Annotated in this window: 43 protein-coding genes and 2 pseudogenes (2 of these 45 running past the window's edge); 27 read left to right on the top strand and 18 right to left on the bottom strand. The window is 62.5% G+C overall.

Features of this window, described 5'->3' with window-relative positions; translation table 11 throughout:
* The 3 genes from dhaK to ptsP all read left to right on the top strand — a co-directional run.
* Positions 1–556, top strand: partial view of a dihydroxyacetone kinase subunit DhaK gene (gene dhaK / locus Pan216_RS26020; protein ID WP_145262835.1) — the 3' portion only. It extends 515 nt beyond the left edge of the window; 556 of the gene's 1,071 nt are visible here — the last part of the coding sequence; its start codon lies beyond the left edge, outside the window; it ends in the stop codon at positions 554–556.
* A 42-nt stretch (positions 557–598) separates the two neighbouring features.
* Complete coding sequence (gene dhaL / locus Pan216_RS26015; protein ID WP_145262833.1) at positions 599–1,237, top strand: dihydroxyacetone kinase subunit DhaL; 639 nt, start codon at positions 599–601, stop codon at positions 1,235–1,237.
* Positions 1,238–1,301: 64 nt separating this feature from the next.
* Positions 1,302–3,791, top strand: coding sequence for a phosphoenolpyruvate--protein phosphotransferase (ptsP, locus tag Pan216_RS26010; protein ID WP_145262831.1), 2,490 nt, complete (start codon positions 1,302–1,304; stop codon positions 3,789–3,791).
* A 74-nt stretch (positions 3,792–3,865) separates the two neighbouring features.
* Here ptsP and Pan216_RS26005 read toward each other — a convergent pair whose 3' ends face one another.
* Together Pan216_RS26005 and Pan216_RS26000 are read right to left on the bottom strand one after the other, a co-directional pair.
* Positions 3,866–4,285, bottom strand: coding sequence for an arsenate reductase ArsC (locus Pan216_RS26005; protein WP_145262830.1), 420 nt, complete (start codon positions 4,283–4,285; stop codon positions 3,866–3,868).
* Positions 4,286–4,397: 112 nt separating this feature from the next.
* A complete protein-coding gene (locus Pan216_RS26000; protein WP_145262828.1) occupies positions 4,398–4,685 on the bottom strand; it encodes a hypothetical protein in 288 nt (95 codons plus the stop codon).
* Positions 4,686–5,115: 430 nt separating this feature from the next.
* Between Pan216_RS26000 and truB the strand changes: the two genes are divergently transcribed.
* The 4 genes from truB (at position 5,116) to Pan216_RS25980 (ending at position 10,042) form a co-directional block, all read left to right on the top strand.
* The gene (gene truB, locus Pan216_RS25995; protein ID WP_145262826.1) at positions 5,116–6,024 is read left to right on the top strand and encodes a tRNA pseudouridine(55) synthase TruB; all 909 of its coding nucleotides are present in this window, start codon (positions 5,116–5,118) and stop codon (positions 6,022–6,024) included.
* Between the two features lie 147 nt (positions 6,025–6,171).
* Complete coding sequence (locus tag Pan216_RS25990) at positions 6,172–7,152, top strand: quinone oxidoreductase family protein (RefSeq protein WP_145262824.1); 981 nt, start codon at positions 6,172–6,174, stop codon at positions 7,150–7,152.
* Between the two features lie 7 nt (positions 7,153–7,159).
* Complete coding sequence (locus tag Pan216_RS25985; RefSeq protein WP_145262822.1) at positions 7,160–8,197, top strand: phosphotransferase enzyme family protein; 1,038 nt, start codon at positions 7,160–7,162, stop codon at positions 8,195–8,197.
* A 450-nt stretch (positions 8,198–8,647) separates the two neighbouring features.
* Positions 8,648–10,042: a sensor histidine kinase gene (locus Pan216_RS25980; RefSeq protein WP_419193016.1), complete on the top strand. Its 1,395-nt coding sequence runs from the start codon at positions 8,648–8,650 to the stop codon at positions 10,040–10,042.
* Between the two features lie 157 nt (positions 10,043–10,199).
* Here Pan216_RS25980 and Pan216_RS25975 read toward each other — a convergent pair.
* From Pan216_RS25975 to miaB, 3 genes and pseudogenes are all read right to left on the bottom strand, one after another.
* Positions 10,200–11,271, bottom strand: a pseudogene (locus Pan216_RS25975) (DUF1559 family PulG-like putative transporter).
* A 136-nt stretch (positions 11,272–11,407) separates the two neighbouring features.
* Entirely contained in the window at positions 11,408–12,214 is an 807-nt protein-coding gene (locus Pan216_RS25970; protein WP_145262818.1) for a PhzF family phenazine biosynthesis protein, read from the bottom strand.
* 249 nt (positions 12,215–12,463) lie between these two features.
* Complete coding sequence (gene miaB, locus Pan216_RS25965) at positions 12,464–13,900, bottom strand: tRNA (N6-isopentenyl adenosine(37)-C2)-methylthiotransferase MiaB (RefSeq protein ID WP_419193015.1); 1,437 nt, start codon at positions 13,898–13,900, stop codon at positions 12,464–12,466.
* Positions 13,901–14,390: 490 nt separating this feature from the next.
* On the opposite strand from miaB, the gene rpsD reads away from it, so the two are divergent.
* Positions 14,391–14,957 carry a 30S ribosomal protein S4 gene (gene rpsD, locus Pan216_RS25960; protein WP_419193014.1) on the top strand — a complete coding sequence of 189 codons (567 nt, stop codon included), beginning with the start codon at positions 14,391–14,393 and terminating at the stop codon, positions 14,955–14,957.
* A 1,212-nt stretch (positions 14,958–16,169) separates the two neighbouring features.
* Here rpsD and Pan216_RS25955 read toward each other — a convergent pair.
* A complete protein-coding gene (locus Pan216_RS25955) occupies positions 16,170–16,922 on the bottom strand; it encodes a hypothetical protein (RefSeq protein WP_145262813.1) in 753 nt (250 codons plus the stop codon).
* Positions 16,897–17,895 (bottom strand): ABC transporter ATP-binding protein, encoded by a 999-nt coding sequence (locus Pan216_RS28625; protein ID WP_419193013.1) that lies wholly within the window; start codon positions 17,893–17,895, stop codon positions 16,897–16,899. The genes Pan216_RS25955 and Pan216_RS28625 overlap by 26 nt, the downstream gene beginning before the upstream one ends.
* A gap of 496 nt (positions 17,896–18,391) precedes the next feature.
* On the opposite strand from Pan216_RS28625, the gene Pan216_RS25945 reads away from it, so the two are divergent.
* The 6 genes and pseudogenes from Pan216_RS25945 to Pan216_RS25925 all read left to right on the top strand — a co-directional run bounded on the left by Pan216_RS25945 (position 18,392) and on the right by Pan216_RS25925 (position 23,882).
* Entirely contained in the window at positions 18,392–20,176 is a 1,785-nt protein-coding gene (locus tag Pan216_RS25945; RefSeq protein ID WP_145262809.1) for an ArnT family glycosyltransferase, read from the top strand.
* Positions 20,177–20,265: 89 nt separating this feature from the next.
* Entirely contained in the window at positions 20,266–20,628 is a 363-nt protein-coding gene (locus Pan216_RS25940) for an SH3 domain-containing protein (protein WP_145262808.1), read from the top strand.
* A gap of 81 nt (positions 20,629–20,709) precedes the next feature.
* Positions 20,710–21,348 (top strand): hypothetical protein, encoded by a 639-nt coding sequence (locus Pan216_RS25935; protein ID WP_145262806.1) that lies wholly within the window; start codon positions 20,710–20,712, stop codon positions 21,346–21,348.
* Between the two features lie 106 nt (positions 21,349–21,454).
* Positions 21,455–21,607 (top strand): annotated as a pseudogene (locus Pan216_RS25930) (Y-family DNA polymerase); the annotation flags it as partial.
* Between the two features lie 253 nt (positions 21,608–21,860).
* Positions 21,861–22,229 carry a type II toxin-antitoxin system HicB family antitoxin gene (locus Pan216_RS28620; RefSeq protein WP_419193012.1) on the top strand — a complete coding sequence of 123 codons (369 nt, stop codon included), beginning with the start codon at positions 21,861–21,863 and terminating at the stop codon, positions 22,227–22,229.
* 453 nt (positions 22,230–22,682) lie between these two features.
* A complete protein-coding gene (locus Pan216_RS25925; RefSeq protein ID WP_145262804.1) occupies positions 22,683–23,882 on the top strand; it encodes a DNA polymerase IV in 1,200 nt (399 codons plus the stop codon).
* A gap of 346 nt (positions 23,883–24,228) precedes the next feature.
* On the opposite strand, the gene Pan216_RS25920 is transcribed toward Pan216_RS25925, so the two are convergent.
* Positions 24,229–27,324, bottom strand: coding sequence for a 3-keto-alpha-glucoside-1,2-lyase-like domain-containing protein (locus Pan216_RS25920; protein WP_145262802.1), 3,096 nt, complete (start codon positions 27,322–27,324; stop codon positions 24,229–24,231).
* An 899-nt stretch (positions 27,325–28,223) separates the two neighbouring features.
* Between Pan216_RS25920 and Pan216_RS25915 the strand changes: the two genes are divergently transcribed.
* On the top strand, positions 28,224–29,381 hold the full coding sequence (locus Pan216_RS25915) for a XylR family transcriptional regulator (protein WP_419193699.1): 1,158 nt from the start codon (positions 28,224–28,226) through the stop codon (positions 29,379–29,381).
* A gap of 1,317 nt (positions 29,382–30,698) precedes the next feature.
* Here Pan216_RS25915 and Pan216_RS25910 read toward each other — a convergent pair.
* Together Pan216_RS25910 and Pan216_RS25905 are read right to left on the bottom strand one after the other, a co-directional pair.
* Positions 30,699–31,190, bottom strand: a complete 492-nt coding sequence (locus Pan216_RS25910) for a PEGA domain-containing protein (protein ID WP_419193011.1) — start codon at positions 31,188–31,190, stop codon at positions 30,699–30,701.
* Positions 31,187–31,669, bottom strand: coding sequence for a metallophosphoesterase (locus Pan216_RS25905; protein WP_145262796.1), 483 nt, complete (start codon positions 31,667–31,669; stop codon positions 31,187–31,189). The genes Pan216_RS25910 and Pan216_RS25905 overlap by 4 nt, the downstream gene beginning before the upstream one ends.
* Positions 31,670–31,995: 326 nt before the next feature.
* Between Pan216_RS25905 and Pan216_RS25900 the strand changes: the two genes are divergently transcribed.
* Together Pan216_RS25900 and Pan216_RS25895 are read left to right on the top strand one after the other, a co-directional pair.
* Positions 31,996–32,427, top strand: coding sequence for a PilZ domain-containing protein (locus Pan216_RS25900; protein ID WP_419193010.1), 432 nt, complete (start codon positions 31,996–31,998; stop codon positions 32,425–32,427).
* A gap of 433 nt (positions 32,428–32,860) precedes the next feature.
* Entirely contained in the window at positions 32,861–34,651 is a 1,791-nt protein-coding gene (locus tag Pan216_RS25895) for a hypothetical protein (protein ID WP_145262792.1), read from the top strand.
* Between the two features lie 2,135 nt (positions 34,652–36,786).
* Here Pan216_RS25895 and Pan216_RS25890 read toward each other — a convergent pair.
* Entirely contained in the window at positions 36,787–37,107 is a 321-nt protein-coding gene (locus Pan216_RS25890; RefSeq protein WP_145262790.1) for a hypothetical protein, read from the bottom strand.
* A gap of 145 nt (positions 37,108–37,252) precedes the next feature.
* On the opposite strand from Pan216_RS25890, the gene Pan216_RS25885 reads away from it, so the two are divergent.
* From Pan216_RS25885 to rpsR, 8 genes are all read left to right on the top strand, one after another.
* Positions 37,253–37,933, top strand: coding sequence for a hypothetical protein (locus Pan216_RS25885; RefSeq protein ID WP_145262789.1), 681 nt, complete (start codon positions 37,253–37,255; stop codon positions 37,931–37,933).
* Positions 37,934–38,091: 158 nt separating this feature from the next.
* Positions 38,092–38,688: a hypothetical protein gene (locus tag Pan216_RS25880; protein WP_145262788.1), complete on the top strand. Its 597-nt coding sequence runs from the start codon at positions 38,092–38,094 to the stop codon at positions 38,686–38,688.
* Between the two features lie 361 nt (positions 38,689–39,049).
* The gene (locus tag Pan216_RS25875) at positions 39,050–39,931 is read left to right on the top strand and encodes an aminotransferase class IV (protein WP_145262787.1); all 882 of its coding nucleotides are present in this window, start codon (positions 39,050–39,052) and stop codon (positions 39,929–39,931) included.
* On the top strand, positions 39,928–41,622 hold the full coding sequence (locus Pan216_RS25870) for an alpha/beta hydrolase (protein WP_145262786.1): 1,695 nt from the start codon (positions 39,928–39,930) through the stop codon (positions 41,620–41,622). The genes Pan216_RS25875 and Pan216_RS25870 overlap by 4 nt, the downstream gene beginning before the upstream one ends.
* A 283-nt stretch (positions 41,623–41,905) precedes the next feature.
* Positions 41,906–42,193: a hypothetical protein gene (locus tag Pan216_RS25865; protein ID WP_145262785.1), complete on the top strand. Its 288-nt coding sequence runs from the start codon at positions 41,906–41,908 to the stop codon at positions 42,191–42,193.
* 153 nt (positions 42,194–42,346) lie between these two features.
* Positions 42,347–43,216: an SMC-Scp complex subunit ScpB gene (gene scpB / locus Pan216_RS25860; protein ID WP_419193009.1), complete on the top strand. Its 870-nt coding sequence runs from the start codon at positions 42,347–42,349 to the stop codon at positions 43,214–43,216.
* Between the two features lie 558 nt (positions 43,217–43,774).
* Positions 43,775–44,248 carry a transcription elongation factor GreA gene (gene greA / locus Pan216_RS25855; protein ID WP_145262784.1) on the top strand — a complete coding sequence of 158 codons (474 nt, stop codon included), beginning with the start codon at positions 43,775–43,777 and terminating at the stop codon, positions 44,246–44,248.
* Positions 44,249–44,398: 150 nt separating this feature from the next.
* Positions 44,399–44,674 carry a 30S ribosomal protein S18 gene (rpsR, locus tag Pan216_RS25850; RefSeq protein ID WP_145262783.1) on the top strand — a complete coding sequence of 92 codons (276 nt, stop codon included), beginning with the start codon at positions 44,399–44,401 and terminating at the stop codon, positions 44,672–44,674.
* 210 nt (positions 44,675–44,884) lie between these two features.
* Here the strand turns inward: rpsR and Pan216_RS25845 are convergent, their stop codons facing one another.
* The 6 genes from Pan216_RS25845 to Pan216_RS25820 form a co-directional block, all read right to left on the bottom strand.
* A complete protein-coding gene (locus tag Pan216_RS25845; RefSeq protein WP_145262782.1) occupies positions 44,885–45,706 on the bottom strand; it encodes a formylmethanofuran dehydrogenase subunit C in 822 nt (273 codons plus the stop codon).
* A 122-nt stretch (positions 45,707–45,828) separates the two neighbouring features.
* On the bottom strand, positions 45,829–47,514 hold the full coding sequence (locus Pan216_RS25840; RefSeq protein ID WP_419193008.1) for an ArnT family glycosyltransferase: 1,686 nt from the start codon (positions 47,512–47,514) through the stop codon (positions 45,829–45,831).
* A 260-nt stretch (positions 47,515–47,774) separates the two neighbouring features.
* The gene (locus Pan216_RS25835) at positions 47,775–48,125 is read right to left on the bottom strand and encodes a zf-HC2 domain-containing protein (RefSeq protein WP_419193007.1); all 351 of its coding nucleotides are present in this window, start codon (positions 48,123–48,125) and stop codon (positions 47,775–47,777) included.
* A 155-nt stretch (positions 48,126–48,280) separates the two neighbouring features.
* Positions 48,281–49,033 (bottom strand): Crp/Fnr family transcriptional regulator, encoded by a 753-nt coding sequence (locus tag Pan216_RS25830; RefSeq protein ID WP_419193006.1) that lies wholly within the window; start codon positions 49,031–49,033, stop codon positions 48,281–48,283.
* Positions 49,034–49,311: 278 nt separating this feature from the next.
* Positions 49,312–51,879 carry a plasma-membrane proton-efflux P-type ATPase gene (locus Pan216_RS25825; RefSeq protein WP_145262777.1) on the bottom strand — a complete coding sequence of 856 codons (2,568 nt, stop codon included), beginning with the start codon at positions 51,877–51,879 and terminating at the stop codon, positions 49,312–49,314.
* A gap of 354 nt (positions 51,880–52,233) precedes the next feature.
* Positions 52,234–54,687 (bottom strand): phosphoketolase family protein, encoded by a 2,454-nt coding sequence (locus Pan216_RS25820; protein WP_145262775.1) that lies wholly within the window; start codon positions 54,685–54,687, stop codon positions 52,234–52,236.
* Positions 54,688–54,872: 185 nt separating this feature from the next.
* Here Pan216_RS25820 and Pan216_RS25815 point away from each other — a divergent pair, with 185 nt between their 5' ends.
* Positions 54,873–56,060, top strand: a complete 1,188-nt coding sequence (locus Pan216_RS25815) for an acetate/propionate family kinase (protein WP_145262773.1) — start codon at positions 54,873–54,875, stop codon at positions 56,058–56,060.
* Positions 56,061–56,138: 78 nt separating this feature from the next.
* On the opposite strand, the gene Pan216_RS25810 is transcribed toward Pan216_RS25815, so the two are convergent.
* Positions 56,139–57,242, bottom strand: a complete 1,104-nt coding sequence (locus Pan216_RS25810) for a Gfo/Idh/MocA family protein (protein WP_145262771.1) — start codon at positions 57,240–57,242, stop codon at positions 56,139–56,141.
* Between the two features lie 286 nt (positions 57,243–57,528).
* On the opposite strand from Pan216_RS25810, the gene Pan216_RS25805 reads away from it, so the two are divergent.
* Positions 57,529–57,671 carry the beginning of an AraC family transcriptional regulator gene (locus tag Pan216_RS25805; RefSeq protein WP_145262769.1) on the top strand. 1,021 nt of this gene lie beyond the right edge of the window, so the window shows 143 of its 1,164 coding nt (coding positions 1–143); it begins with the start codon at positions 57,529–57,531; the stop codon falls past the right edge of the window.

Genomic DNA, 57,671 nt, shown 5'->3' with positions numbered 1-57,671 from the left:
GAACATCGGGGCGCTGGGGCGTCGCGTGAATCTTCACGGACGTTCGATCGGCTTGGCCCTTTCCTCCTGTTCGCCGCCGGCGACTGGACGCCCGATGTTCGCTCTCTCCGAGAAGGAGGTTGAGTTCGGCATTGGCATTCACGGCGAGCCGGGCGTCGAGCGGGTCTCGGCGGTGTCGTCCGATGAGATGGTCTCGCGACTCGTCGAGAGTCTGCTCGCCGATCAAGACTATACCCGCAAGTCTCACGCCTGGGACGACGGCAGCGAGTCGCGCGTCGAGGTCGAGGAGACCGACCAGGCGATCGGCGAGGGCGATAGGGTCTTGGCACTGGTCAGCGGGATGGGAGCGACGCCGTTGGCGGAACTCTATATCGTCTACCGGGCGCTCGCTGAGCACTGCGTGGGGGCGGGGATTCGGATCGAGCGCAATCTCGTCGGCAACTTGGTCACGTCGCTCGACATGCGAGGCGTGCTCATCACCTTGGTCAAGCTCGACGAGGAGATGCTTGGACTTTGGGATGCTCCGGTCAGGACCGCCGCCCTGCAATGGGGGTAGGGATGGTGAGCGAACGATCTTTCGAGAGACGACGGGTGACGCGTGTTGTGTAGGGATCAGGTCGAGGCGTGGATTCGGGCGTTTGCCGGAGCGATCGCCGACCAGAAGGAATACCTGACGCAGCTCGACACCGCGATTGGTGATGCCGACCACGGAACCAATCTCGATCGCGGTTTTCGCAAGGTATTGGAGCGCTTGGATGATTGGCGGCAGGGAGGGATTGGTAAACTGCTCCAAGAGGTTGGGATGACGCTGATCGCCACGGTCGGCGGGGCGTCTGGGCCTCTCTATGGGACGTTCTTCGTGCGGGCCGCCGCCGCGGCGGGATCTGGTGAGTCGCTAATCGACGCGGAAGCCGCGGAGATGTTCTCGCAGGGAGTCGATGGAGTCGCTCAGCGGGGGCGCGCCGAATTGGGTGACAAGACGATGGTGGATGTCCTTGTTCCCGCTCGCGACGCCTGGATGGCAGCGACCAAGGAAGGGACATCACTCGCGGAAGCGGTCGAGCGGGCGGTCGGCGTAGCCGCCGAGGCACGCGATGCCACTGGTCCAATGCTCGCGCGACGAGGCCGGGCGAGCTATCTTGGAGAGAGAAGTCGAGGGCACATCGATCCGGGAGCGGCTTCCGCCCATCTGATGCTTCAGTCGCTCATGCTCACGATTGAGCGAGAAGACTCGTAGTAGATTCCGGTCGACTTCTGATTCGCGAAGCAAAGGCTCTCTCGCGTCGGGAAGAATTGTTTTCATGGTCGGTATCGTCATCGTCAGTCACAGCCACGTCTTGGCCCAAGGCGTTTGCGAGCTCGTGCGGCAGGCCTGTCCCGGGGGCGTGTCAATCGCGGCCGCGGGGGGAACCGACGATCCGGACCAGCCTCTTGGAACCGACGCGACGAAGATCCATGCGGCCATCGAACAGGTCGGCCCCGCCGATGGCGTGGTCCTCCTGGTCGATATGGGCTCCGCCATCCTGAGCGCGGAGACGGCGATCGAATTGTTGCCGCCGAATCTCCATGGGAACGTTCGCATCTGTGCCGCCCCGTTGGTGGAGGGGGCGGTCGCCGCCGGAGTGACCGCTTCGTCGGGGGGCGATCTCGAAACAGTGATTCGGGAGGCAACGCGGAGTTTCTCGGCCAAAGCCCGTCAGATGGGGCAGGACGTTTCCGTCGAGGAAGTCGAGGGCGCCCAACCTGCTTCCGGCGCCTCCGAAGTCACCGTCACCATGCGAGGGGCCAACGGACTGCACATGCGGCCAGCGGCCCAGTTGGTGCAGGCGGCGAGCCGGTTTCAATCGACCATCAGCGTTCGAAATGTCGAGCGTCCCGAGAGTCCCAGCGTCAGTGCTCGAAGCTTGACCGAGGTGTCGACGCTCGGGGTTGGCCAGAACGATCGGGTGGCGATCACCGCCGACGGCCCCGATGCGGACGACGCGTTGGTAGCTCTGCGAGAGCTCTTTGAGCGATCCTTCGACGAGTGGGACGAGTCGGCTCCGCAGGACGGATCCGAGGAGGAGGGGGAACGACCGCAAGGGGTGCTTGTCGGTGTCGCCGCCTCCGACGGCGTCGCGATTGGTCCAGCAATCTTTTGGTCGCCCGCCGAGCCCGAGGTGGTCCGGCGAACGGTTGACGATGTCGGGGCCGAATGGGAGCGGTTGCGGCGCGCGATCGAGCAAGCACGGCGAGAGATCGATTCACTGCGGCGGGCTGGCGAAGCCTCCTCGGATCGGGCGACGTCCCAGCTCATGGTGGCGTACGAGCTCTTTCTCGTCGATCCGGTCCTGGTGGGCAAGGCTCACCACCGCATCATCGCCGAACGGGTCAACGCCGAGTCGGCATGGCAATGGGCCATCCAGGACGCGTGCGTTCGCTACGAGTCGTCCGAGGACCAGTACACCCGCGAACGTGGCGGCGACATTCGCGAAGTCGGTCGGCGGGTGCTCTGTCTGTTGGCGGGACTCGACGTCGCTCCGCCCACGCTCGAGGAACCCCACATTCTGCTCGCGGACGAGCTCGACCCCTCGGTGATCGCGCGGTTGCCCGCCGAGAAGGTTCTCGGGATTGCTCTCGCCCGTGGGGGCCCAACCTCCCATGCGGCGATCATGGCGCGGGCTCGTGGCATTCCCGCGGTGATGGGGATCGGTCGCTCCTTGCGCACGATCAGCCTCGACACGTTGGTGGCAGTTGATGGTCATCGAGGCTACTTTTTTCCCGAACCCGACGACGCGAATCTTCGGACGTTGCGAGCCAGCGCGGAAGAGTTGCGCCGACAATTGGCCGAGGCGCGCGCGAAGTCCCTGGAACCGGCGGTGACGCGTGACGGGGTCGCGATGCGGGTCTTGGCGAACGTCGCCGACCTGGCCACGACTTGCGCGGCGATCGAGTCGGGCGCCGAAGGGATCGGACTCCTCCGGACCGAGTTTCTCTTTCGGACGCGACGCGACGCGCCAACCGAGGAGGAGCAATACGCATCCCTCAAGGAGATCGTCGAAGCCGCCGCGGGACGTCATCTGGTCGTCAGGACGTTGGACATCGGCGGCGACAAACCGGTTCCCTACTGGAAGTTCGGCAGGGAGGCCAATCCGTTGCTGGGACAGCGCGGGATTCGCTGGTGTCTCGAGCAGCAAGCGATGTTCAAGACACATTTTCGAGCGATCTTTCGCGCAGCTTCGCACGGACCGCTGAGCGTGATGTTGCCGATGATCGCGTCGTCTCACGAAGTTCACCTCGCCAAGCAGGTCTTTGTCGAGGCCCTTTCCGAACTCGAGAAGGAAGGACTCGCCCACGATGCGAAGATCAAGCTCGGCATCATGGTCGAGGTTCCCTCGGCGGTCGAACTGATCGAGCATCTGCTCGAAGAGGTCTCGTTCGTATCGATCGGGACCAACGATCTGAGTCAATACGCGATGGCCGCCGATCGGACCAACGCCCATGTCGCGTCGCTGGTCGATGCGCTGCACCCGGCCGTGCTGAGCATGGTTCGGCGGGTGGTGATCGCCGGGAAGGCGGCGGGGCGCCCGGTGTGTGTCTGCGGGGAGGTTGCCGCCGATCCGCTCGCGGTGCCGCTGCTTGTCGGGTTGGGCGTTCGGGAAGTGAGTGTGAGTCCGCCCGCGGTTCCACGCGTCAAAGAGGCGATCCGCGCTCTCGATGTCAAGCGAGCCGAAACGTGGGCCAAGGAAGCGTGTCGTTTCGACTCGGCGGACGAAGTGAGGCACTATGTGGAAGGTCGCCTCGAACGCTGAGCGAGGTCGCGGGTCGGCAAGCGACCAGTGTCACGCGGTCGGCCTGGAGGATCAGGCGGCCAACCTGGCGATCGTCAGACGCCGTCGGCGAGGAACTTCTCGATTCGCGAATTGATCTGGTCGCGAACCTCGCGAAAGGCCTCGAGCTTGGTGTCGTCGTCACCTTCGGCGTCGGCCGGGTCGGTAAAGGACCAATGGAGCCACTTCTTCGCCCCGGGCATGACCGGGCAGGTCTCCTTGGCCGAGTCGCAAACAGTCACGACCAAGTCGAAGGACTTTCCCGCCAACGCGGAGATTGGCTTGCTCTCCTGATTGCGGATGTCGACTCCGACCTCGTCCATGACCTTGACGGCAAGCGGGTGGACATAACCCGCGGGGCGAGAGCCCGCCGAGAGCGCCTCCCACTGCTCGTTCGCTCGTTCACGCCAGAGTCCCTCGGCCATTTGGGACCGGCACGAATTGCCCGTACACAAGATCAGCACTCGTTGCGTCATCCACCTCGTCCTTCGAACTCACTCCGTGGGCCAGTCTTGATCACCTTCGCCACGGCTTGTTCTATTCCGACGAGTGCCCTTCGGCTGAAAAGTGGTCGACACATTCGCTCAATCAGGATGATGCCGTCTCGTTGAAGAGACGTTCCGCGTGATCGCGCTGCTCGGCTTCAGTGATCTGGGTCAGACCGATCCCGTAGAAGCGTTCCAGGCTGATACGAAAGAAGATCTTCCAGCCCGGTACCGAAACCGAGACGATGCCGTCGACATCGTCGGGAACGATCACTTCGCGAGCGAGTCGCTCGGCTTCCTGCTCGTCCACGAACTCGCTGGCGACCCGCTTCTCGCGAATTTGCCAGACTCCTCCCAGGCAGACGGCCACTTTGATCAGGGCTTCGCTCATGATGCCCCCCCCTTTCGCTGCATGTGAGCAGACGCTTGTCATGTCCTCGCGCCAACGATGCCAAGGCCCCGGTGGCCTCGCCCACTAGTACATGGGCAAACGGCGAGGCGACTGTCGCAAGTTGTCAAAATTGTTCAAGAGAAAAGGTCTCATTCCGCATCTACTGAATCCTAGGCGACCTATCGTTGGTACGCTGGCCGAACCGCGATTTCCGAGACGATTTTCTCCAGAATTTCCGCGACTTCTCGACGATCTTCGCGCGATTGCTTCCTCCGTATCATCCATGCCATGATGCAGCAGAACCGGTTCCAACGCGGTACTTGCGTCCGGTCGCGCTCCGCCCTCGAACCCGGTGTCACGGGAAAGGAGGGTCTGGACCGATTTTCGGCACTCCCAACAAGGGGCGGCCGCTCTTACAATCGAGTCTATCATGGACAGTTTCTATCTTGCGATTGATAAGCCCGGCGCGATGAGTTCGCGCCGCGTCGTCGACATCGTCGGTCGTTGCGTCGGCACGCGAAAGGTCGGCCATGCCGGCACCCTCGACCCGCTCGCCACCGGCGTTCTCGTCACCGCGATCGGCCGAGCGACGCGCCTGGTCGAGTACGTGCAGCGGATGCCGAAGACCTACGAGGCCGAGTTCCAGCTAGGGGCGACGAGCGACACCGATGACATCGAGGGAGAGGTGCACGTTCGCGAGGATGTCGTCATGCCCGACGAGGCGACCATTCGCAAAGCCCTCGAACCGTTTGTGGGAACGATCGACCAGGTGCCGCCCGCCTACTCGGCTCTCAAACTTGAGGGGCGTCGAGCCTACGACTTGGCGCGGCGCGGCGAAGAGGTCGTGCTTAACGCTCGGCCGGTGACCATCCACGCCATCACCCTTCTGGGGTTGGAACTACCGAGGCTCCGGCTGCGTATCGAATGCGGTAGTGGTACCTACATCCGCTCCTTGGCTCGCGATCTTGGTGAGCGACTTGGCACGGGGGGACTGATGTCCGCGCTGCGCCGGACGGCGATTGGATCGTTTGTCGCCGAGCGTGCCGTGACGATCGACGAGCTCTCCACGGGGGCGTGGAGGGAGAAGATCGAGCCGCTGGAAAAGGGTGTGGAGCATCTTCCGCGACTCGTGATCGCTCCGGAGAAGACTTGGGCATTTTCCCAGGGCCAACACGTCGCGCAAGCGGAGTCGACGCTTCGCGCCGGGCAAGAGTGCGCCGCGTTCACCAGCGACGACCACTTCCTCGGCATCGCGCAGATGAAACAGGCCCCCGAAGGGTTCGCCTGTCACTTGAAGAAGGGGGGCTTTCTAGAGGTCCCCCGTATGGATGTACCATGAAGGCATGGTCGGGACCCACTAGAGTGAGGGTCGAGTGAGTTTGGCGGTTGGCCACGCTCCCGACGATTGCCCTCCGCGACTGACTCGCGAGACCGTCTCTCGACATCACGTCTCATCTGGCGAGGCGACACGATCAAAGGACCCACGATGAAAGCCATTCACACATCTCCGCCTGGAGGATGGGATCAGACCCGTCTCGTCGAGACCGATGAACCGATGCCTCAGTCGGGCGAGGCCCTCGTCGAGATTCACGCGACGGGGCTCAATCCCGCGGACCGATTCCTGATCGAGGGGAGCTATCCCGGCGGGCCGAAACCGCCGTTCGTCGCGGGTCGGGACGCCGCTGGCGTGGTACTTCGCGATGACTCCGGACGCTGGAAGTCCGGTGACCGAGTTGTGGTGTTGCAGGCTTCGACGACGAACCTCGCCGACGGGACGCTCGCTCAGCGGCAGCGGATCCAATCCGATCTACTCGCCCCCCTGCCCGACAAATGGAGTTTCACCGAAGGGGCGACGGCGCTGACCTACCTGACGGCGTGGCAAGCCCTCATGCACGTTCGTCCCATCTCCCAGGGCGAGGTTGTCCTCATCACGGGAGCTTCGGGCGGCGTTGGGACCGCGGCCGTTCAGTTGGCGGTGGGACTTGGCGCAAAGGTCGTCGCTCTCTCCCGATCGGAGTCCAAACGCCAACGACTTCTCGGGAATGGCGCCCATTTCGCCCTCGATCCACAACGCGAGGACCTCAAGAAGGAGGTTTTTCGGGACGTCGAGCGCCAAGGGGTCGATCTCGTCGTCGAGAACGTCGGGGGAGACTCGCTCGCGACGGCGGTTCATCTCCTGGGCAAGGGAGGCGCGGTCGCTGTCGTCGGGCTGCTTGCTGGGGTCGAGGGACGGATTTCGATTCCGTCGCTGCTCTTCAAACGGGCCCGCGTGGAAGGTGTTCTCGTCACCGACGATAGCGTGCGGCACGCGCAGTCGAATTGGGAGCAGATCGCCTCCGCCCTCGACACGACCGGCCAGCGACCCCTTGTCGATCGTACCTTTCCGCTCGGCGAGTATCAGTCCGCGTTCGAGCATCTGAGCGCGAGCCCTTTCGGCAAGGTGATCGTCTTGCCGCAAGAGGGCTGACGCGTTGATGGACGGTTCGGTCGAAGAGATCCTCCTTCGCTACGGCGCCCGATGGAAGCCAAGGCGAATCACGGCCGTCGTTTCAAAGAACGCTTTCAGCGGTAGCAACGTATGGTGCGTCGAAAGCGAGGCCGGCCTCGCGGCGCTGCGTCGATGGCCCAACCATGTTCCTCGGGACCGGGTCGAGGGAATCCACCGGCTGCTTCGCGGTTTGGACGAGGCATCATTCTTACTTCATCCCTCGCCCATCGCGGACACGCACGGGACAACCTGCTGCGCGATCGCGGGAAGCCGCTGGGAACTTTGCACGTGGCGCCTCGGCGAACCCGAACGAGGGAACGCCATTTCCGACGCGCGGCTGGACGCGGCGCTGCGGGCACTGGCGCACTTCCACGAAGTCGGCGAGCGCTTGCCGCTTTCCTCTGGGGAGCAATGGCTCGCTCCACGTTCGGTTCTTCATGCCCGGCGAGAGGGGGAGCGAGTGGCCTGCCCCGCCCTCGAACGGCGCCGCCGAGAATATACCCGGCTGCATCAAGTGCTACGCCAGCCGCCGGTGGTCGTTGACGAGGATTGCCGCGATCTCGCCCGACGCACGCTCGAGCAACTCCGGCGACTTGACACGTCGATGCGGCGTCTGCTGGGCGAGGAAGCGTCCATCGTCCCCGCCCTGGTGCTTCGCGACATCCATCGCGAGCACGTGCTCTTCGCGGGCGATGAGGTCAGCGGCATCATCGACTTTGGTGCCGTCGGCATTGACTCGGTGGCCTGTGATCTTGCCCGGCTGGTGGGAAGTCTCGTTCCCGATCAGCCCGAGCGTTGGAGATCCGCGATCACGGCCTATCGACAAGTGCGTTCGATCGACGACGAGACGGTTCGGTTGGCTTGGCGTCTCGACATCACTGGGACGCTCATCGCGACGCTGCGATGGCGTGAATGGCTCGCGATCGAACGTCGAGCGTTCGCCGATCGAGAAGCCGCCCTCGTCCGCTGGCAGCGGTTGCTCGATCGAGTGAGCGGCTGGGAGACCGAGCCGATCGGAACCTAGTGCGCTGGTCGATCTACCTTTTGGGGTGTCACGGGCTGCTTGTCAGCCAGTGACAAAGGGTTGGGGTTGCACGAACACCAACTTCAAGTTGGAGCAGAGCACTATTGCCCTGATCGGTGATTTCATCGCCCAAGAGACTCTCGGGTGCCATCCCCACGCTTGCCGTGGGCATGCGGGCGGCGCCTCTGATCCTGCACACTTCCGCACGATTGGGAACGAGGTTTCATTCAGCAAACTTGCCGATCTGGTCACTAGGAGAGGAGTATTCGGTCTTCATAGGCAAAGCTCCTGTCGCAACTGCACGCCGGGAACGTTACAACAAGAGACGGCATGGCCGACGAAAGGGTGGGAGGAGTGGCTTTCGGCCGCTTCAGCCCGACTGAGGCGTTCGTCGGAAATGGTAGGCACATCAAATCGTTCGATCTTGCTCGGGAAGAAAAAGGGAATCAGATGTCCGGGGCGATGCGCGAAGGGGAGACCGACGCTCTCGACAGTCCGGAAGCCTTGCGCGAGCGCATTCGCGAACTCGAAGCCGAACTCGATCGGGTTCGCCACAGTGATCACGACCATCGACTGCTCCTTGCCAGCTTACCGCAGAAGGCGTTTCTCAAGGACCGCGCCTCACGCTTCGTTCGCGTCAACGAGGCCTTCGCCGCCGAAGTCGGCGCCAGTCCCGACGAGTTGATCGGCAAGACCGACTTCGATCTCTATTCCGAGGATCTCGCCTCGAAGTACCAAGCCGACGACGAACGCGTGATGCAGAGTCGACGCACCGTGACCCTCATCGAACATCACGGCGTCGGTGGCTTCATTCGCTACGTCGAGGTGACCAAGGCTCCCGTACTCGATGGAGAAACCGTGGTTGGGCTCATTGGCATTTTCGCCGATGTCACCGCCCGGGTTCGCGCCGAGGAAGAGCGTTCCCGCCAAGCGAAGCTACTCGCCGAGCAGGCCAAGGAGCTTGAGGAACGCAATCAGGAACTGACGCGAGCCTACGCCGAGCTCAAGGATGCCGAGGCCCTCCTCGTCCATACCGAGAAGATGGCGACCACCGGCCAGATCGTCGCGGGGCTCGCCCACGAGATCAACAATCCGGTCGCCTTCGTGATCACCAACCTAGCGGCGATGGTCCGAGACGTCGACGATCTGGTCGGCTACACCGCCGCGTGTGACGAGCTTGCCCAATCCTCGGGAGCGACCCCCGAACAGTCGCGGCAGCTTCGCGACCGCTTCAGCGCCGACGAGGCGGCCACCGAGATTCGCGGGCTGGTCGATTCGGCCCGCGGTGGGATGCAGCGGATCAGCCGACTCATCTCGACACTCCGGGACTATTCCCGTGTCGACAGTCGCGACAACCTGACGATGTTCGATCTCAAGGCGGGGATCGACTCGACGCTGGTGATGTTGCGCCCGATGCGGAAGAACGATGTCGACTTGACGTGCGAACTCAAGGACTGTCCGCTGATCGAGTGCAACGGCGGACAGATCAACCAGGTGTTGATGAACCTCATCTCCAACGCGATTCAGGCGGTGGGGACGCACGGCGAGGTGCGCGTCCGTCTCGACGCCGACGAGACCGGGGCCTTGGTGGAGATCGCCGACAACGGTCCGGGAATCGATCCGAAGATCCACGACATGATCTTCGATCCGTTTTTCACCACCAAGGGGGTCGGCGAGGGGACGGGGCTCGGGCTGGCGATTGCCCGGCGGATCGTCGAGCAGCACGATGGCCGGCTCGACTTCGAAACGGAGATCGGTAAAGGGACCACTTTCTCGCTACGGCTGCCCCTGCGCCAACGGCACTTCCCCGACGCCCCCGAAGAGCTCGACGAGCACGAGAACTAAGGGCGTGCTCGGATCGTGGCTAGCGCCCCGCAGTCTCCGGGTTCCGGGTGCCCTGCACACGCTCGCGTAGGCCTCCCTCGGATGGCGCTCGCGTACGCATACGAAGAAGGCAATGTTTCCCCGAAGCTCCACGCGTCGCGATGTCCTCCCCGGCCGCTCAATAGTCCTGGACGATCTCGCCGTCGCTGACCGAGCCGAGGAACTGCCAGGTCTGGCCATCAATCGTGTCGGAGACAAACCGCGTCGACCCGTCCCCCATCATGACGTGAACGCCGCCCGGATGCCGACTGCGCGCCGCGATCATGCCGTACCCGTCGCTGGCGCTACAGGACGAGCAGATGATGCAAGAAGGGCTCGGTGAGTTCGGGGTCAACAGGGTGTTGAAGATCGTCTGGCTCAGTTCGCCACGCACCCAGTTCGCCCCGGTATCGCCGCGCGGCGATCCGGTGCCGGTCACCCCCGTACGCGAGGAAGCTGTCGCTCCCCACGCATCGATTTGAGCCGTGGTCGGGAACGAATGGGGGAAGCCGCCGGGCCTCGCGGCACCGCGAACGAGATCGCCGTGCGTGTAGGTTGAGTTCTCGCCGTCGCCATGGATCAGCTCCGACGCGGCGATCGTCTTGCTCAATCCGTCGGTGATGTCGCGGTAGGAGACCGCCACCCGATAGTTGAACATCCCGACCTGGTGGGCCTGGTTGACGATCGTTGGCATGGGCGGGCCGCCGGTGGTTCCCGGAAAACAAAAAGACCGATGGACCCGCGGAGAAGACGTAGCTGTTGCCCGGGCCATGGTTGCGGCTGCCGACACTGGTGTTGGGAATGCGATTGGTGTCCGATGGGCAGAGGAAGGTCGGAATTTGGGCCATTCGCACACGGTTGTTGGGAGCTTCCTCGACGTTGAGATCGAAGTTGAACCGATTGTAGATCTGTTCCTGATCGAGGAACGGTAGCAGCATTGCGTGAGCCGAGAACGCTTTGTACGACCAATTCCCGTCTCCAGCGACGTAGTTGCCTTTCTCGAAATTGCCGCGGGGCAAGATGCTGTGCGTCTCGTGGTAATTTGCCAGTGCGGTCCCGAGCTGCTTGATGTTGTTGGAGCACTGCGAACGGCGAGCGGCTTCGCGCGCTTGCTGCACTGCCGGAAGAAGCAACGCGACCAGGACGCCGATGATGGCGATGACGACGAGCAACTCGACGAGGGTAAACCCTCGACGCCGAGAAATGAGCATGATCGGTTTCCCCCAGGAAGAATGGAGGCCTGGACGCGGCCGCGTGAGTACGTGTTTCCCCAATGATCAGAATAGATGATGGCTCGTGATTCTCAAAAGGTTTTGGCCCCGGAACTTCCGTCATCGGGTTCCTGTCTCACGCGAGTGGAGGCAGTTCTCCGCGGAGGACCGTCACCGCCTCCCCGCCGAGCAAGACCCGTGGCCCCCTAACGCGGACGGAGACGACACCTCCTCGTTGAGAAGCCTGGTAACCCCGAACCACCTCCCGATTGAGTCGTTCGGCCCAGAACGGCCCGAGACAACAGTGCGCGGAGCCCGTCACCGGGTCCTCGTCGATGCCGAACGCCGGTGCGAAGAACCGCGAGAGAAAGTCGAATGCGGGACGCTCCGAGGCACACGTCACGATGACGCCTCGCGTCGGAATGCTCGCCAAACGGCGAAAATCGGGGGCAATCTGAAGCAGTTCCGCTTCCGTGCCGACTTCCACGAGGAGATCGAACTTCGCCCGGCCCACGAAACGAGCCGACACGCCCAACGCCTCCAGCAGGCCATCCAGAGGCGACGTCTCTTCTACTACATCTGCGGGGAAGTCGAGTTCGTACACATCTTCACGTCGGTACGCGGTGAGCCGGCCGCTTCGCGTCTCGAATTGAATCTCCTGATCTCCGTCCGCGAGCCCCTCTTCCCACAGAAGGTGAGCCGAGGCGAGGGTCGCGTGACCACAGAGATCGACCTCCGACGTCGGCGTGAACCAGCGCAAGTCGTAGCGATTGCCCTCGCCGACGAGGAACGCCGTCTCCGACTGGTTCATCTCCATTGCGATGGTTTGGAGTTGACGCTCCTCGAACCAATGGGGAAGGAGGCAAATTCCCGCGGGGTTGCCCGCGAAGGGACTCGGCGTGAACGCATCCACCAGAAAAAGCGGAACGGAGTCGTCAGGCATGGTGATCCTCGGCGCATCGTGTTGACGGGGGTGGCAGTCGCTACCTCCAGGTGGTGCGACAATGACACGACACGACGCCGGCGCTCAAGGTTCCCTCCGCAGGCACTCGACCGATCACTGGACTCGGTGCTGATTGGTCAGGTCATTGACCAAAAGTCTCTCGGGTGCCATGCGCACACTCGCCGTGGGCATGCGGGAAACGCCTTTGATTCGGGGCCACTCAGGGATGGCGAAATCTATCGCAAGACCTCAGCCGATCGAGACGAGTTCGTGGGTGACGACTTCGCCGAAGAGGGTGTGCGGGGTCGCGTCGACGATGCGGACCGGGAGAATCTGCCCCGCTTGCCGCTGGTTGCCCTCGTAGACGACGATGTAGTCGTTGTGGGTGCGGCCGGACATCTGCCGGACAGGCGACTCGTCGTCGACTTTCAGCGACGTCTTGCTTGGGCCCTCGACGAGGATGTCGACGATCTGGCCGACGAAACGCTCGTTGTCCTCGGCACTGATCGCGCTTTGGATGGCGAGCAGTTCGTTGTTTCGCTCCTTTTTGACATCCTCGGGGACATCGTCGGGGAGCGGAAAGGCCTTGGTTCCCTCGCGGGGGCTGTACTTGAAGATGAACGAGTTCTTAAAGCGGGCGTCACGCACCAGGTCGCAAGTCTTCTCGAATGACGCGTCGGTCTCTCCGGGGAAGCCGACGATGAAGTCGCTCGAAACCGCCGCGTCGGGAATGGTTTCGTGGATCCGGTGGAGCATTTCGCGGTATTCGCCGTCGGTGTAACCCCGTTTCATCGCCTTGAGCACCTCGTCGCATCCCGACTGCGACGGGACATGGAGGTACGACGAGACTTTCGGCAGATCGCGAACGGCCTCCAGCAAGTCGTCGGTCATGTCCTTCGGGTAGTTGGTGATGAACTTGATGCGATCGAGCCCCTCGAAGTCGTGGACCATCGCCAGCAGGTCCGATAGCCGATAGGTCCGGCCATCCTCGTGCTGATACTTGTAGCTGTTGACGGTCTGGCCCAGGTAGGTGATCTCGCGGCAGCCCTCTCCGACGAGTCGGCGGACTTCCTCGACGATCGACTCCGGCGGCCGGCCCTGTTCCGGCCCCCGCACCATCGGCACGATGCAGTAGGTGCAGAACTTGTCGCAACCCATCATGAGCCGCACGTAGGCTTGAAATGGCGTTGGCCGAAGTCCCGGCTCGCGCAACGGGTCGTAGCTTTCGAAACTGCCGAGGATCTGCAGCGTCGGCCCTTCCTTGCGCCCGAGGCCCAGGGCGGCAAGCTGTCGGCGGCTGGTGCGGGCCTCGTCGATCATCTCCGGCACGCGGGCCAGTTGGCCGGGGCTACAGATCAGATCGACGTGCGGGGCGCGGGAGAAGATCTTCTGTTGGTCCTTTTGGGCCATGCAGCCGAGAACGCCGATGACGAGGTCGGGGCGTTGGTTCTTGGCTCGCTTGAGTCGACCCAGGGCGCTGTAGATCTTGTCCTCGGCATGCTGGCGAACGCTACAGGTGTTGAAGAGGATCGTGTCGGCTTCTTTCGCGTTGTGCGTCAGTTCGTAGCCCGCCTGGCGCAGGCCGCCGACGACTAGCTCGCTGTCGAGCACGTTCATTTGGCAGCCGACGGTTTCGAGGTAGAGCTTGCGGGTTGCGGTTTGATTGCTGTCCACCGGAGCCACCACTTTCTGGACTCCCCACGCGTCGTCCCGTTGGGGGAGGCGTAAGGGTTTGATACGACAACAGTTGGAGAGAACGGGCCAGCCGGGGTTCAGCCAGCGGATCGACAATGTTGCCTCTCGGCGACCGGTCTGGTCGACATCGAGACGCCTCTTCACTATCTATGGATAGGTCCCAAGGGAAAACGGATCAACCGTCCTGGGACGCTCTTCCGACGATGCTGGGGCGGAACGTGTGCCCTATTGTCGGAAGGCCATTCCGATCGCTGCCCCCTTGGAAAAGGGGGGACGCAGAGACTGAGTCGGTTCCAACAAGAGGTTGGACGGCAATCCTTTGGCGAGTTCCCTTGAATTCGCCCTCTTCAATACGTAGATCAAGATGTTTCCCAGTTCGCGATCTCTCAGTGCTTTGAGGTCGCGACGTTGCTGACCCGCAAGTGGAGCGAGCGAAGCGAATATGCGGTACACGGGCCCGAAAGCGAAAATCAACCGTCGATTGAATGCCCAGGTTTACGAGTCGTCCGGGGCGGTCCGGTCGCTCGAGCGGCGTCCTTATCCCCCGGGCATGTTCACCCGGCGCGGGAAGCAGTCGACTTACGCCCTCGGCCTCGCGGAAAAGCAGAAGATTAAGCACTACTATGGGCTGAGCGAGAAGCAGCTCCGCCGGTACTTCGAGCGGGCCACCCGCATGAAGGGCAACACCGGAGAGTTGATGCTGCTCCTCTGCGAGCGTCGGCTTGACAACGTCATCCGCCGCGCGGGCTTAGCTCACAGCCGTCCGCAGGCTCGCCAGGGCATCGTTCACTGCCACTTCAAGCTCAACGGCGTCAAGCTGAACAAGCCGTCCGCCCTGGTCCGGCCCGGCGACGTGATCACCGTCCGCGAGCGCAAGAACCTCCACAACATGTACCGCGACGTGACCGAGACCGAGCGGGTCGAGCCGGCCGGTTGGTTCAACGCCGAGCCGGAGCACCTCCGCGTCATCGTCAGCGGCTACCCGATGCCCGCCGACGTCAGCCTGCCGATCGAAGTCGGACTCGTCGTCGAGTTCATGTCGCGCTAGTTCGCCGGCACCAACCAACCGATTTGCCTGCATGCCCACCTTTGTCGTGGGCATGTTCGCGTTTTTGCGGTTGGTTTGTCGTCTCCTACTTCCCCAAGGGTTGCCCAGGTTGATTCCGCCAACCCTTTCAACATTGCCATTGGTCGCCTAGGCGATCGATTCTGATCTGCCAACAGGTCCGAAACTGCCTCAGCCGCGACGGTTACTCGCCAGGGATTTCAATCCCTGGTTTTGAAGGGATTTGGTTCGAGCCCCGAAGGTGGTGACGGTAGCCTTCGAACCACCTGCGCCCTTTTGGGGGCTTCATGTATGGATCGGCATCATTTCCAGGGGTTGCCAACCCTGGCTACTCAACTCCGCCGCTTCGCGGCTCTGGAGATCGGATGCCGTCGTTGGAGTCCAGGGAGGCGGAGTAGATACCGCAACCAGCGTCCCTTGGGGACGTTGCCGGCAAACACCCTTTGCTCAACCGATCGCGAAGCGATGTTGAAAGGGTTGGTTGATTCCACCTGGGCGTGCGCAGCACGTGGGAAGTCTGGGGCGGACACCTCCACCGCGTTGTCGCCATTATCTTTGAGTTCAACCGTCATTCGCGACTTCTTGTGGCTGCGCCACCCCGGTAGCGGAGCAACCGGGGCTAGCCGAAGAGAATGAGACTGCCGGTTGCGATGGCTCGATTCAGTGCCATGGATCGCCCTGGGACCTCACACATCCTTCTGCGCGAAGCGCATCAGCGAGCCGAGCAGCGAAACCCCCGCGCCGACGCGCAAGGTCGGGATGATGGGAAGTCTGGGGCGGACACCTCCACCGCGTTGTCGCCATTATCTTTGAGTTCAACCGTCATTCGCGACTTCTTGTGGCTGCGCAACCCCGGTAGCGGAGCAACCGGGGCTAGCCGAAGAGAATGAGACTGCCGGTTGCGATGGCTCGATTCAGTGCCATGGATCGCCCTGGGACCTCACACATGCTTCTGCGCGAAGCACATCAGCGAGCCGAGCAGCGAAACCCCCGCGCCGACGAGCAAGGTCGGGATGATGGGAAGTCTGGGGCGGACACCTCCACCGCGTTGTCGCCATTGTCTTTGAGTTCAACCGTCATTCGCGACTTCTTGTGGCTGCGCCACCCCGGTAGCGGAGCAACCGGGGCTAGCCGAAGAGAATGAGACTGCCGGTTGCGATGGCTCGATTCAGTGCCATGGATCGCCCTGAGACCTCACACATCCTTCTGCGCGAAGCACATCAGCGAGCCGAGCAGCGAAACACCCGCGCCGATGAGCAAGGTCGGGACCAGATGATGGGACGCCAAGGCCTCGGTCGAGCCGCGAAGGATCTCGGGAAGGTGATAGGCGAGGACGAGGGGCGAGAGGCTTTCGATCTCAAGCGAGGTGACGACGATCCCGAAGCCGTAGAGGACCATCAACGCCGCCGCGACACTCATCAAGGGGCTGCGAAACCAAACGCCCGCGGAGGCGCTCACGAGCGTCAGCCCGGCCATCAGTGTCCCCACGAGGAACAGGGAGACCCCCACGCCGCTCCAGGCGATGTCGTTGGGGAAGCGGACCGCCGCCAGCGCGATCGCGGGAACGGTCAGCAGTCCGAAGAGGATCAGCACCGCCGAGGTCCGCGCGGCGCACTTGCCGACGAAGTAGTGCCACCGACTGATGCCTCGGCAAAGGATTGCGTCGCCGAGAAGATGGCTCTCCGACGGCAGCGAACTCGCCCCCAGCGCGATCGCGAAACCCGCCCAGAGCAGGATGTGGTAGGTCAGCAGCCGAGCCGCGAAGTGCGCGGTCGTCATCGCGCCGGTCGCGGCGTCGCCCGAGGCCGACGCGAAGCCGAGGATGGTCACCAGGATCGAAAGGACCGCCCACGCGATGAACGCCCAGTGGCGCAGCGTCTGGCGAAGATCCTCCCGCATGATCGCCCCGACGGGCAGCAACCTAGTCCACCACGGATTGATAAGCACGGGTGAGTCCACGGCTCCCCTCTTCCATCGCAAGTTCGAGCAACGACCCGTCGGCCTGCTGGCCGCCGACCTGAAGCTCGGCTAGTTCCAATTGATGATCGCTCAGCACCGAAAGGACATGGGCTAAGACGTTGGCGTAGGAGACGTCGGGCCGGATCTCGATCGACATCCGTCCCTTGGCGAACTTGCAGCGCGTGATCTCGTCAAACTCGTCGATCATCTTCGCCGCCGCCGTCATCGTCTTGCGATCACCGACCAGGGCAATCTCGACGAGACTCGGGTTGGCCGACCCGCCCAGCGATTCGACATCGCCGTCGTAGATAAGGTTGCCCTCGTGCAGGACGATCGCCCGGTCGCAGACCTGCTTGAGTTCCGAGACGTGATGACTGCACAGGAGGAGCGTCTTCGACGAGGCGAGATTGGTGATCAGTTCGAGCATCGTCCGGCGCGCATCGGGATCGAGCCCCATCGACGGCTCGTCCCAGACCAGAATCTCGGGATCGTTGATCAAGCTCGCCGCGAGCGAGAGCCGCGCCAGCAGCCCGGTCGAGAGCCGGCTAATCGGCTGCCCCGAGAGGTTCTGCAGATCGACCGCCCGGATCAGCTTCGCGAGAGCGGGCCGGCGCGTCTTGCGCGGCATCCCTCCCAAGCGTCCGACGAAGTCGAGGTAGTCGACCGCGGTCATCGATTGGGGAAAGTTCGGCTGGGCGGGGACATAGCCGATCCGGCGCCGCAGTGCCGCGGCGTTGGGGCCCATCCGCTCGCCGAAGAGGTAGACTCGACCGGCGGTCGCGACGTGCAGTCCCATGAGAAGGCGCACGAGGGTCGTCTTTCCCGCGCCGTTGGGCCCGAGAATGCCGAGGACCGTCCCGGGCTCGACCTGCAAGTCGACGCACGAGAGCGCGATCCGCGTCCCGTGGTAGATCTTGGTCAGACTTTCGGTGAGGATCGCCATCGAAGGCGAATCAGACATCCCTGTCACTCCCTTCGGGCACCATCCTTGCGCCCTTGATCGTGGATCGAGACCTCGGCCCTTTCGTACGGACCGCCGCGATCGTCCTCGATCCCGTCCACCAACGAGGATCGTCCAGCGACGCCCCCGATCCTTCACCAATCGTGTGCGATTGGAAGAGTCTCTCGCGCCGGTTCGTCCCAACATCCGACTTCTCGCGGTCCTCGCGGCCGTGCGGGTTATGACGGTTAGGAGGCCGGGTGAAACTGGGGCGAGACTTCGGACGGGTCTACGACGCCAACGCGCGGCCCGGCGGGCAAGCCGTAGGTCCGGCTGTCCCTGGCTGGGGAAGCGCTGGCGCTGACCGACTCGCGAAGCTGCCGGGGGGAGAGGTCTAGGGGGCATCAGTGCCCAGTTCAACGGTGACGTCTCCGCAGCGAATCGACACAATGGGAAGCTTTGTCGTCGGGGAGATGCAAGTCGGTTGGGAGGGGAAACAGTGCAATCGGGAGGGATCATGACTCTTCGCCAGGGACCGAGCCTGATCATGCATGCCATCACGCTCGGCATCCTCGCGATGGCCTTCCTCTGGCAGACCACCTTGGCCCGGCGTGCGTGGAGTATCACCTTTGATGAGACCTTCTATCTCAACACAGCTCTACAGACCGATCACGATGCTCGGCTCGATCCACGCCTGAGTCAGAACGGGACCGGGGCGCTGCCGGTCCTGCTTGCGAACGTTCCCGCCGCGATGACCGTCGAGCGGACGAGCCGGCCGAGCGAATGGCGAGGCTCGCCCGACGATCCTCCTGTCAACGCGCTCGCTCGGCTGATCAGTTCCCTCCTCGTTGGACTTCCGCTCGTGGTCATCGTCTACACCTGGCTGCTAGTCCGCCGAGGCTATCTCGGCGCGACCATCGGCGGCGCGATGATGGCGTTCTCGCCGACGGTACTCGCACATGCCTCCCTGGCATCGACCGATGCGTGCTTCGCCCTCGCCACGCTGGTGAGCTTGGCCGCCCTCGCGGCATGGTATCGCAAGCCGACGCCTCCACGATTCCTTCTAGCCGGCGCCACCATCGGCCTCGCGATCAGTTCGAAGTACTCGGGAGTCTTCCTCTTTCCCGTTCTCCTGTTCGTGCTGCTCCCGCGCATGTGGGAACGAAGCTCGAGTACCGGTTGGCGGAGGTTCGTCGCGGTCGGGTGGATGACCGGGGCTCGGCTTGTCCTTGTCGCGGCCCTCGCCGGACTGGTCGTGTGGGCGACCGACGGCTTCTCCTTCAGCGGCCCCCTCAAGACCGTTCCCGTGGAGGAGACGCCCGCGAACTCCCCGTGGGTCAAGGTGCTCGGCAATGGTCCGACAGCGAGCTGGATCATGGATGCCGCCCATCGTCGTCTTCAGCGTCCCTCGGTCGTCGCGGCGGTCATCTTTCGATGGTTGCACAACCGACGCGGCCATCCCGCCTTCCTGATGGGGGAGCGCTCGATGGAGGGCTGGCGTTGGTACTTTCCGCTTGCATGGATCGTTAAGAGCACGATCCCCGAGTTTTTGTTGTCGCTGGCGATTGTTCCGCTGCTCGTGGTCGCCCTTCGCTCGAATATCGACGAAGAGGTCGCCCTTGGGCAGACCCGGTTCGTGTGGCTGGTCGCCGGGGGCGTCTTTTGGGTGATGGTATGCATGGCGCGAGTGAACATTGGCCAACGCTACTTGCTGGTGCTCTATCCGCTGACCTTTCTGATCGGCATCGACTTGCTTTGTCTCGTCTGGCGTTGGCGCCAACGTTGGCTGCTGGTTGTCGGTGGGCTGCTCATGACGGCTCAGGTCGCCAGTGCGGTGGCGATCGCCCCTCACTACCTCGCGTACTTCTCGCCCCTCGTTGGCGGTGCTCCCCAGGGACGTCACTACCTCGTCGACTCGAACATCGACTGGGGACAGGATCTGCCCGCGCTGCGATCGGAGCTGGAGCGTCTCGGCTACGATCGGCCCCTGCTCGCCTACTTCGGTTCGGCCGATCCCGAGGGCTACGGTCTCGACGTCACCATGTTCCCGACCGTGGAGGAGGGCCAACTCGATCGCTTCGACGTCATCGCCATCTCCGCATCCAAGCTTCAAGGGGTCTATCCCGACGGTGACCCCTTCGCCCCGTTTCGCGAACTCTCGCCCACGGGGACGGCGGGCTACTCGATCCTCCTCTATGACCTCGCCGATCCTCAAGCCGCCGAGGCCCTCCGCATCGCATGGCGGCGTTACCCGGACGACGAGCGCGCCCGCTACACGGAGATCCAGGACCGAGAGCCGTAAGTCATGGTGTCGCGTGACGGATCGCCTTCGCAGGCTTCCTGGTATACTCTGTCGAATGGATCATGGGGACTGGGCGGAAGGAGCTATCGATGCGTTCGTGGATCGTCTTGGGGTTGATGATCGCGCTGGGGACTGGCTGCGATACCGCGATGCAAGCGCAACGCGAGGAAGAGGCGCGACGAAAAGCGACGGTCAAGAAACTCAAGCAACTCGGCGAAAAGCTGCACGAACAACACACGTCGTTTCCGTCGGTGCTCCCGTTCGCGACGGAGTACTACACCACCGGCCCGCAGCAAGGACGCCCGGCCGACGGCACGTTCCCAGCGGGCACGAAGGTCCGCATCATCGAGAAGTTCGGCAGCTATGTCTTGGTAAAGTCCGAAGGTGGCACCCCGGCCTACATCGCCGCCGACGCCGCCAAGCAGCCAGAGGGCGATACTTCAACACCGTAGGTCAGGCTATTCTGACGAGGGGCGTCGATGTCTCTCTTGTGGCCTATCGATCCGAGACTCGCGATTCGGAAGGAGTTCGAAGTGATCTACCGATGCACGATCACTTCCGTCAGCCTGGTGGTCGTTCTTCTCGCCGGCTGCACTCCCGTTCCGCCCGGGGAGAGACAAGTCCCACGGGTCTCCCGCCGATACCCGCCGGTCACCATCGAAGGGGTGGAAGTCTATCCGGTGCGACTGCCCTCGCTGCAACTCCCCGAGTTTCTGAAGGACCAGGATTCTTACTTCTACTGGGCCACCTGCACGACAAGAGGAGGCCACCTCGAACTTGAGGTCTCGCAAGACGGTCTCTGCCGCATGGTGATCCACACACGAGATCTGGCCACCGGAGTCTTTCACGCTCTGGAGACGACGCGAAGGATGTCGCCGGAACAACAGCAAGAGTTCATGAGCAGCTTGGTCGATCGCGAGGTCTTCGGCCTCCACAACGCCTACGGAACACCGCTCTCGGAATTCCACGAACTGTTTTGTCTCGCGAAGTTCGGCGACCAGTATTGCCAGGTCATGGGCGAAGAGTTCGTTCCGGAAGCGCTCCGCACCTCGCGCGACGAGATCCTTGCCCTCTTCATGGGCGATTCCCTGGAACTCGTCGGTTACCGAACCTATCCAAATGGGAAAGGGAGCGGCCTCCCGGCAATCGTGCGTGAGGTTTGGGGCCGCTAGCAGTCCGTCGATGCAATCGGGCCGTTCGTAGCCCGCAGCGAATAGCCCAACGGGCTGCCAGGCTCGTTGGCGACCTCCGTCGAGGAATGTCGCTACTCCAGAGGAGATGAGGGGGAGGTCGGCGAACCCCAGCGAGTCGAGACTCGAGGTCAAGCCACCCGTGATCATTCACGTCGACATGGATGCCTTCTTCGCATCGATCGAACAGCGGGACTTCCCAGAACTGCGGGGAAAGCCCGTCGTCGTTGGCGGCAGCGCCGAGGCAGTGATGAGGAAAGTTGGCCCCTAAGGGCGCGTTGCCGATCGGTAGGTCGCAAGCTGTTTCGCAGCAACAAGATAGGAGACGGCCGACAAGAGGACAGCACTGCGCAAGCCGTCGCTAGCCATCGATTTCCAATCATGGAAATGCTAGGATTGATTCTGAAACGATATTTCATTTTCCGATAGACATACTAGATTCCGATGGAGGCTGGATGGCGGAATGGACGCCGCGTTTTCGAGGATGGTGGCCAATGAGAAAGCCCATGCGGTTGAACTTTCGTGTCCTAGTCCACCGAAGTGACGAAGGGACGATTCTAGCCCACTGTCTCGATCTCGATTTGATTGGGAGTGGCCACACCATCCGTCAAGCTGTCGATTCGCTCCTTGACGCCATCAAGATCCAGTTCGAAGCATCGATCGAATTCGGAAACCTTGCGAATTTCTTTCGGTCCGCTGACAGCGAGTACATCGAAATGTTTGCGCGCGGCGCGTCGCTGGCCGACGTGGAGTGTCGTCCCAAGCTAGAACCTCTCCAGTCGGCGGAGGATCCGGAGACCACGCTTAAGATCGAGTCGTTCGACTGCCGAGAGTACGAAGACTCTGATCTCGCCATGGCGTAACTCGTGGATCGTCCCCTCACACTCAAGCAACTTCGGAAGATTGCCCGGCGGTACGGCCTTGAAGAAGACACCGCACGTGGGAAGGGATCGCACACGCTCTTCATCGGGTATGTCGGCGACAGAAAATGTTCGTTCCCCGTACCTACCACCCAGAATCCCATTCCACGCCAGTACCAGCGAAGCTTTCGCAAGGCATTTGCTCTCACGCCCGACAACGGTGTCAGCGACGACGAATTCTATGGCGGATGACTCCACCGGCCCGATGCAGAATGAGCAACGCGGATCGGTGTCATAGAAGCGCCGAAACCATGCTCCCATGCGTGGTGGCTATAATAGAATGAGGCCACTCATCGGTCAGGCTGATGTCTGACAACACCAGCATTCTTCCCGTCAGGCGCAAGTCTGACTCACGGCCATGGTGTGTCTTCCGCACCAGCTGAGGTGAGCTTGCCCGTGATCATTCACGTCGACATGGATGCCTTCTTCGCATCGATCGAACAGCGGGACTTCCCAGAACTGCGGGGAAAGCCCGTCGTCGTTGGCGGCAGCGCCGAGGCCAGGGGCGTCGTCTCGGCGGCGTCGTACGAGGCTCGCCCCTTCGGCGTGCACAGCGCCATGCCGATGAGTCAGGCCCTCCGGCGTTGTCCTGGCGCCATCGTGATGCCCGGCCGCTACCACGTCTATCAAGAGGTCTCGCGGCAGATTCGCGACATCTTCTTCTCGGTCACGCCCCTGGTGGAAATGCTCTCGCTCGACGAAGGCTTTCTCGACGTCAAGCGCGTCCCCCTGGCCGGCGGGGACGCGCCGGAGATCGGCAAGATCCTCAAGGCTCGCATCCGGGAGACGACCCAACTCGTCGCTTCCGTCGGCGTCGCCCCCGTCAAGTTTGTCGCCAAGATCGCCAGCGAGCACGGCAAGCCCAACGGCTTCGTCGTCATCACCGCCGAAGAGATGCTGGACTTCCTCGCGACGCTCCACATCAAGCGGCTCTGGGGCGTCGGCCCGACGACGCGGGGGAAACTGGAACGGCTCGGTGTCATGACCGTGGCACAACTCCGCAACCTGTCGAAGGAAGTCCTCCAGCGCCAACTCGGCTCGATGGGGCCGGAGCTGTGGAATCGCTGCCGTGGTATCGATCCCCGGCCGGTCGTCCCGCACGCCAGGCCGAAGCAACTCAGCAAAGAGACCACCTTCGCCCGCGACCTGACCGACGATGTTCAACTTCGCTCGGAACTGCATCTGCTGACCGATCAGGTCGGGATGCGACTGCGATCACAGGGCTATCTCGCGTCCGGCATCACGCTCAAGATTCGCTTCGCCGACTTTCGCACCATCGCCCGCTCGGCCAAGCTGCGGATGCCGACCGATCTTTCGCAGGAACTTTGGAATCAGGCGAGCGAGATCTGGGAAGCCGAACGTGTCCGAGGCATGCCCCCGGTGAGGCTTCTCGGCGTTTCGGCCGGCGGGCTTGTGGAGCCCGAGCAGCGGCAGCTCGACCTCTTCGCGGAGGACGATCACGAGCGAGAGAAGAAGCTCGAAAGCGCCACCGACGCGATTCGCAAGCGTTTCGGCAACGCCTCAATCAAGTCCGCCGACTTTCTCTCCATGAAACCCCGTCCCCGCCACGAACCCAATCGTCCCGTCGAGGATTGATTGTTCCAGGTGTCGCGTGCGATGCCGGGTGCCCCCACGCTCACCGTGGGCATGCTGGGGCGAGGCTCGCGTCAAGATCTCTTGGGTAGCACCGGTTGCTCCGCTACCAACTCTTGGGTAGCACCGGTCGCTCCGCTACCAATTCTCTTGGGTACCACCGGTTGCTCCGCTACCGGTGCGGCGCAGCCGCCGGAGGTCTCGGATGACACGAACGTTCGCCGGATGATGGGCGTTTCCCAAAGGGCCGCTTGCGTCACCGATTGCCCGCCGACGCGCGGCAAGTGGTCCACGGATTCGCATGACCAGATTGACGAGCAATCTGGGCCACCTTTGCAAAACACCCTCATCACTTCTTCTTCTGGGCTTCCAGCATCCGCTTGACACGATCGTTCTCCTTTTGAAGCGCCGCGCCCGTCACCGGCAGGGGAACGAAGTCGGGATCGGCGGTGACGGCTTCCTCCTCGGGAATCTCTCGCAGGCGTAGGTTCCGAAACCAGACATCCTGCCCGTGGTCCTGAAGCCAAAGCCGACCGCCACGCGCGTCGAGATCGGCGCCGCGAATCGTTAGGAGTTCGACCTGCTCGGCCCACTTCGGATCGGAGTAGTCGAAGGACAAGACCCGCTCACCATTGACCCAGTGCTCGATGACGGTCCCCTTGCACTTCACCCGACCGGTGTTCCATTGCCCGAACGGTTTCGTCACGTCCTTCGACGGGGCCATGCAGAAGAAGAGCGAGCCGGCCGACTGCCGGGCGTTCTCGCCGTAGGGGCTGTGGACGTTGTCGAGGACCTGGTACTCGTACTGCTTCGGCCGATAGTAGACCCCCGAGTTACAGCCCTTCGACACCTTCCACTCGAACCGCAGTTCGAAGTCATCCGGCACCAGCGCCTTGGTGTAGGTCAGCGGCCCGCCGCCCCGCACCCGCACGAACGCGCCGTCTTGGATCTCCCAATTCCCCTTGTGCTCCCAGCCGTCGAAGGTCTTTCCGTCATCGAGGGCAACAAAACCTTGGGCCGACTCCTTCGCCGATCGCTCGTTTGGAGCATCGTCGGCCGCGTTGGCCAAGGCATCGGTTTCCGCCAACGCGAAGCGAGTGTTCATGACCGAATGCTTCTCGGGTCCCCCCGCGACCTTGAGGTAGGTCGTCGCGACGATCGTGCCGTTGGGGAGAAGCTCGAGATCGGAGTAACCGCAATCGAAGTTCCCCTCGCCCGGCTTCGTCGAGTCGTCGCGCAGCGCGTTGTGGAAGAGCTTGACGCGGTAGTCGCCCGGCGTCCCGTCGAGGATGTCCTCGACACGCCCCACCCACGCGACGTAGTGCCCGTAGGTCGGACTGGTCATCGCCATGTCGCGAAATGCCACGACCAGACGCCCATCCGGGGTCTGTTTCGCCACGTGTCGATCGCCGGTGAGCGCGGCCGGCAGTTCCTTCGGCTCGGTCCAGCTCACCGCGTTGTCGCGACTGACGGAGTAGAGCGAGTGATACTTGCGGCTGTGCTCACGCAGTAACATCACGAGTTTCCGGCCATTGGGAGAGCGGATGACGCACGGCTGCGACCAGCGACTTGGCACCCGGAGGATGCGGCGACTGCCACTCCATGTGAGCCCGCCGTCGCGCGACTCGCTCTGAATGACGAAGCCGGGTAGATCGCTCCACATCACGAGCCGCTTGCCGTCATCAAAAGAGAGAATCGTCTTCGGCGGTACCTCTCCGTCGACCCCATTGGGGTCCATCGGCGACCATGTCTCGCCGTCGTCCTCGGAGTAGGCCTGATGCATCGGGTAGGGCGGCTTGCCGCCGCGGCTCCAGTCGAGACCATCGGCGAAGCAAAAGAGTCGGGCCGTGCCATCGGGCCCGACGAGGCGGTGAAGGGCGGGCGTATTCGAGGTCTCCGACCAATTCTTGGGCACGTCGAGCGGCTTGCTCCAACTCAGCCCCGCGTCGGTACTCTTCGCGAGCGGACCGATCCAGCGGGCGTGACCGAGACACCAGGCGGCGAACATCGTCTTCCCGTCCGGCAAGAGCACGGTGTCGCAGTGGCCCTGGTAGGTCGAGGGTGTGCCGGCGGCGACCACGGCGTGGCGCTGGCCGTCGGCGGAGAGGTCGACGAGCGGTATGGCGATCTCGCGGCTGACTCCCGGGGTCGGTCCGGCGAAGGTCGGAAGGGGCGCCTCCTTCGGCGTGCCGTTCTCGGGCTGGATCGCGGTGGTGGCCGCGGGTGTCCGCGGTTCGAACTGCCCCGCGTCCTCGAGCTTTCCGAACATGATGCGGTCGGTGGAGCCCTTGTGGTCACTCTGCGAGATGGTTAACCAGATGACACCGTCGTGTTGGTGGAACGTCGGGTACTGAAAGGACTCGGGCGTCTCGAAGCGGTATTTGCGTTCCCACGTCTTGCCGTCGCGCGAGACGTCGATGTTGAAGACGCTCCGCCGACAGCCGTCGATCTGGGTCGCTTCCTGCCAGCCGAGATAGTAGAGATCGCCGAACTTGTCGAAGGTCGGCTTCGAGTTAAGGCCGTTGGGCACAAAGGGCATCTCCTTCGCCTCGGTCCATGTCACACCGTCGTCACTGGTGGTGAAATGGTAGTTCCCCTTGTCGTTGCGGCAGATCGCCATCCACGTGCCATCGGGCAGACGGTTCACGGCGGCCTCGCTCAACGCTTGCGACCGCGGCTCGTTGAAGTGACCGATCACCTCGACCGTCGCGCGATCGTCGTGCATCACCGCCAAAGCGTTCTGCTTGGCGGGAAAGTTGTTGAGCGCGACGTAGGTCTTGCCGTCGAACGTCTTGAACGAGTCGAAGAGATAGAGCCCGAACGCTTTCTCCGGCTTCGTGAACCCTTGCGCCGCGGCGTCGGCATGCAGGTGTCGCGGCTGCATGTCGAAGAGACCGGCGGCGGTCTTGAGCTTTACCTTGTGAATGCTCTCCTCGAACTTCCGCGAACCCAGGTCGAAGTCGCGGTACCAGGTTTGCGCCTGGCGGCGGTTGCCGTCCTCGCTGGCGAAGTAGCAACGGAGGGTCTCCCCGTCGAGCTGTAGGATTCGTGGCACGAAGCAGGCGCCCGGGGGAAGGGTCACGTTCGCGAACGCCTGTTCCGACTTCGCCAGCGGGATCGTCTGTTCGACCTCGAGCGTCTTGAGGTTCACGATCGTCAGGACACAGTACATCCTTCGCCCAGCGCCGTGTCCGGGCTGCACGTCGTTATCGTGCTCGACGATGTAGGCGCGATCTCCCACGCAGACGAACTCCGCGTCGTGGGCTCCTTTGACTTGCGGAGCGGAGACGCGGACGAGCCGCTTCATGACCCGATCGCCCGCCCGCGTCGCGTTCCACCCGGCCGGCAAGAGGGGTGGCCCGCCGTCGGTCTCGGAACGTGGGTTGGCGGCACTCGCCAGCGCCGGGGCAAACATCAAGGCAAGGAGGGCGACGCGTCGTTTCATGGATCACTCCGTTTGGGAAGGCTCGACGGCCGGTGAGCACGTCGGGATTGTCTTATCGCCGACGCGAGAAGTTGACCGAGTAGGAGCGATTATCGAGTCGTCGGGTCGCTGAATCCATTGCCAACATTCTTCAAAGTTTTGCGTGATCTCATCATGTGGCCGTAGACTGCGACGGGGCGAACTTGCAGCTCTGCTCGGTGGCTCATGTTCGCTTCGCGAGCCCAGTTTGACGTAGGGCAGGCCATTTCCTGCCAGTCTCGTCCCTCTCGGGTGCGATGCCGCACGCTTGCGTGGGCAGGCTGGGAGTGAGTTTGGTTTTGAGGATCTTCCGAGTGTCCTGATTGGTTCATTCATTGCCCAAACGACTCTTGGGTGTCGTGCCCACGCTCGCCGTGGGCATGTGGGAAACGCCTGTGATTCGGCGCGCTTCCGCATGATTGAGGGAAGAGGTTTCATGTAGCGAACTAGCCGATCAGGACACTAGGCTCCGTCTCAAAAGTCGGCTCTGGCTTCGGCTGGCTACGTTGCCGCGGGACTTTGTCGGTCTGCATCGACGAATCCAACGGATTCGCCTGTTTCGACCTCCTCGTCCCCCACCAACTCGCTGTGCCTCGGGCCGACGATCAACTTTTGAGACGAAGCCTAGGAGAACGGGAACCATCGCGAAGGTGGCGGCAGGCAAAGGCCTACCCTATTGGGCTTCTCGCTGGCGAAGGGGTCCTCCGATGCTCCCCCTTGTCCAAGGGACACACTTATTGCTCCCCCTTGTCCAAGGGGGAGAAAGAGGGGGGTCGGCGGCAGCCGCTTTCGAGTACTCTTGCGCAATCCTCAAAGGGAAACCTGATCAGCGACCGATGTCCCTCCCCATTCGTGTCGATGGTCACTCTCCGGTGAAGACGATGATCAACCCCGCTCGTGTCGCCGTTCTCGTTGAAACCTCGCGTGGGCACGGGCGGCAGATCATTGACGGCGTCGCACGCTACGCCGCGGAGAAGGGGCCGTGGTCAATTCGGCTCGAGCCCCGCAACCTTCAGGACCCGCCTCCGCGTTGGCTGACCGGTTGGGACGGCGACGGCATCATCGTGCGCTGCGAATCGGCCACGATGGCCAGGGCCGTGCTGGCGACCGGTTTACCGGTGATCGACGTGCGCGGCAGCGTCCCCGATACCGGGATTCCCTTGGTGGGGGTCGACAACGACTCCATCGCGGACGCCGCGTTCGACCACTTTCAGGAGCGCGGGTTTCGGCACCTCGCGTGGTGCGACTTCGTTGGTCGCAAGCGTCTCTGGATCGACCAACGACGCGGGCGATTGGCCCGGCGTACGGCCGACGCCGCCATCTCGTTCGCAACGTTTCCCGTCAGACGCCGGGCGAGGCACGGGGCTTGGTCCCCCCGCGAAATGACCGACCTAAAGGATTGGCTGGCGGGGCTTCCGCGTCCGGTCGGGATTCTCGCCAGTGACGATGAGCAGGCACACACGGTCTTGAACGCCGCTCGACAGTTGCCGTTGCGGGTTCCCGACGATGTCGCCGTGCTTGGGATCGACAACGACGAGATCTTCTGTCGGGCGTCGAATCCTCCCTTGAGCAGTGTCGACGTGAATGCCGTCGCCGTCGGGTACCAAGCGGCCGCGATGCTTGCCCAGCGGATGCGGGGAGGTCGCGTGCCGGCCCGGACCTACCTACCGCCGCGCGGGGTCGTCACGCGTCCGTCGACCGATATCGTCGCGGTGGAGTCCCCCGACGCGGCCGCCGCGTTGCGCTACATCCGCGAGCACGCCTGTCGTCCGATCGACGCGCCGCACGTCGCGGGTTACCTCTCGATCTCGCGCAGCACGCTCGACCGCACCCTGCAGACGGCGATCGGCCAGTCGGCGACCGCGGCGATCATGCAAGTGCGGCTTGCCCAGGTGAAGGCCGACCTCGCCAACACCGACCTTCCGCTCACCGCCATCGCGTCCCGAGCCGGCTTCGCCTCGGCGCAGCATCTCGCCAACCTCTTCCGCGAACGCATCGGCACGACCCCGGGACGCTATCGCCACGAGATGCGCCACTGACCCCCGCGGCGATGGTCCCTCCCTTCGCCACGATGATGCCCGACCGTGTGATACGATGAGGGGCAAGAGTCCCGTCGGGCGGGTGGTGAGTTGTTGCTGCTCCTCATTCCGGGCAGCGATGCCTCACGTTCGCGCGGGGAATTGGAGAGACGGTTAGCTCTTAGGATGGAGTGATTGAAAGCAGTTCGGAATTCACCACCAGGCGGATGGAACGGTGCGGCACCTATACCGGATTGGACTCGGAGCGATGGTTGTCTTTCCCCAATAAGAACACCATATCACGTCTAAGAGCGGGTATTAGCTCAAGGGCCCTAAGAATCGATCCCTTCAGGCTTCGTGGTGGGTTCGTGTGGCGACGATAGACGAACCGGCGCACGTGGAGTCCCGCGGACAGGAAGAACTCTTCGAGTTCGCGGCGACTGTATTCTCGAACGTGTCCCATGTGGCCAATATCTGAGAGCTTTCTCCATTCCGTGGTGAGGGAAGGCCCCGTTCGGCGACAAAAGAGGATTCTCATCAGGTTGCCCGCCGCGAGACCGTTCGGGGTGGTGATCATCAGCGAACTGGAATGGGACATGTATCCCTTCAATGAGTACAGCGTGTCGTAGAGATTGATTCGGCAATGTTCGAACGTCTGGTTGAACACGACGACGTCGAACTCTTGATCTTCGAGGGGGGGGGGCGGACGCTTCGAAATTTGCCGCGATGACGTCGATGCCGAGACGATCAACAAATGTGGAGAACCTACTCGGGTCGAGATCGATGGAGAGGCATCGGGATGAGGGGAGAAGCACGTTGCATAGGTGCTCGAAGATGAAGGGCGCTCCACCGATGTTGAGGACCGATTTCGGGCGCAGCTCTTCGATTTGTCTTACGTCCCAGAATATTCGGTCAAAGTGATTCTCCGTATAGTTCAATAACCAGGACCTTAGGGTCGAATCTTCAACCGAATCCTTGGCGATGTCGATGAACGACTGTTTCAGGTCGGACTTGCACGATTCTTCGTCGGCCATCGGCTCGTTCCATTCATTCCACGTCTTGGTTTGACGGATCTATGGGGAACGTTACCGGTATCACCTTCCACAGTCCACGAAATCCGAGAAACTCGGAGGCGCTGGTTTCTCGAATGCTTTGCCTTCTCCCGCTTCTAGAGAAGGAGGTGATCCCTTCTTGGTTCGCGAGTCGGCTGAGAGCACGAAGGACGCACCCAATCAATGAGCCGTCGCGGCAATCGGCGCACTCCGCTCATGTCGTCGCCCTAGGACTACTCGCCGGGAGTAGCCCTTGATTGTCGCGGGCGGGATCGTTGTGATGGCGCTACGGTGTCAGGGCGGGAACTTGGGGCTCGACTTTGGCGCGTTTGAGGGCTTCTTCGGGCGGATGCTGGCCTTCGAAGCGGACGTCGGCGGCGCGTTGAAGGAGTTCGTCGGAGGGAACCATGACCGACGGTTCCAGCGAGTAGAGGTAGTTGCGCCGGTCGTGGATCTTCCAGGGGACGAGGACTTCGGTCACGAAATCGAGCGGGACGAACTCGTACCAGGGCGTCGAGATCTTCTGGTTGATCGTCTTGGTTTCGTAGCCGTCCTTGACGAGCTTGATTTGTCGATCACCGTAGTAAGTGAACGGAACCGAGACCGGCGAGTGGCCGATCTCCTGGCCGTCGAGGATGACGAGCGAATTCGACGGAATCGTCCGCACCGTCATCCGACGATCGACGCAGCCGAGGCACGCGAGGCCCAAGAGGGCCGCGAGTCCGAACAGGCGGCCCCGAGAAGTCGCGGAACGTGAATCGGCAAACCGTTTGATCATATGTTCAACTCGACGATTTCGGCCTTGAGCGTCTCGGTATCGAGCAAAGCGGCCGTCGCTTTCCCCGTTACCCAGCCGCAACATTCCCCCGGGTTGAGCCAAAGCGATCCTCGGCGCTCTTCGATCGTGACCTGATGCGTATGGCCGAAAATGACCACGTCGCAGTCGGGCACCGGCCGATGGACCACGTCAGGCGGATAGTGATCGAGACTGATCCGCCTGCCCCCAAGTTCGACGAGGATCGGACCATCGACGATGCCGGGTAGGACCGTCTTGAGGCCTGCGCGTTCCCCGTCGTTATTTCCGTAGACCACACTCAGCGGTCCGCCCCATTGCTCGACCAAGAGCTTCGCCGCGAAGGGCGCGATCAGATCCCCCGGATGCAGGACCGCGTCGACGCCTTCCTTTTCGAAGAGCGTCAGCGCCGCCTCGAGCCGGATGAGGTGGTCGTGCGAATCGGAGACGATTCCAAGTTGCATGATGATGAACCCTCGCGGGCGGACGGGGCATACCCGAAGCGCCCAGTCGTGTCAACGGGTCTCCCGGCCGCTGCCGAGAGATCTTTCCGCATGATACTGGGCATCGCCCCGAAAAAGGACAGCTACTCCCGAGCATTAGGAGGGAGTCGCCTCCGAGCGAGGTCGTCTTCAGCTCGGATGAATCGTGAAGGAGGACCCCATTCGCTCGAGTTTCGGCACGAGGCCAATTTACGAGGTATGGTTCGACAACCGCTAGGCTTCTCATGGGGGGCGTCTAGACGGCACTTCATTGTGAATGAATCGCTACTATTGACACTGAGGGCAACGTGGCCGAATCTTTCTCGACACCGAGGAAGGATCCAGCGTCGACCAATCGCTCCCCGGAGGAACTTGTGCCAGATCATTGCGACCACTCGGAGCACCAACGCGGCCCCACCAGGCTCCTCTTCAAGCCAAAAGGCGGGGAAAAACGCCGCCAGGCCGAGCGCATCACCACGCGCCGATCGGTTCTCTTGAGAATTGGCGACGATACGCACCACGTGAGCCTCCTCGATCTTTCGCCCACCGGATCGCGTGTCCTGAATAATGCGCAACTCCCTATAGAAACAAGGGTTGTGATCGACCTTCTCCCGGAGATCACCCTCGACGCCACCATCCGTTGGTGCAAGACCGATGTCGACGGCTTCCAGCTCGGCGTCCACTTTGACGAACCCCTCGCGTTCGAGACAGTCTGGAAGGTCCGCGCCCACCGCGACTGACTCAACGCCCCGCCCCCAGAGACCCTCTTTCGCTCCAATCCCGACCATTTTCGCGCGATCTCGGCCCCAAAACGGACCAAAGTGAACCCGTTTTCCTCCAAAATCACTCCAAAGTGACCCGATTTCGCGCCCAATGGCCTCCCGGCGATGCACCTGGGGAGACAATGACTCCCGCCCTAGCTTCACTGTCTTTCCTGGTTTCCCTGCTCGGCATTCTCTCTGTAGTCCCTCCTGGACCACGCTTGCTCACCTGTCTCTCCGAATTTCGCACTTGAATGATTCTTCGTGAATCAAGCGTCCTGCCGATTTTGCCGATTCCACCAGAAGCGTCACTTCTGTCGCTTTTGACTACTCGTGGTTGACTGCGCTCGCAGCGCGGACTTCCCAGACCAAGACGGCCGAGCGAATGGGCTCCTGACGAAGGACGAAACGGTTGGCAAACGTGACTTCCCTCACCATTTGGTGGCTCCTGTTGGCGGCAACGTCCGATCCGACGACCAGCGCGTCGCTACGGGTGGGCGAACCCTTCCCCGTCGCCACGACGTCGGGGACGCCCATCGTGGTCGATCTCGCCTCGCCTGACGAGGACCGCGACTATCTTGTGGTCGTTGCGTCGATGGCCGACGACTATCAAGCCAGTCGGGTGACGTTTGAACGCTCGACGGTCAGCTCCCCCGATCCGATCGCCGCGAAATCCCTCTCACTCGATGCCGCGTGGCTCGATCGCGTTAAAGGGCTGCGGCTGGCGATGCAGCACCAACGGCAGCAACGCCAACACAACGCCAGCCACGTCGTCGGCCGATTCGCCAATCGCAAGAGCTTTCACCTCTTCGTCAAGGAAGACAACTTTCACGACGTCGACAACTACGTGCTTGTCATTGGGAAGCTCGCGCGGGTTGGCAAGCATTGCCTCATCTACGTCGACGAGGACGACAACCCCGACAAGTTCTCGCAGGAGGTCCTCGACGAAGTCGTCGATACGTTCGACGAGCGCATCCTGCCCAAGGCGCGCGCCACCTTCGGCCACCACCGCGACGTTGATCGCAATGGCCGCTTCACGATCCTCTTCACTCACTGGCTCAGCAATCTCTCCAACGGCAAGGTCTCCCTCGGCGGCTTCGTTCGCGGCGGCGACTTCTTCCGCGACATCGATTCGCCCTACAGCAACCAGTGCGACATGATGTACCTCAACAGCAACCTGACGACGGGTTCGCATCTGCGGACGCTGTTGGCCCACGAATACACCCACGCGATCACCTTTTCCGAGCACGTCTTCGGCGACTACCTCCCGACGCGCAACGGCGAAGACGAGGAGGCATGGCTCAACGAGGCGATCTCCCACCTCGCTGAGAATCTCCTCGGCGACGGCTGGTCGAATCTCGACTACCGCGTGAGCACTTTCCTCAACGCCACCCACCGCTATCCGCTGGTCGTGCCCGACTACTATCGAGCGGGATTGTGGCGCTGTCACGGCTGTCGTGGCGCGACCTACTTGTTCCTGCGATGGTGCGTCGATACCTTCGGCGAGGAAGTGCTTGGCGAATTGACGCAGTCGAACCTCCAGGGGATGGAGAACCTCGAGGTCGCGACCGGCGTTCCCTTCGAAGAGCTCTTTCGCGAGTGGGCGGTCAGCCTCTGTCTCGAGGATCTCTCGCCGCGTCGGGACATGATGCCTAGCCTCGACCTGCGCGGTCGGCTCGATACCCGGCTCTTGGGCGGACCGGCGGCGACGCCGGTGGCGGTGGGCGTGCAGGAGACCGAACTGGCGGCGACCGGTTTTCAGCCCTTCGCGGTCCATGTCCCGCGTGGAACGACGACCCGGTTGCGGATCGACGCCGAGTCGCGGGCGAAGCTGCAAGTCACGCTCGTACGACTGCCGAACGAGTTGCCCCGCGCGAGCCTCCACGTGATGGCTCAGGAGGGCAAGCCCGACAGCGCGATGGTGACGCTCGAGCACGTCGCCGGCGAGGAAGTGACGTGGGAACGGCTCACGTATGAGCGCCGAACCCTGCCCCGTGTCGGCTGCACTTCCGAGGCGAAGCGGGCCGAACTCGTCGCCGCTGAGGAGTTGTGGGAGCGAACCGCGACGCGTTGCGGTGATCGCCTCGTCAGCGACCCGGTCGATCTCTCCTCGATCGAGCCCGGTGAGTTGGCCTTCAAACTCGTCGGCCGCGATGCCCAAGGCCGCCGCGTTACCGCCTGGGGCCGGTTCGACTCACGGTAAGCGTTCGCCTCTTCTTCGGCTACCCCCCCCCCTGGGCGGCCAGCCAGGAGAACGATGACAACACCCCCGCAAGGCTACCCCCGGTTGATTCAACCGGGGCCGACGCAGTCGGTGGGAAGTCTCGAGGAGAACCGCCGTCCACGAGAGCGCATTCGTTTGGACCGCAGGCCATCGTTGGCGCAAGAGGCCGTTGGAAAAATGTCCATCAACCGACCGATGGTCGCGTCATCCGAGACTTCTTGCGGCTGCGCCGCACCGGTAGCGAAGCAACCGGTGCTGGCCGGGAGTTGGTAGCGGAGCAATCGGTTCGGGCCGGGAGTTGGTAGCGAAGCAACCGGTGCTGGCCGGGAGTTGGTAGCGGAACAACCGGTGCTGGCGGAGCGAACGACGACAACACCCCCGCAAGGCTACCCCCGGTTGATTCAACCGGGGCCGACGCAGTCGGCTGGAAGTCTCGAGGAGAACCGCCGTCCCACGAGAACGCATTCGTTTGGACCGCAGGCCATCGTTGGGGCAAGAGGCCGTTGGAAAAATGTCCACCAACCGACCGATGGTCGCGTCATCCGAGACTTCTTGCGGCTGCGCCGCACCGGTAGCGAAGCAACCGGTGCTGGCCAGGAGTTGGTAGCGGAGCAACCGGTGCTGGCGGAGCGAACGACGACAACACCCCCGCAAGGCTACCCCCGGTTGATTCAACCGGGGCCGACGCAGTCGGCTGGAAGTCTCGAGGAGAACCGCCGTCCCGCAAGACCGCGTTCGTTTGGACCGCAGGCCATCGTTGGCGCAAGAGGCCGTTGGAAAAATGTCCATCAACCGACCGATGGTCGCGTCATCCGAGACTTCTTGCGGCTGCGCCGCACCGGTAGCGGAGCAACCGGTGCTGGCCGGAGCGAACGACGACAACACCCCCGCAAAAGGCTACCCCCGGTTGATTCAACCGGGGCCGACGCAGTCGGCTGGAAGTCTCGAGGAGAACCGCCGTCCCGCAAGAACGCATTCGTTTGGACCGCAGGCCTTCGTTTGGGTGGCGCAGATTGGTCCGCTACCAACCCTTTCAACATCGGCTCGCGTTGAATCGAACAAGATGATTCAGGGCGCAACGTCCCAAAGCGACGCAGGTTGTGATACCTGTCTTGACGCGCTGTCTCCGATTGACTGCATCCCCTCTTTCTTATGCCGCGAAGCGGCAGCGGTCAGTAGCCAGGGGTGGCAACCCCTGGAAAAGAAGCCGTTCCCTTCACGAAGCCCCGAAGGGGCGCAGGTCGTTCGAAGGTTACCGTCGCCACCTTCGGGGCTCGATCCAAATCCTTCGTTCACCAGGGGTTGTCACCCCTGGCTACTGACCTGCGCTGCTCCGCAGCTGATGCATTGCCGATCTAATTCCCCAATTCTCCGGGGGTGACCCCCCCTTCCGTGGTGACGTTGAAAGGGTTGATTGGCGAGCAGTCTTGGCGTGCGAACCCGTGGACCGCTCGTCGCAAGCAGTCGTTGGGGCAAGAGGCCGTTGGAAAAATGTCCATCAACCGACCGATGGTCGCGTCATCCGAGACTTCTTGCGGCTGCGCCGCACCGGTAGCGAAGCAACCGGTGCTGGCCAGGAGTTGGTAGCGGAGCAACCGGTGCTGGCCGGACGTTGGTAGCGAAGCAACCGGTGCGGGCCGGACGTTGGTAGCGAAGCAACCGGTGCTGGCCGGACGTTGGTAGCGAAGCAATCGGTGCGGGCGGAGCGAACGACGACAACACCCCCGCAAGGCTACTCCCGGTTGATTCAACCGGGGCCGACGCAGTCGGTGGGAAGTCTCGAGGAGAACCGCCGTCCCACGAGAGCGCATTCGTTTGGACCGCAGGCCTTCGTTGGGGCAAGAGGCCGTTGGAAAAATGTCCATCAACCGACCGATGGTCGCGTCATCCGAGACTTCTTGCGGCTGCGCCGCACCGGTAGCGAAGCAACCGGTGCTGGCCAAGGAGTTGGTAGCGAAGCAATCGGTGCGGGCCGGGAGTTGGTAGCGAAGCAACCGGTGCTGGCCGGACGTTGTTAGCGAAGCAATCGGTGCGGGCCGGGAGTTGGTAGCGAAGCAACCGGTGCTGGCCAAAGAGCTGGTAGCGAAGCAATCGGTGCTGGCCGTATGGTGCACTTAGTGTTCGATCTGCATCCACTCGGGAGGGACGGCTTCGTAGCGGGAGTAGGTGTCGTCGCGGTCGATCGGTTCGTGGTCGATGCCGGCGGTCGTCATCTCCTGCTCGAGCAGATCGAGCACCGACTCCTCGGCGAGGTACTGACGCGTGAACTGGTTGCCCACTTTCTCGAATTCGGTGCTCTCGGCGATGACGCTTTCGAAGGGCTCCTTGTAGGCGCGAAGCATGTGCGTCCAGAAGTCGATCAGCCGGGCCGAGAAGTCGGCCTCCGCCTCGTCGGCCTTGGACTGCACGGTGACACAAACCAATTCTTCATCCACGTCGCTTCTCTCCCGAAACAATGCCATCGCTAGCCGGTGAAGGGCCGTTTCCACGTCGATCGCATGTCGGACGTGGGGCCCGAAATCGGGCACGTGCTCGAAGTGGGTGATTCCCACGAGGCCGCCTGCCCCTTATCATGAAGGTATGGTAGAGCAATCCAACGATCCGTCGCCGCGACGCCTTTTTCCGAAGAGTCAGGCACAGCGTGCCCTGGTCCTGTTTCGCGCCTTCTCCGTCGCGATGTTTGCCGCCAGCAGCTTTGGGCTGCTCGCGTTCCTCTCGCAGGGCGAAATGGTCGCCTCCCACCTTTTCTATGACGATCATCGCGCCGCCGAATCGAACGCGGTCGAGGCGGGGCTTTTTTGTCTCGCCCCGCTCTTCGCGATCGCCCTCTTTTCGGAGGTGCTGATCGCGATTTTGCTGCGCGACGGTTGGAAGTGGATGAGCTGCAAGTGGCTCGTCCCGATGACCGCGGCGGTCATCTCCGCGGGGCTGGCGTGGTATCTCTTCGAGCAACCCTTCGTGGGGCCGAAGCAGACGATGCTCGTCGCGGGGGGCGGTTTGGTCGGGTTCTTGAGCGCGGCGCTGCAGGTGGTCTTTCGGGACTCCCTTGATGAGGAGGAGGATCGCCATCAGGACTTCCCGTTCGCGTGGTATCTTGCCCTCGTGGTCCTTTCGGCGACGTTCTTTGGAGCCATGCGGGGATGGGTGCGCGGGAACCCGAAATATGAAATTATGTTGAATCGCCAGGCCGACATTCAGCGGAAAGATGCGGGCGATTCGCCATTGAACGGGCAACCGGTCGAATCTCCGTGGGTTTGGTGACTTGAGCATCCCCCAATCGTGACGTAGGATTCCCACGGACCGTTTTCTCTGGCAACCGGTGCGCCGTGTTGCTGCTTGCGCCAGGACGAGCTCAAGCCGCTCGAACGCGACAATGGAGTCCGTTGTCAACCCCTGGGACCAGTGAGGGGATTTCCGCCATGAGTCGTGTTGGCTCCACGGGCGCTTCCGACCAGTTGCAACAGCTCGCCGCGATCCTTGGACGTCAATCGGTCCGCCCCACGACCGAAACGCCCGTGGCGCTACCCGAACCAGCGAAGAACCTCGCTCCCTTGGATTCCTCCTTCGAGGACGATTTCGAGGAGAGTGATTCCTCTTCCGAGGTGGTCACGTCGTTCCCGAACCGACTTACCGCCGACGGACCGACCGAACGGGACCCGAACTCCCTCGAGAAAGTCTTCGAGCGAATCGGCGAAGAGATCGATACCAGCGTCGAGGCCAATCGCGAGGATGTCGCGCGACGGATCTCCGAGTTAGTCGATCAGTTCGAACAACTGCTCGTTCGCATCGACGAGATCGTCGATGACCGCGACCCGGAAAGCCGGACGCAAGGAGCTGCGAGCGTGCTCGAATCGCTTCTGGGCAGTGCCGACGGCTTGCTCGATCACTTGCTCGAGTCGACCAGTTCGCTGATCGAGTCGCCGAGCCAAGGGGCTGAGACCTCGTCGCCGAGCAATCCCGCCGACCGTACGGGGGATCTTCCCCTGGTTCAACGAGGGCTGAACGTGGTTCTTTAGGAGGTGGCTCAAGACCTCCTGAGATACCGGATAGACCGAACGCGCCGCCTCGGTCGGCCCTTCCTCCTATTCTCCCAGTTTATCTCTCCTAGCTGTTTTGCCAGGCGTTCACGGACCCCTTATACTGAGCACTCATCGCTTCCCGGATACCTCCGGTGGCAGGAGAGGTTGCCGCGGTGATGGGCGAAGGAAGTTATGGCCATGCGTTCGGCGCGATGGACGGTTGACGTCGTCGAGCGAGTAAGTAGCTCGATAGGACGGCGACCGCCGCTGTCCGTGATGAGTTTGTTCGCTTTCCGCGGGCTTGGCGGCGTTTCGCGTCCTCGTTGGAAAAGCCATCTCAGTCCTCGCGGAGAGTCCCTTGTCGAGCACACCCTTGGCGAACTGGAACGGCGACGAGATGCCCCTGGACCAGGTCCGGGTCTCAGTGCTCGATCGGGCTTTCCTCTTTGGCGATGCGGTCTACGAAGCGATTCGCGTCTATTCGGGCCGCGCCTGGCTCCTTGGGGAACATCTCCAGCGGCTTCGGCACAGCCTGAAGGAAGTTCAGATCGTCGCGGATGTCGATCGGCTTCATGAGCGACTCGCGCGAACGCTTGCCAATAGCGACGTCCAAGAGGGCGTGATCTACATTCAGGTCACCCGAGGCGAAGCGCCGAGACGGCACGCCTTCCCGAAGGAACCGGTCACGCCCAACGAACTGATTTACATCAAGGAAGTCGAGCCATCGCCGACGGCCGCCGGGGAGCCGAGGCCCGGGATGCGGGTGGTGACCTTTCCCGACTGGCGCTGGAAGCGCTGCGACATCAAGTCGACCAACTTGCTCGCCAACTGTATTGCCGCCGAGCATGCCGAGGTGAACGGCTGTGACGAGGCGATTCTCGTTCACCACGATGGAAGCGTTTCGGAGGGGTCGCGTTCGAGTCTCTTCGCGGTCCGGGCCGGGGCCCTGCTGACCGCGCCGGCCGACGAGTCGATCCTTCCCGGGATCACGCGCCAGTTGGTCTTTCGGCTGGCCGACCGCATTGGCCTTCGTGTGATCGAGGAAGCGGTGCGTCACGAGACGCTGACGCAGCTCGACGAACTATTCCTGACCGGTACGACCACGGAAGTCGCCGGCATCATCGACGTCGACGGCAGACCGATCGGCGATGGGACCACGGGACCGGTGACCGCCGCCCTGCAAGACGCCCATCACCGCGCCGTCCAAGAGTGGCTTGCCACGGGGGCTACGATCGTATGAGCGCCATCGCTCGTCATGTCTTCCACTATCGCTCCTCCATCGATGGGACGGAACAGCCCTACGTCGTCTGTGCTCCTGAGGAGAGGTCTCCCGAACCGCTGCCCGTCGTGTTCCTGCTTCACGATGTGCTCGAGACGCCGACGCCGAGCGAGTTTACCGAGCACGCCCTTCGTGAAGCGTCGATTTGGCTCCCCGACTTGGAGGCGGGCCGTTGCCCGATCTTCGTGCAGCCCTTCGGGCGCGGCAACGGCGGTTGGCTCGGCGTGGGGGCGCGAGATTTGTTCGATGTCTGGAATGAGCTGAAGACCCAGTTCCCCTGCGAGGAGAACGCGGTGAGCTTGCTCGGCGTCGGCGCCGGAGCGACCGGGGCGCTGCAGTTGGCGAGTTGGTATCCCGACTGTTTTTCGGCGGTGGCCAGTATCGGCGCGTGGACGGACGATCGCCAGGACTTGCCACTGGGAGCGTCGGGGCGTGATCATTGGGAGCGGGGCCAACGCCAAGCGATGAACCCGATCGAACTGGTGACCAATCTTCAGGGAATCGCGTTGCATCTGGAGCATCCTTGGTGGTTTCAGGGCGTCGGGGGGACACCGTCGCCGGCCCACTTGGACGCCCTTCGCAAAGCGCTCGACAAGGAAAAGATCGCCTACCGGGAGGGGGCGAGCGCTCCGTCGTTGGGAGGGACGCTCGACGCTCCGGCCGATCGCGCCGGCACGCTCAATTGGCTCACGGGACATCGCCGCAACGAGCAGCCCAACGCGTTTAGCTTCTCGACCTACACCCTGCGTTCGTCGACTTGCCGCGGCGTGCGGATCGGACGGCTTTCGCGTCCGGGCAAGCTCGCGAGCGTGACCGGAAAACTTGGCCGCAAGAAGATGCGTTTGACGACCGACCGCGTCGATGCTCTTTCGGTCGCCTTCCCAATCCGCGGGACCGAGGATTCCCTGACGATCGACAAGCAAACGATCCCCAGCCCCGGCAAGCGACACCTCAAGAGTGGACGCGTCTGGGTCTATCTCGAACGACTCGGGCGAAAGTGGGAGGTGGTCGGTAACGGCGAGGAACCCGATCCGCAAGAGGAGGTGGGGAGTCAGCCGATCAAGTCGCCCACGTTGCCTGGTCCGGCCATGGACCTGCGTTGGGACCGCGTCCTGTTTGTCCCGGGGGGGCTGGGCGACGAGGTCGAAACGAGGACCCTCGGGCTCTTCGCCGAGGAACTGCGAGATCGCTGGGTCAGTGGCGAGGACTCGGTCGCACAGCATCCGGGCGATCGATCGGTCGCGATCGACTATCCGATCAAGAGTGATGCCGAGGTAAGCGACGAAGACCAGGCAAGTCACCATCTCGTCCTGCTCGGTACCCCGAAGAATCACCTCTTACTGGCTCGCTATCGCAGCGCCCTGCCCTGTAAATGGAAGAACGTCGAGAAGGCGAGTGATCCGGCGCTGCCGTTGCCGTTTCGGCTCGGCAATCGCAGCTACGATGATCCCCGCGACGTGGTCTTCTTCTGCTGTCCCAACCCGGGCCACCCCGACCGCTATCTGTTGATCATCAGTCCGACGACGCTCGCGGGCTTGGCCCACGCCGCGAAGGTGCAGACCGCGTTCCTGCCTGACTATCTCGTCCAGCGAGGACGGCGTGTGCTCGATTGGGGCTACTTCGGGGCGGATTGGCAGATTCCACTCGTGTAAAAATTGCTCCCGCTCTTGAAAGGGTGGGAAAAGCTCAAGTCCCGGCCGCGGCGGTCCTCGTGAGTCGCCAGTATGCGGAAGTTCTTGTTGTTCCGTATGTTGCGGCAGGGGAAGTGTTGGCCGACGGGTGGGTCGGTCGCCACTGGCATGACATCTGCTAACTTGGTCGAGCCCAACATTGATCGACCCCATTGCTGAAGTCACTACTCCGAGTGCGAGCGACGATTCGTCGGGGCCAGGAAGGCCGGGCGTTCGAGTCGCGACGAGAAGGAAGGATTCCACCGTGGGCCACGATCAACTCATCAGTCTTTTGTCGTTCACCCTTCAGATCGCCGCTTGGGTCATGCTCGGCTTCACCAAGCTTCCCCCGAGCCCCCGGTTGGGCCTTATTGGTCGTCGCCTTCTCGTCGTCGTCCTGATCTGTCTCGGTGGAGTCACCCTCGCCGCCGCGTCGAGCCAAGACAGCTCCGCGTTGACCTCGGGCGCGACGATCATCCTCGTCGCCCTCTGGACGATCGAAGACGCCACCCACGATCGCCAGGCCGATCCCTACGCCCTTGCCGAAGCCTAATTCGTCGGCTGTTGCCCCATTTGGATGCCGCGGACCGCTCGCCAGCGAGTGACAGTGGCCTGGGGCTTTCTCGGCTTCCGAAGTCGGTTCCGATAACATGCACTTGTTGGAGCGAAGCCCAAGAGGAACGACGCGGATCGACGAGCCGGGTGCATGAATAGGCGACATTCATCATGGAACGCCATCCGCCCGGGTGTCGCGGCGGCCTGGCGAACGCGAATGGGCCAGGGAGGACATCTCCTCGCCGGACGAGTCGTCTCGGCCTCGACGACGCGCCACGTGCCCCGCCGGAAGAAGCTCGATCGCTCACCCGCCCTGGCGAATGTCGAATCGCTGTTGCTCGCCTTCGAAGATCCTCTCTCACCACGAAAACTGACAAAGCTCGCCGGTCTGCCGGATGTGGGCGAGACCCGCCGCATGATCGCGATGCTCAATGAGTACTATCGCCTCGATGGCTCGGCGTTTTACGTCGAGGAACTGGCGGGCGGTTACCAACTTCTCACTCTTCCCCAACTGCGTCCGTGGCTCGATCAACTTCTCGAGTCTCGAGACGAATTGCAACTCAGCGGGCCACAACTCGAAACGCTCGCGATCATCGCTTACCGCCAGCCGATTGGCCGGGCGGACATCGAGGCGATTCGCGGTGTCCAAGTGGGCGAGATCCTTCGCCAGTTGATGGACCGCAACTTGATCAAGTTCGACGGTCGGGAGGAGACCCTCGGACGCCCCTACCTCTACGGCACGACGAAGCCGTTTCTGCAGACCTTCGGGCTCCGCAACTTGCACGAACTTCCCCTGGTCGAACTCCTCGCCCGCCCCCAGTCCAAGAAGGAGGAAGAAACGCCAGAAGAGGACGAGCAGGACGAGACCGAGTCAACGGACGAAAACGCCAGCGACGATGATGAGAATTCGGAGCAGGTCGCCGGCGAGGGGCCCGATACCGAGGACGAATCGGACGAGGAAAGCGACGGCGAGTTCGATGAGGACATGGACGCTGAGGAAGAGGACGGCGAAGAGGAGTGAGACGGCCTCGATGATCGTCGCGGGACCTGGTCTCCAAAGTCCTGGGTGAGCGTGGGCTACTTTCGGGCCTCGGATGGTCGGTTGATTGGGGACGACATGGGAAGACGCCCAACGAAACGGTGGCCGACGACGCAGAAGTCGACAGGGGCGGCGAAGAGAACGTCGATGCTATCGGCGACCACAAAATGGAACGAGTTGGCAAAGTGAGTCAAGCGGAAAGAAGCGGACGCCGATTTCCCGGGACAAGCTTCGGCGAGAGTGCTGGATTTTTGCCGCCACACTTGCTTAAGTATTACTGAATAGCCGGACGGGACGCGAAGGTGCGCCGTCCGGTTTTTGTGTCTGTGCGTACTTGCTGTCCGTCTTTGCCAAGGGCGAAGACGACAGCCCCTTCCGACTTGCCAGTGGACTGCGGTCCCTGGAGGCGAGTTTCGCGAAGCGGGCTCTCTTGCACGGCGAGTACGACCGTCATCATCCAAGGCGTCGCTGCATCACTACGGCCCGGCCTCAGGTCATTCGGGTCCGTGGGCGACGTTGTCATGAGGAAAGGAACGGGAGATGAGTCCCACACCCACGACTCGGGAAGGCTACGAGAAGATCAAGTCGGAACTCGATCGTTTGGAACAGCACGAGATGCCCCGCATTACCCAGCTGCTGGCGGAGGCCCGTGCCGAGGGCGATCTGAAGGAGAACGCCGAATACCATGCCCAACGAGAGAATCAGGGCATGTTGCAAGCGAAGATCAACCTTCTCAAGTCGAAGCTCGCCGACGCTTACATTGTCGACACCGACAATCTCCCGAAGGATCAGATCGCCTTTGGCTCGAAAGTGAAGCTCAAGGATCTCGATGCCGACTTGGAGGAGACCTACGAGTTGGTCGGTCCGGGCGAGGAGGACTACTCGGGCGAAGTGATGAAGATTCTCTGCGAGAGCCCGTTGGCCAAGCAGCTTCTCAATCACAAGCCGGGCGACAAGGTGACCGTCGAAACCCCTGGCGGAGCCATCAATTACGAAGTCCTCTCGATCGCTTAATTCGGCTCGTTCCTTGCCGCGTTCGGGGTCGTTGACCGAGCGTGCGGCGGCGGACGGGTCGGGATCGATAAGACGCGACAAAGGGACTTGAACCGGGTCGGTGAACTCCTAGCTTAGACTATTTGAGTTTTCCAGGGAGATCGTGCATTCATGGGCGGAAAGAAGAGCCTTCGGCGTTCGGTCAGCGCAAAGAAAAAGTCGCGGTCCACGAGTCGCAACCGCTGCCGTTTCTGCGGACCCGAGGGTTGCCCACGTCCGGCATACGTCGATTACAAGGACGTCGAGTTGCTCAAGCGAATGATGAGCGGCCACGGCAAGGTCCTCGGTCGTCGTCGTACCGGCAACTGCGCCGCCTACCAGCGTGCCGTCAGTACCGCGATCAAGCGTGCCCGGTTCATGGGCCTGCTCCCCTACGTCGGCGAATAAGCTTTCTCTCCTCTCTGGGGCGTCGTCTCCCACACGCCCCGGCAATCCTGTCGTCGTGATTGCCGTCACCAACTTCCGCTTCTGACGTATGACTTTCATGGTTTCAGCCTCGCCAACAATTGAGGCTGTATTCCTGTCTGCTCCACGCTTACAGGGTTGTCGGAGGGCGAGTCGTCGGGGTTGAGAGATGGCGTTGCCTCAAGCCCTGTTCTACGTGGCTCCGATGAAGATCTCCCCCTTGCGAAGCTCCAGTTGATCGCCGACCAGGCGGATGAGGGTCGTGGGCCACGGCTTCGGTAGCGGAAACGCTCGCTTCGCGAGTTCGCGGCGATAGATCTCCACGAAACTCGGCTCGTAGCGGCAAGCCTCCTCAAACATGGGGTGGAATCGTTCCGGTGTCAGACTAGGATCGAGTAGCAGCAACGTCCCACGCTTCATTCCCAGACCCGCGTCGGTCCCGATGGCACCTCCGACGACCACGGTCCCGGCCCGCATGTCCATCGCCAGGTCGTTGCCGACCGAGCCGGCGACGGCGAGGAGGCCGCGCCGCATCGCGCCACCGACTTCGTCCCCCGCGTTGCCACGGATGAGAATCGTTCCTCCCTTCATGCCGAGTTTCGTGCCTGGGAGTGGGCCCCCGACTTGGTCGCCGGCGTCGCCATGGACGTGGAGGCTGCCGCCGGTCATCTCGGCGCCGAGGTAGTCCCCGGCATCGCCTTCGACGACGATCTCGCCGCCAGTCATCTGGGCGCCGAGTCGAGGGCCGATCGAGCCGCCGACTCGCAGACTTCCCGACGTCATGCCCGACGCGATGCCGGCCGCTCGAGACCAGTCGCCCTGTAGGTGGACGGCTTCGTCGGCGGGATCTCCTTCGAGCGTGGAGCATTCTCCGAGCGTCAGGCAACGGTTGCCAAGCCACGCCGGCAGCCGGGCGATCTCCTCGAGGGACATCGACGACAGGCGATCGGGAGAAAGACCATCGACCTCGAAGGGAACGTGATCCAGGTCGGCGTGCGGACGAATGCTCAGCATGAAACTCACTCTGGAAACCGGGCGGCACGGAACCCTTCTCCCGCGACGCCTACCAGAGATGATATCAGTTGACGGCGTGAAGGTGATCGACGTCCACCGATGGGGAGGCCGAGCCCCCCAAGTCAGCGGGCGCTGGGTGTCTCGTGAGATCCGATTTGGGCGACGGTCGGCGTCACGCGATAGAGCGTTAGCCGGTCCTCCTCCGACATGATGCGTCGCAACGTGGCGCACTCGGTGAGCGTCTGGACGTCGGCGACCTCGGCCATCTTCGCGCCCAAGGAGCGGGGCCCGACGACGTAGAGGTCCTCCGTCGACGCCGCGACCCGATCGGAGCAGAAGAGGTCGGCATCGTCGGTGCGGTGGATCGGCCACCGCAGATAGAAGCTGATCTGGTTCTCGCGAAGATCGACCATGTGAACGGTCCGCCCATCGGGGAGCCGCTTGTTGATCTCGTGGGCGAGGATAGTTTGGTCGCGGTAAGAGTCGAAGTGAGGCATCATCACCGACTGGACCAACGCGGCGACCACCCACGTCGCCCCGAAGATCGCCCCGAGCGACCACCACGTCGACGAGCGTTTGTCGGCCACGACCGCCAAGCTGGCTCCGGCCACAAGGGCGGTGGCGAGCAACGCGACGGCCGCCAAGATCTCCGGCTTGAGCATCGAGACGATGGCGATGCCGACGCCCTCGCCGATGAGGAGCAGGGAGATCGTCGCGATGACGGGAAGCCGCCAACGCTTGGGATCGAAGAAACACCGCTCGACGCCATACGCCATCAACACCGAAAGTGGCGGCAAGACCGGGATGCAGTAGTGCTTGTGCTTCCAGTCGCTGAGCGAAAGAAAGAGGATGCCGACGAGTGCCCACGACCACAGGAAGAGGCTTTGCGGCTTGCGGGCGATTTTCTCGCGGAGGCTTGCCCAGAGGCCGTACGCGAGGAAGGGCGTCCAAGGCATCAGAAGCAAAGGCACGACATAGAAGTAGAACGCGAAGGGGCGGTGCCCGCCCGGCTCGCCGAACTTCCCCGCGAAGCGATCGAGGTTATGACGCTTCCAGTCGGCGATGACGTTGGGGTCCTTGAGGTACGCCGCCAAGGGCCAGCCAACGACGAAGGCCGCCATGAAGAGCCAGCCGAGCGGACTGATGAAGAACCGCATCGAGCGCCATTGCCGCGTGAGAAGAATCGTGAGACCACAGCCGCCACCGATGAAGATGATCGCGATCGGTCCCTTGGTCATGAACGCAAGGGCCGTCATCAGGAAGAACAAGGGTCGGCGCCAGCGATCGTTGGACACTTCTCCCGTCGGACCGGGGAGGGCCCCTTCCGCGAAGAGGACCATCGCCGCGGCGACGAAGAACGTGAGCAAGATGTCCGACTCGGCCAAGCGGCCCTGCATCAGCGTGTAGAAGGCGGTCAGTTGGATGAGCCCGGTCAGGATCGCGATCCGACGCCCGAACCAATGAGCCCCGAGGTGGGCCATCAGTAGTCCAAGGCCGACCGTCGCGAGCACGAAGGGGAGCCGGATCACCCACTCGGCGCTGCTTTGGAAGAGCGTCATGGCGGCCGCGATGACCCAATAGGTCAGGGGGGGCTTGTGGTTGATGATCATGCCGCCGTAGGGGGTCATGAGCCACTCGCCGGAGAGTAGCATTTCGCGAGCGGGCTCGGCGAAGAAGACCTCGTGGTGCGTGAGGACTCGGGCGTCACCGAGGTTGATGAGGTAGAGCGAGCAGCCGTAAATCAGGAGCAGAAGCGTCGCCCGCCAGCCGAGGGTGGTCTCGTCGGTGCGGAACTCGGTAGCCGTCATGAGGATGTCTCTCTCCGTCGCGGGGTGCCCAACTTGCCGATGGCCTCCCATACCGGGATTCGGCGATCAGGCAAGAGCAACGAATCGGGAGTCGCTTAGCGGGGAAATGCGGGAAGCATAGGTGGGATAGGGTGGCGGCGAGCTTTCCGGGATTGGGTGCTTGAGGTAGGCGGGGAGGCATTGTGAATTGAGCGAAGAAAGCGTGGGCCCCATCCCTCTGACTCACGCTGGGAGAGCGTGAGGCCCATCCCTGACTCACGCTAGGAGAGCGTGAGGCCCATGGACTTAAATTTCGGACGGCACTTCTCGCAATGCTCCACATGCTCGATCACCCGCTTGCGCAGATCGGACGGAAGCGTGTGAAGAGCGTACGCGGGAACACAGCGGGCAACCTCAAGGCACGTCAGGTGCCCATGACCCGGATCGCCTAAGAGCACGGGACTAATCGCGACGCCCGAGACCACGGCCGTCGCGGCCACGCCCCCGCCGAGCGAAGCCTTGAGAAACTGGCGGCGCTGGCGACACGATCGCAGCCGGCACCCCAATTGCTTCACGACGCCAATCGGGCACGGACTCCATTGTCGTGGTGATTCGCCCATTCGATCATCCATTTGCGGCCTCGTCGGCTTGATGAATCGCCCGCTGACTCGACCGTCTCTCCTCGATCCCATGATGGTGCCCCACGCTTGCATGCGAACGAGGCGTTAGGTGTGTTTTGGGTTTCCTCAAGTATCGTCGAATGTTCCCGACACGTCCGTGAGCCATCTCACCGTCCTCCGGTCTGGAGGCGAATGTGGGGCGAAGAGTCCCGCGGACGCGGCGGCATCGGCATCGGTTGGTCGAGCAGCGCGAACAGAGCGTTGACGTTCGTCACCGCGATTTGCTTTCGCTTGACCGTGACCAATCCCTCCGACTGGAGATCCCCCAGCGCGATCGTCACGGTCTCACGCGTCGCCCCGATCAAGCTGGCGATCTCCTGGTGCGAGAGCTTGATGCCGAGATCGAGCTGCGTTTCCCCAACCCAACGCCCGTAGCGCTGCGCCAATTCCGCGAGGAGGTAGATCACCCGATCGCGAAAGGATCGAAAGAGCAGGTTTTTCATGCGGTTTTCGATGCGTTGCTGCTTGAGCCCCATGAACTTGGTCACCCGCAGCGAGGTGGCGGGATGCGAGTTCATGATCTCAAGCATGGCGTCGCGTGGGACCGCGATCACGGAGGAGGCGAGATTGGCCTCGGCGTACTCGGTCCGCTCACTTTCGCTGAGCAAGGCGAGTTCGCCGAAGATTTCCCCAGGTTCGACGAAGGCGAGGATCGCCTCCTTGCCGTCGGGGGTGATGGTCTTGATCTTGATCCTTCCGTCGAGCAGAAGGAGCACGTGCCCGCCGGCATCGCCGGGAAAGTAGACCGTTTCCCGCGTCTTGAATCGACGAAAGGACGAACGGGCTTCGAGCTTGGAGCACTCGTCGTCCGAAAGACCTTCGAAGAGCTGGGAATTCTTGAGGAACCAGAAGCGTTCCACCTCGCTCCTTTCGACCCACGTTTCGAGCGTCGACGGGGCGCGACCTGCCCCTAGCCGAATCGAAACGGTTCCCGTGGAACCCGAGGAGAAACGACTCCCCGGCCATCGGGCCGCCGACCGCGTCGCCGTCATCGCGACTCATCGATGCTAACAACTCGTCTCCGGTAGGACCAGGGCGCCCGCCCGCCGGCCAGGGACGACAGGACTGGGTGAGTGCCCCGCTCTTCGTTGGATCTCCGTGGCCGCCAGAGCCCACGGAACAGAGAACAAGCCGTGTGCTAGCCTCTCGTTTGGAGCGACTGGCCGAGCTGTTCGAGATGTCTGTCCTGTTGGTCGAAGCGGCGGTAGAGGCAGAGCTTGACGAACTCGATCACGAACATCCAGATGATGTTGTAGATCCAGACGAGCCCGATCATCGGCCATGGAATCACCGGGACCAGCCAGCCGAAGCCGCACATCAAGACCGCGAAGATCTGGGTCCCGATGATCGCGATCGTGAGCACCAGCGAGGGGAACGGCGGGCTGAGGAAGAACTTCTGGGTCCGCGTCAGAAAGAGCAGCAAGTGCCCACCCGCGACCAACTGTAGGAACATCATCGAACGAAGCATGTCCTGATCGATATGGATCCAGGCCTGGAAATGGGGCAGCGTCATCCATTCCTTGCCGATGAGGAGCAACCCGAAGGTCTCGGCGACCGAAAGGAGCCCGAGGATACTCGAAATCACCAAGACCCGGTTCATTTGCCAGCGAACCGGCGATTCGTTGATCCGCGTGTTGTCGTAGGCGATCGTCATGATCGGAATGTCGTCGAGCAGGGCCAGGACGATGATCATGATCGCCGTCAGGGGTCGGAACTCGAAGAAGATGGTCGCCAGGACGACGAAGAACATGATGTCGATCGTCATCGCGATCCGGTAGATCGTGTAGCTCATCATCCGCTCGAAGATCTTTCGGGCTTCCTCGATCGCCTGGATGATGACCGACAGACCGGGTTCGGTGAGGATGAGGTCGGCCGCGGCCCGGGCGGCGTCGGTTGCGCCGGAGACCGCGATGCCGCAGTCGGCTTGCTTGAGCGCGGGAGCGTCGTTGACGCCGTCGCCGGTCATTGCCACGAGATGGTCGCGGTCCTGAAGGGCTTTGACGATGCCGTACTTGTGCTCGGGGAAGACGCGCGCGAAGCCGTCGGCCCGTTCGACCGCCTCCTCGATCTCGTTGGGGAGCCGCGAGACGTCGGCGTCGGGCGGAAAGAAGTCGGCGGCCGCGTGCAAGTTGGTGCCGAGGCCGAGTTGACCGGAGATCTCGCTGCCGATCGCCACATCATCGCCGGTGACCATCTTGACGGCGAGTCCATGCGCCTTGGCCTGCTCGATGGTCTCCTTGGAGTCGTCGCGTGGGGGATCGAAGAGGGGGAGCAGGCCGAGGAACCGCCACGTCGCCCCATCGTCGGCGGACTCCGCGACGCCAAGGGCGCGATAGCCACGACGGGCCATCTCGTCGACCGACCGCGCCGCCTTTTGCTCGGCGGCCTCGTCCAGCCCCGCCATCTCCATGATGACTTGCGGGGCGCCCTTCGTGTAGCGTTTCCGAACCCCCTGCCCGTCCACCGACGTCGACTCGGTCCGCTTGCTGACCGGATCGAAGGGGACGAAGTTCTCCTGAGTGTAGACCAAAAGCGCCGTCGGGTCCTTGAGCCCCCCGATGACCGCGTTGTCGATGGCGTCCTCGTTCTCGCGTTTCGACGCGAGCGCCGCGGCGAGGACGCAATGTTGGGCGTCGACGTCGTCGACGGTCACCGGTTCGCCCAGGGTGAGCAGGTTCTTGGTCAGCGTGCCGGTCTTGTCGGAGCAGAGGATGTCGATGCCGGCCATCTCCTCGATCGCCTGGAGTTTCGAGACGATCGCCTTCTTCTTCGACAGGGCCAACGCTCCGAGCGCCATCGTGACCGAAAGGACAGCGGGCATCGCGACCGGAATCGACGCGATGACCAAGATCAGGACGAACTGCACGATGTTGATGATGTCGCGGTAGTTCCAAGCGTCCTTGACGACGATGTCGCGGTAGAGCTCGAAACCGACCAGAAGGATGCTCAGCGCGACGGCGACGAAGATGAGGAAGTCCCCAATCTTGAGGACCGCCTTCTGAAAGTGGGAGACCGCCCCGGCGCTGGCGACGAGCTTCGCGGTTCGGCCGAAAAAGGTGTCGCCCCCAGTGGCGGTCACCAGCGCGACCATCTCTCCTTGCTTGACGATGCTTCCCGAGAAACCGATCTCGCCAACCTTCTTGTTGACCGGAAGGGATTCCCCCGTCAGGGCCGCTTGGTCGATGCTGACGTAGTCCCCCTCCATCAACTTACAGTCGGCGGGAATGACGTCGCCAAGGCGGAGTCGGATCAGATCGCCCGGGACCAACCGAGCGGCGTCGACATCGGACCACTCGCCGTCGCGGCGGGCACGAGCCTTGAGCGCGAGCCCCTTCTTGAGGGCCTCGAGGGCGTTGGCGGCCTTGAACTCTTCCCAAAACCCGATGACGGCGTTGAAGATCAGCAGCACCATGATGATCACGAAGTCGTCGAGGTGCTCGACGACCAGCGACAGGATCGCGGCGACTTCGATCATCCAGGGGATCGGACCCCAAAAGTAAGAGAGAAACTTGAGGAGCGGGCTCTCTTTCTTCTCCTCGAGGGCGTTGGGGCCGTAGCGTTCGAATCGGCGGCCCGCCTCCTCGGCGGTGAGGCCCTCCTTCCCGCATTGAAGGTGGCCGAACACATCCTCGAAGGAGGCGTGCTCGGCATCGAAGGTCTCCTGGTCGGCGGATGCCGATTCCTGAGTGGGGGCGGGGATCGTCATGGTGGTCGCGTACTCCAATCGGTGGGCGATTCGTTTCGAGGTACGGCAGGCACTTATTCGGGGGCCTGCATCACCATTGTGGGTTGCCGGCTGATGAGATGCAATTCGGTGGTGGCGTGAAGGTGTCACTTCGAGTGCCTTCGGACACCGTGGGCATGCCGTTATGTGCTCCCGATCGGTCAATCTCTTGGCCACAAACCCTCTTAGGTGCCATGCTCACGCTGGACGTGGGCATGCGGGAAACACCGTTGATTCGGCCATGTCCCGCACGAACGACGGACGAGACATCGTGTCGCGAGCTTGCCAATCAAGACAGTGCGCGAGGTCTCGCCGCAAAGAGGGATGTTCCAATCCCTACGCGTCGGTGAAGGCCTGGCGGCTCACGGCCGATGCCGGTGATGGAAGACCTTCGGGGTCGCGAAAGTCGCTGGTCCATTGCCAGTGGTTGACTTCCGGAAGATCCTCGAGTCGGGAACGACTGTAGCGTTCATGGTCGGCGAGTACCTCTTCGTACTTCCCGGCGATGTCGGCCGCGACCGAGCGTAGCCGCGGCACATGTTGCAGCGCCTTGATCGCCAACTGGTAGCGACTCATGTTGTTGAGCACGACCATGTCGAAGGGCGTGGTCGTGGTTCCCTCTTCGATGTAGCCACGGGCGTGAAAGCGGCCTTCGTTGCTGCGGCCGTGAACAAGATCGTGGACCACGCGCGGGTAGCCGTGGAACGCGAAGATGACCGGCTTGTCCTTCGTGAAGAGTTCGTTGAACGCGAGGTCGTCGAACCCGTGCGGGTGCTGATCCGGATGGTAGAGGGTCATCAAGTCGACCACATTGACGAGGCGAACCTTGAGGTCGGGGATGTCGCGTTGCAGCAGCCATGACGCCGCCACCGCCTCGATGGTGGGAACGTCGCCGGCACAGGCGAGGACGACGTCGGGCTGACCGTCTTGGTCGTTGCTGGCGAAGTCCCAGACGCCGGCACCCTTGGAACAGTGTTCGCGAGCTTGGTCGATGTCGAGCCACTGCAGTTGCCGCTGCTTGCCGCAGACAATGAGGTTGATGTAGTTGCGACTGCGCAGACAGTGGTCGGCGACGCTCATCAGGCAATTGCCGTCGGGCGGAAAGTAGACGCGAGTGACGGTCCCCTTCTTCGTCAGAACCACGTCGATGAAGCCGGGGCCCTGGTGGCTGTAGCCGTTGTGATCGTTTCGCCACGCATGGCTGGTGAGCAAGTAGTTGAGCGACGCGATCGGGCGACGCCAGTGAAGATGCCGCGTCACCTTGAGCCACTTCGCATGCTGATTGAGCATCGAATCGATGACCATCGCGAAGGCTTCGTACGTCGGAAAGAGGCCATGCCGACCGGAGAGGAGATAGCCTTCGAGCCATCCCTGGCAACAGTGTTCGCTGAGGACCTCCATGACCCGTCCATCGGACGCGACGTGGTCGTCGTCGGGATGGATGTCGGCGACGCTGCAACGGTTGGTGGCTTCGAAGACGGAACCGAGGCGGTTGGAGTTGGTTTCGTCGGGACAGAAGAGGCGGAAGTTGCGGTGCTTCTGATTTCGCTTGAAGACATCGCGGAGGTATTCCCCCAACTTGCGCGGAGCCTCGGCGGTCACGCTTCCCGGAGCGGGAACGTCCAGGGCATAGTCGGAGTAGGAAGGCAGGTCGAGTGTCGTTAGGAGCCGGCCGCCGTTGGCATACGGCGTGGCCCCCATCCGCAGATCGCCCTCGGGGGCGAGAGCCGCCAACTCCGGGACCAGTCGCCCCTGATCGTCGAAGTGCCGATCGGAACCGTAGGAGCGAAGCCACTCTTCGAGCATGCGCCGGTGATCGTCGTTGTCGCGCACGCCGGCGAGGGGGACTTGATGCGACCGGTACGTTCCCTCGACCTGAATGCCGTCGACCTCCTTGGGGCCGGTCCATCCCTTCGGGGTACGAAGGACGATCATCGGCCAGGTCGGTCGCCCGGAGAACCCGTTGGTTCGGGCCTCGTGTTGGATTCTTCGGATCTCGGCATAGCTTTTCTCGAGAGCGGCCGCGAAGGCGGCGAAGACGACTTCCGGATCGTCCCCCTCGACGAGCATCGGTTCGTAGCCGTGACCGCGCATGAGGTTGACGAGTTCGTCGTCGGGGATTCGGGCGTAGACGCAGGGTCCGGAGATCTTGTAGCCGTTAAGATGGAGGATCGGCAAGACGGCGCCGTCGGTGACGGGATTGAGGAACTTGTTTCCCTTCCAGCCTCCTTCGAGCGGTCCGGTCTCGGCTTCGCCATCGCCGATGACGCAGGCGACCAATAAGTCGGGGTGGTCAAAGGCGGCTCCGAAGGCATGCACGAGCGCGTAACCGAGTTCGCCCCCTTCGTGAATCGACCCGGGACACTCGGGGCTCACGTGACTCGGGATCCCCCCCGGCGTGCTGAATTGCCGAAAGAGTTGCTTGATGCCATCGTTGTCGGTGGAGATGCGCGGATAGACCTCGCTATAGGTTCCCTCCATAAAGACGTTGGCGACGAGGGCGGGTCCACCGTGGCCCGGGCCGGCGATGTAGAGGACACTTTGTTGGTGTTTCTTGATGAGCCGATTGAGCTGCGCGTAGATCATGTTAAGACCAGGCACAGTCCCGAAGTGGCCGAGCAGCCGAGGCTTGATATGCTCCCTGCGAAGCGGCTCGCGCAGCAGGGCGTTGTCCATGAGATAGATCTGACCGACCGAGAGGTAGTTGGCCGCTTCCCAGTAGCGAATCATCTTGTCGAGTTCGTCGGGAGCGAGGGATAGCGGCGCAGCGTGACTGATCGTCGCGGACATGGTGGTGGTCTCCGTCCTCTGGGGCTTTCGTTCGAAGTCACCGATCGCTTGGCGAGACGCGGCTTTGGCGATCACGTCTCGTTGTCTGTCCTACTATGGCAACGAGGTAGCGTTTCAACGTCGCTCCGCCGTCGGGGCGAATGTCCGGCGCCGCTCGCGAGGTGGCATCGCATTGGGAGTTGAGGATGAGCGTCTCCACCACTGACTCTCTCTTGGTCATCAACTGTGGCTCTTCGAGCGTCAAGTCGGCGCTGTTCGACGGTCAATCGGAACAGCGACTGCTTGGCTGCGCGATCGAACGGATTGGTCTCCCCGAGGGTCGCCTACTTGTGATTGGAGCCGAAGGGGAGGCGATTCACGAGGAATCGCTCTCGCTTGCCGACCACGCCAGCGCGATCGCGAAGCTCTTCGCGTGGCTCGACGAAAGTGGGCACAAGGAGCCGGTGCGAGCGGTTGGCCATCGGTTGGTTCATGGAGGACCAAGGTACCGAACCGCCCAACGCGTCGATGACGAGGTGCTTGGCCAACTGCGGGAGCTTATCCCGTTTGACCCGATCCATCTGCCCTCGGAGGTCGCGGGCATCGAAGCGGTCGCGAACGCCCTGCCCGGCATCGCCCAAGTCGCGTGCTTCGACACGTCGTTTCATCGGCACCTGCCCGCGGTCGCGCGTACTTTCCCCCTACCCCGCAAGCTCCTCGATCGTGGCATCCACCGCTACGGCTTTCATGGACTTTCCTACGAGTACATCCTCGAGACGCTGCTCGAACGGGACGAGCCCTCCGCCCAAGGCGGTCGCATCATCGTCGCCCACCTGGGCAATGGAGCGAGCATGGCGGCGATCCTCGATGGAACCTGCGTCGACACGACGATGGGATTCACCTCGGCGGGTGGTTTGGTGATGGGATCGCGGAGCGGCGATCTCGATCCGGGGCTGCTGATCTTTCTGCTCGAGCACGATGGAATGAGCACGGACGACCTCAAGCGGATGCTCGTTCGCGACGGCGGGATGAAGGGAGTTTCCGGCATTAGTTCCGATGTGCGCGAACTGCTTGCCGCGGAGGAGATCCATCCCGAGGCCGCCGAGGCTCTCGAACTTTTTTGTTACCAGGCGCGGAAGTTCCTTGGTGCGCTGGCCGCCGCGATGGGAGGCCTCGATATGCTCGTCTTCACGGCGGGAATCGGCGAGCACTCCCCGGTGATTCGCAATCGGATCTGCGCCGGTCTCGACTGGATGGGCCTAACGCTTGACGGCGAACGCAACCGCGAAAATTCCTACCAGATTTCGAGCGACTATTCGCGGGTCAAAGTGCTCGTCATGCCGACCAACGAGGAACTGATGATCGCGCGGCAAACCAGACGCCTCGTGGGTTGAGGATGATGGGCCGACGCCGATCGACCAACACGTACCTCCCGCCAAGGTTGGAGCCCCTGCGCTCTCGGAGGTCGCGGGCTACCTGAGCGTGAACTCGGGGAGCGGAACGATCTGGCCGCCGTTCATCGTCGATTGGTGGGCGCAGATCCCGACGCAGGTCCAGTTGGCGCTGGTCACGGCGTTGGGCCAGGGCTCGCGATCGTCCCGGACCGCGGAGACGAACTCGTTGACCAGATGCGGATGCGAACCGCCGTGACCGCCTCCTTGAACGAAGGAAAGATGATCGGGGTCCTCAATCGTTTGCGTGAATTGACGGATCTCTTTAGGGAGCAAGTGGGCGTAATCCGGCACGCTCACTCGGCTGGGGATGTCGGGCTCCGGCTTCTTCGCGGTGTGCAGCACGTGCTCTTCACCTTCGACGAGCGACCACTCGAAGCTCTTCTTGGAGCCGTAGACGTCGAAGCTCTCGCGGTATTGCCTGGCGGTATCGAAGAGGAATCGCCACAGATGAGCCGCGATGTCGGTGTCCTTGATCTTTAGATGGCACGACTCGACGGCGAATGGGTTGCCGGACTTGGCGGCGAGTTCGTTGCGAATCATTCCCGATCCGAAGCAACTGACGTACTCGGCGCGGCCATCGACCAGCCCCAGGATCGGGCTGACGACGTGCGTGGCGTAGTGCATCGGAATCATGCGTTCCCAGTACTCCGGCCAGCCGTCCATGTCTTGCGGATGTGAGGCTTGCATGTACTGGATCTTGCCGAGTTCCCCCTTCGTGTGGAGCTCCTTCAGGTAGAGAAACTCGCGCGAGTAAACCACGGTCTCGGCCATCATGTACCTAAGGCCGGTTCGCGCCACCAGGTCGCAGATCTGTTCGCATTCTTCGATCGTGGTCGCCATCGGCACCGTACACATGACGTGCTTACCGGCCTCAAGCGCCTTGATCGACATCCAAGCATGATCGGGGATCGGGCTGTTGATGTGGACGAAGTCGACGGCATCGTCGGCGAGTAGGTCGTCGTAGCTGGTGTAGAGCTTTTCGATCCCGAAGGCGTCTCCCGCACGCTTTAGCTCCGTTTCGTCGCGCCGACAGATCGCGTGGATATTGGCGTCGGGATGATGTTGGTAGATCGGAATGAACTCGGCGCCGAAACCCAGCCCGACAATCGCGACATTGACCATGCTCGTTTCCCTCACACGCGCGGTCCAGACTCGCGGAGCCGCGGGATGCTCCTCGGCCAGTGCCGGCCACCCAGCGACCAACGACCGAGGATCACCTTGAACCGTAAGCGACGGTTCGCGGGTGAGCCATGAACTTTCGCGCGATCCGGATTCACTATTTCACCGGATGCTGAGCCGCATTGTCCTTGGTTTTTCAATTCATTCGCCGAGAAGGAGATGGTTATGCTTGAGTGCCCTATGTTTTTTCACGCATGTGCTAGAGGTGCTGGATCAGAAGGGACGGACCATGAAGAGACGCCGTGGCGTCGCCCTTCTCATCGAAACGTCCAATGCCTATGCTCGCGGGCTACTGGAGGGAATCGTCGCGTACATCCGCGAACACGACGAGTGGTCGGTCCATTTGCCGGAACAGGAGCGAGGCGCGCGTCC

The organism is Kolteria novifilia (genome assembly GCA_007748055.1).
GTDB lineage: Bacteria > Planctomycetota > Planctomycetia > Kolteriales > Kolteriaceae > Kolteria > Kolteria novifilia.
The sequence above is the reverse complement of the archived record's forward strand: the minus strand, read 5'-3'. Positions and strand labels throughout refer to the sequence as shown.

Excerpts from the sequence above, each read along its gene's own strand:
- ptsP (WP_145262831.1), top strand. The coding sequence starts at position 1,302 with ATGGTCGGTATCGTCATCGTCAGTCACAGCCACGTCTTGGCCCAAGGC.
- Pan216_RS26005 (WP_145262830.1), bottom strand. The coding sequence starts at position 4,285 with ATGACGCAACGAGTGCTGATCTTGTGTACGGGCAATTCGTGCCGGTCC.
- Pan216_RS26000 (WP_145262828.1), bottom strand. The coding sequence starts at position 4,685 with ATGAGCGAAGCCCTGATCAAAGTGGCCGTCTGCCTGGGAGGAGTCTGG.
- truB (WP_145262826.1), top strand. The coding sequence starts at position 5,116 with ATGGACAGTTTCTATCTTGCGATTGATAAGCCCGGCGCGATGAGTTCG.
- Pan216_RS25990 (WP_145262824.1), top strand. The coding sequence starts at position 6,172 with ATGAAAGCCATTCACACATCTCCGCCTGGAGGATGGGATCAGACCCGT.
- Pan216_RS25985 (WP_145262822.1), top strand. The coding sequence starts at position 7,160 with ATGGACGGTTCGGTCGAAGAGATCCTCCTTCGCTACGGCGCCCGATGG.
- Pan216_RS25980 (WP_419193016.1), top strand. The coding sequence starts at position 8,648 with ATGTCCGGGGCGATGCGCGAAGGGGAGACCGACGCTCTCGACAGTCCG.
- Pan216_RS25970 (WP_145262818.1), bottom strand. The coding sequence starts at position 12,214 with ATGCCTGACGACTCCGTTCCGCTTTTTCTGGTGGATGCGTTCACGCCG.
- Pan216_RS28625 (WP_419193013.1), bottom strand. The coding sequence starts at position 17,895 with ATGTCTGATTCGCCTTCGATGGCGATCCTCACCGAAAGTCTGACCAAG.
- Pan216_RS25945 (WP_145262809.1), top strand. The coding sequence starts at position 18,392 with ATGACTCTTCGCCAGGGACCGAGCCTGATCATGCATGCCATCACGCTC.
- Pan216_RS25940 (WP_145262808.1), top strand. The coding sequence starts at position 20,266 with ATGCGTTCGTGGATCGTCTTGGGGTTGATGATCGCGCTGGGGACTGGC.
- Pan216_RS28620 (WP_419193012.1), top strand. The coding sequence starts at position 21,861 with ATGAGAAAGCCCATGCGGTTGAACTTTCGTGTCCTAGTCCACCGAAGT.
- Pan216_RS25920 (WP_145262802.1), bottom strand. The coding sequence starts at position 27,324 with ATGAAACGACGCGTCGCCCTCCTTGCCTTGATGTTTGCCCCGGCGCTG.
- Pan216_RS25915 (WP_419193699.1), top strand. The coding sequence starts at position 28,224 with ATGATCAACCCCGCTCGTGTCGCCGTTCTCGTTGAAACCTCGCGTGGG.
- Pan216_RS25910 (WP_419193011.1), bottom strand. The coding sequence starts at position 31,190 with ATGATCAAACGGTTTGCCGATTCACGTTCCGCGACTTCTCGGGGCCGC.
- Pan216_RS25905 (WP_145262796.1), bottom strand. The coding sequence starts at position 31,669 with ATGCAACTTGGAATCGTCTCCGATTCGCACGACCACCTCATCCGGCTC.
- Pan216_RS25885 (WP_145262789.1), top strand. The coding sequence starts at position 37,253 with ATGGTAGAGCAATCCAACGATCCGTCGCCGCGACGCCTTTTTCCGAAG.
- Pan216_RS25880 (WP_145262788.1), top strand. The coding sequence starts at position 38,092 with ATGAGTCGTGTTGGCTCCACGGGCGCTTCCGACCAGTTGCAACAGCTC.
- Pan216_RS25870 (WP_145262786.1), top strand. The coding sequence starts at position 39,928 with ATGAGCGCCATCGCTCGTCATGTCTTCCACTATCGCTCCTCCATCGAT.
- scpB (WP_419193009.1), top strand. The coding sequence starts at position 42,347 with ATGAATAGGCGACATTCATCATGGAACGCCATCCGCCCGGGTGTCGCG.
- greA (WP_145262784.1), top strand. The coding sequence starts at position 43,775 with ATGAGTCCCACACCCACGACTCGGGAAGGCTACGAGAAGATCAAGTCG.
- rpsR (WP_145262783.1), top strand. The coding sequence starts at position 44,399 with ATGGGCGGAAAGAAGAGCCTTCGGCGTTCGGTCAGCGCAAAGAAAAAG.
- Pan216_RS25845 (WP_145262782.1), bottom strand. The coding sequence starts at position 45,706 with ATGCTGAGCATTCGTCCGCACGCCGACCTGGATCACGTTCCCTTCGAG.
- Pan216_RS25840 (WP_419193008.1), bottom strand. The coding sequence starts at position 47,514 with ATGACGGCTACCGAGTTCCGCACCGACGAGACCACCCTCGGCTGGCGG.
- Pan216_RS25835 (WP_419193007.1), bottom strand. The coding sequence starts at position 48,125 with ATGGATGATCGAATGGGCGAATCACCACGACAATGGAGTCCGTGCCCG.
- Pan216_RS25825 (WP_145262777.1), bottom strand. The coding sequence starts at position 51,879 with ATGACGATCCCCGCCCCCACTCAGGAATCGGCATCCGCCGACCAGGAG.
- Pan216_RS25820 (WP_145262775.1), bottom strand. The coding sequence starts at position 54,687 with ATGTCCGCGACGATCAGTCACGCTGCGCCGCTATCCCTCGCTCCCGAC.
- Pan216_RS25815 (WP_145262773.1), top strand. The coding sequence starts at position 54,873 with ATGAGCGTCTCCACCACTGACTCTCTCTTGGTCATCAACTGTGGCTCT.
- Pan216_RS25810 (WP_145262771.1), bottom strand. The coding sequence starts at position 57,242 with ATGGTCAATGTCGCGATTGTCGGGCTGGGTTTCGGCGCCGAGTTCATT.